Annotated in this window: 61 protein-coding genes, 1 pseudogene and 1 riboswitch (1 of these 63 running past the window's edge); of the genes and pseudogenes, 52 read left to right on the top strand and 10 right to left on the bottom strand. The window is 65.3% G+C overall.

What is annotated here, in order from left to right; all coding sequences use genetic code 11:
* The 12 genes from MTR62_RS04510 to MTR62_RS04455 form a co-directional block, all read left to right on the top strand.
* A protein-coding gene (locus tag MTR62_RS04510; protein ID WP_244017461.1) for a hypothetical protein crosses the window boundary here: on the top strand, nt 1–304 show its 3' portion. It extends 290 nt beyond the left edge of the window; 304 of the gene's 594 nt are visible here — the last part of the coding sequence; its start codon lies off the left edge, out of view; the stop codon is at nt 302–304.
* Entirely contained in the window at nt 285–632 is a 348-nt protein-coding gene (locus MTR62_RS04505) for a nitrogen fixation protein NifZ (RefSeq protein ID WP_244017393.1), read from the top strand. Before MTR62_RS04510 ends, MTR62_RS04505 begins: the two co-directional genes overlap by 20 nt.
* On the top strand, nt 629–901 hold the full coding sequence (locus tag MTR62_RS04500; protein WP_244017391.1) for a nitrogen fixation protein NifZ: 273 nt from the start codon (nt 629–631) through the stop codon (nt 899–901). Before MTR62_RS04505 ends, MTR62_RS04500 begins: the two co-directional genes overlap by 4 nt.
* A gap of 16 nt (nt 902–917) precedes the next feature.
* A complete protein-coding gene (locus MTR62_RS04495) occupies nt 918–1,283 on the top strand; it encodes a DUF3024 domain-containing protein (RefSeq protein ID WP_244017389.1) in 366 nt (121 codons plus the stop codon).
* 12 nt (nt 1,284–1,295) lie between these two features.
* Nucleotides 1,296–1,586, top strand: coding sequence for a hypothetical protein (locus MTR62_RS04490; RefSeq protein ID WP_244017387.1), 291 nt, complete (start codon nt 1,296–1,298; stop codon nt 1,584–1,586).
* Entirely contained in the window at nt 1,583–2,761 is a 1,179-nt protein-coding gene (locus tag MTR62_RS04485) for a DegT/DnrJ/EryC1/StrS family aminotransferase (protein WP_244017385.1), read from the top strand. The genes MTR62_RS04490 and MTR62_RS04485 overlap by 4 nt, the downstream gene beginning before the upstream one ends.
* 53 nt (nt 2,762–2,814) lie before the next feature.
* Nucleotides 2,815–3,114, top strand: coding sequence for a 2Fe-2S iron-sulfur cluster-binding protein (locus MTR62_RS04480; protein WP_244017383.1), 300 nt, complete (start codon nt 2,815–2,817; stop codon nt 3,112–3,114).
* Nucleotides 3,115–3,153: 39 nt separating this feature from the next.
* A complete protein-coding gene (locus MTR62_RS04475; RefSeq protein WP_244017381.1) occupies nt 3,154–3,405 on the top strand; it encodes a BolA/IbaG family iron-sulfur metabolism protein in 252 nt (83 codons plus the stop codon).
* 14 nt (nt 3,406–3,419) lie between these two features.
* Nucleotides 3,420–3,734 carry a Grx4 family monothiol glutaredoxin gene (grxD, locus tag MTR62_RS04470; RefSeq protein WP_244017379.1) on the top strand — a complete coding sequence of 105 codons (315 nt, stop codon included), beginning with the start codon at nt 3,420–3,422 and terminating at the stop codon, nt 3,732–3,734.
* A gap of 2 nt (nt 3,735–3,736) precedes the next feature.
* Nucleotides 3,737–4,240 carry a TOBE domain-containing protein gene (locus MTR62_RS04465; RefSeq protein ID WP_244017376.1) on the top strand — a complete coding sequence of 168 codons (504 nt, stop codon included), beginning with the start codon at nt 3,737–3,739 and terminating at the stop codon, nt 4,238–4,240.
* Nucleotides 4,241–4,290: 50 nt separating this feature from the next.
* Nucleotides 4,291–4,366, top strand: a riboswitch (Fluoride riboswitch).
* 25 nt (nt 4,367–4,391) lie between these two features.
* Nucleotides 4,392–5,720 carry a voltage-gated chloride channel family protein gene (locus tag MTR62_RS04460; RefSeq protein WP_244017374.1) on the top strand — a complete coding sequence of 443 codons (1,329 nt, stop codon included), beginning with the start codon at nt 4,392–4,394 and terminating at the stop codon, nt 5,718–5,720.
* Nucleotides 5,721–5,859: 139 nt separating this feature from the next.
* Entirely contained in the window at nt 5,860–6,624 is a 765-nt protein-coding gene (locus tag MTR62_RS04455; RefSeq protein WP_244017372.1) for a siderophore-interacting protein, read from the top strand.
* 79 nt (nt 6,625–6,703) lie between these two features.
* Here MTR62_RS04455 and MTR62_RS04450 read toward each other — a convergent pair whose 3' ends face one another.
* On the bottom strand, nt 6,704–6,910 hold the full coding sequence (locus tag MTR62_RS04450) for a TOBE domain-containing protein (RefSeq protein WP_244017370.1): 207 nt from the start codon (nt 6,908–6,910) through the stop codon (nt 6,704–6,706).
* Between the two features lie 100 nt (nt 6,911–7,010).
* Entirely contained in the window at nt 7,011–7,442 is a 432-nt protein-coding gene (locus MTR62_RS04445) for a response regulator (RefSeq protein ID WP_244017368.1), read from the bottom strand.
* Nucleotides 7,443–7,880: 438 nt separating this feature from the next.
* Here MTR62_RS04445 and nifH point away from each other — a divergent pair, with 438 nt between their 5' ends.
* The 14 genes from nifH to cowN all read left to right on the top strand — a co-directional run bounded on the left by nifH (nt 7,881) and on the right by cowN (nt 19,022).
* Nucleotides 7,881–8,759, top strand: a complete 879-nt coding sequence (gene nifH / locus MTR62_RS04440; protein ID WP_244017366.1) for a nitrogenase iron protein — start codon at nt 7,881–7,883, stop codon at nt 8,757–8,759.
* A gap of 121 nt (nt 8,760–8,880) precedes the next feature.
* Nucleotides 8,881–10,383: a nitrogenase molybdenum-iron protein alpha chain gene (gene nifD / locus MTR62_RS04435; RefSeq protein WP_244017364.1), complete on the top strand. Its 1,503-nt coding sequence runs from the start codon at nt 8,881–8,883 to the stop codon at nt 10,381–10,383.
* 36 nt (nt 10,384–10,419) lie between these two features.
* Nucleotides 10,420–11,979, top strand: coding sequence for a nitrogenase molybdenum-iron protein subunit beta (gene nifK / locus MTR62_RS04430; RefSeq protein WP_244017363.1), 1,560 nt, complete (start codon nt 10,420–10,422; stop codon nt 11,977–11,979).
* 84 nt (nt 11,980–12,063) lie between these two features.
* Nucleotides 12,064–13,563, top strand: coding sequence for a nitrogenase iron-molybdenum cofactor biosynthesis protein NifE (gene nifE / locus MTR62_RS04425; RefSeq protein ID WP_244017361.1), 1,500 nt, complete (start codon nt 12,064–12,066; stop codon nt 13,561–13,563).
* Nucleotides 13,564–13,565: 2 nt separating this feature from the next.
* Nucleotides 13,566–14,963 carry a nitrogenase iron-molybdenum cofactor biosynthesis protein NifN gene (gene nifN / locus MTR62_RS04420; protein ID WP_244017358.1) on the top strand — a complete coding sequence of 466 codons (1,398 nt, stop codon included), beginning with the start codon at nt 13,566–13,568 and terminating at the stop codon, nt 14,961–14,963.
* Complete coding sequence (gene nifX / locus MTR62_RS04415; protein WP_244017356.1) at nt 14,960–15,376, top strand: nitrogen fixation protein NifX; 417 nt, start codon at nt 14,960–14,962, stop codon at nt 15,374–15,376. Before nifN ends, nifX begins: the two co-directional genes overlap by 4 nt.
* Nucleotides 15,377–15,379: 3 nt before the next feature.
* Nucleotides 15,380–15,838: a NifX-associated nitrogen fixation protein gene (locus MTR62_RS04410; protein WP_244017354.1), complete on the top strand. Its 459-nt coding sequence runs from the start codon at nt 15,380–15,382 to the stop codon at nt 15,836–15,838.
* 14 nt (nt 15,839–15,852) lie between these two features.
* Nucleotides 15,853–16,086, top strand: coding sequence for a CCE_0567 family metalloprotein (locus MTR62_RS04405; RefSeq protein ID WP_244017352.1), 234 nt, complete (start codon nt 15,853–15,855; stop codon nt 16,084–16,086).
* Entirely contained in the window at nt 16,083–16,376 is a 294-nt protein-coding gene (gene fdxB / locus MTR62_RS04400; protein WP_244017350.1) for a ferredoxin III, nif-specific, read from the top strand. Before MTR62_RS04405 ends, fdxB begins: the two co-directional genes overlap by 4 nt.
* A gap of 87 nt (nt 16,377–16,463) precedes the next feature.
* Complete coding sequence (locus tag MTR62_RS04395; protein WP_244017347.1) at nt 16,464–17,090, top strand: nitrogen fixation protein NifQ; 627 nt, start codon at nt 16,464–16,466, stop codon at nt 17,088–17,090.
* The gene (locus MTR62_RS04390; protein WP_244017345.1) at nt 17,087–17,512 is read left to right on the top strand and encodes a group III truncated hemoglobin; all 426 of its coding nucleotides are present in this window, start codon (nt 17,087–17,089) and stop codon (nt 17,510–17,512) included. The genes MTR62_RS04395 and MTR62_RS04390 overlap by 4 nt, the downstream gene beginning before the upstream one ends.
* On the top strand, nt 17,509–17,958 hold the full coding sequence (locus MTR62_RS04385) for a Rieske (2Fe-2S) protein (protein ID WP_244017343.1): 450 nt from the start codon (nt 17,509–17,511) through the stop codon (nt 17,956–17,958). Before MTR62_RS04390 ends, MTR62_RS04385 begins: the two co-directional genes overlap by 4 nt.
* The gene (locus tag MTR62_RS04380; RefSeq protein WP_244017341.1) at nt 17,955–18,644 is read left to right on the top strand and encodes a Crp/Fnr family transcriptional regulator; all 690 of its coding nucleotides are present in this window, start codon (nt 17,955–17,957) and stop codon (nt 18,642–18,644) included. Before MTR62_RS04385 ends, MTR62_RS04380 begins: the two co-directional genes overlap by 4 nt.
* Nucleotides 18,645–18,746: 102 nt before the next feature.
* Nucleotides 18,747–19,022, top strand: a complete 276-nt coding sequence (gene cowN / locus MTR62_RS04375) for a N(2)-fixation sustaining protein CowN (RefSeq protein ID WP_244017338.1) — start codon at nt 18,747–18,749, stop codon at nt 19,020–19,022.
* Between the two features lie 40 nt (nt 19,023–19,062).
* Here the strand turns inward: cowN and MTR62_RS04370 are convergent, their stop codons facing one another.
* On the bottom strand, nt 19,063–19,401 hold the full coding sequence (locus MTR62_RS04370) for a hypothetical protein (protein WP_244017336.1): 339 nt from the start codon (nt 19,399–19,401) through the stop codon (nt 19,063–19,065).
* Nucleotides 19,402–19,561: 160 nt separating this feature from the next.
* Between MTR62_RS04370 and MTR62_RS04365 the strand changes: the two genes are divergently transcribed.
* The 3 genes and pseudogenes from MTR62_RS04365 to MTR62_RS04355 all read left to right on the top strand — a co-directional run bounded on the left by MTR62_RS04365 (nt 19,562) and on the right by MTR62_RS04355 (nt 20,501).
* Nucleotides 19,562–19,750, top strand: coding sequence for a dTDP-4-dehydrorhamnose 3,5-epimerase family protein (locus MTR62_RS04365; RefSeq protein WP_244017334.1), 189 nt, complete (start codon nt 19,562–19,564; stop codon nt 19,748–19,750).
* A gap of 66 nt (nt 19,751–19,816) precedes the next feature.
* A pseudogene (locus MTR62_RS21565) lies at nt 19,817–19,876 on the top strand (hypothetical protein); the annotation flags it as partial.
* Entirely contained in the window at nt 19,875–20,501 is a 627-nt protein-coding gene (locus MTR62_RS04355) for a glycosyltransferase family protein (protein ID WP_407672605.1), read from the top strand. The pseudogene MTR62_RS21565 and the gene MTR62_RS04355, both read left to right, overlap by 2 nt.
* Here MTR62_RS04355 and MTR62_RS04350 read toward each other — a convergent pair.
* On the bottom strand, nt 20,438–21,046 hold the full coding sequence (locus MTR62_RS04350) for a hypothetical protein (RefSeq protein WP_244017330.1): 609 nt from the start codon (nt 21,044–21,046) through the stop codon (nt 20,438–20,440). The two genes, MTR62_RS04355 and MTR62_RS04350, sit on opposite strands and share 64 nt — an antisense overlap.
* Before the next feature lie 279 nt (nt 21,047–21,325).
* Here MTR62_RS04350 and MTR62_RS04345 point away from each other — a divergent pair, with 279 nt between their 5' ends.
* The 12 genes from MTR62_RS04345 to MTR62_RS04290 all read left to right on the top strand — a co-directional run bounded on the left by MTR62_RS04345 (nt 21,326) and on the right by MTR62_RS04290 (nt 33,723).
* Nucleotides 21,326–21,646: a HesB/IscA family protein gene (locus tag MTR62_RS04345; protein ID WP_244017328.1), complete on the top strand. Its 321-nt coding sequence runs from the start codon at nt 21,326–21,328 to the stop codon at nt 21,644–21,646.
* Nucleotides 21,647–21,659: 13 nt separating this feature from the next.
* The gene (gene nifU / locus MTR62_RS04340; protein ID WP_244017326.1) at nt 21,660–22,580 is read left to right on the top strand and encodes a Fe-S cluster assembly protein NifU; all 921 of its coding nucleotides are present in this window, start codon (nt 21,660–21,662) and stop codon (nt 22,578–22,580) included.
* Between the two features lie 29 nt (nt 22,581–22,609).
* Entirely contained in the window at nt 22,610–23,830 is a 1,221-nt protein-coding gene (nifS, locus tag MTR62_RS04335; protein ID WP_244017324.1) for a cysteine desulfurase NifS, read from the top strand.
* A gap of 49 nt (nt 23,831–23,879) precedes the next feature.
* Entirely contained in the window at nt 23,880–25,034 is a 1,155-nt protein-coding gene (nifV, locus tag MTR62_RS04330; protein ID WP_244017321.1) for a homocitrate synthase, read from the top strand.
* A gap of 80 nt (nt 25,035–25,114) precedes the next feature.
* A complete protein-coding gene (gene cysE / locus MTR62_RS04325) occupies nt 25,115–25,807 on the top strand; it encodes a serine O-acetyltransferase (RefSeq protein WP_244017459.1) in 693 nt (230 codons plus the stop codon).
* Nucleotides 25,794–26,135, top strand: coding sequence for a nitrogenase stabilizing/protective protein NifW (gene nifW, locus MTR62_RS04320; RefSeq protein WP_244017319.1), 342 nt, complete (start codon nt 25,794–25,796; stop codon nt 26,133–26,135). Before cysE ends, nifW begins: the two co-directional genes overlap by 14 nt.
* 4 nt (nt 26,136–26,139) lie before the next feature.
* On the top strand, nt 26,140–26,997 hold the full coding sequence (locus MTR62_RS04315) for an electron transfer flavoprotein subunit beta/FixA family protein (protein ID WP_244017317.1): 858 nt from the start codon (nt 26,140–26,142) through the stop codon (nt 26,995–26,997).
* A gap of 17 nt (nt 26,998–27,014) precedes the next feature.
* Nucleotides 27,015–28,115, top strand: a complete 1,101-nt coding sequence (locus MTR62_RS04310) for an electron transfer flavoprotein subunit alpha/FixB family protein (protein WP_244017315.1) — start codon at nt 27,015–27,017, stop codon at nt 28,113–28,115.
* A gap of 14 nt (nt 28,116–28,129) precedes the next feature.
* Complete coding sequence (locus MTR62_RS04305) at nt 28,130–29,443, top strand: FAD-dependent oxidoreductase (protein ID WP_244017313.1); 1,314 nt, start codon at nt 28,130–28,132, stop codon at nt 29,441–29,443.
* Nucleotides 29,444–29,494: 51 nt separating this feature from the next.
* Nucleotides 29,495–29,794 (top strand): ferredoxin family protein, encoded by a 300-nt coding sequence (locus MTR62_RS04300; protein WP_244017311.1) that lies wholly within the window; start codon nt 29,495–29,497, stop codon nt 29,792–29,794.
* A 262-nt stretch (nt 29,795–30,056) separates the two neighbouring features.
* Nucleotides 30,057–31,772, top strand: coding sequence for a nif-specific transcriptional activator NifA (gene nifA, locus MTR62_RS04295; RefSeq protein ID WP_244017309.1), 1,716 nt, complete (start codon nt 30,057–30,059; stop codon nt 31,770–31,772).
* Between the two features lie 163 nt (nt 31,773–31,935).
* Entirely contained in the window at nt 31,936–33,723 is a 1,788-nt protein-coding gene (locus tag MTR62_RS04290; RefSeq protein ID WP_244017307.1) for a sensor domain-containing diguanylate cyclase, read from the top strand.
* 12 nt (nt 33,724–33,735) lie between these two features.
* Here the strand turns inward: MTR62_RS04290 and MTR62_RS04285 are convergent, their stop codons facing one another.
* Nucleotides 33,736–35,082, bottom strand: coding sequence for a HAMP domain-containing sensor histidine kinase (locus MTR62_RS04285; protein ID WP_244017305.1), 1,347 nt, complete (start codon nt 35,080–35,082; stop codon nt 33,736–33,738).
* Nucleotides 35,079–35,795, bottom strand: a complete 717-nt coding sequence (locus MTR62_RS04280; RefSeq protein WP_244017303.1) for a response regulator transcription factor — start codon at nt 35,793–35,795, stop codon at nt 35,079–35,081. Before MTR62_RS04280 ends, MTR62_RS04285 begins: the two co-directional genes overlap by 4 nt.
* A 124-nt stretch (nt 35,796–35,919) precedes the next feature.
* Between MTR62_RS04280 and MTR62_RS04275 the strand changes: the two genes are divergently transcribed.
* The 6 genes from MTR62_RS04275 to MTR62_RS04250 all read left to right on the top strand — a co-directional run bounded on the left by MTR62_RS04275 (nt 35,920) and on the right by MTR62_RS04250 (nt 44,398).
* On the top strand, nt 35,920–37,125 hold the full coding sequence (locus tag MTR62_RS04275; RefSeq protein ID WP_244017301.1) for an efflux RND transporter periplasmic adaptor subunit: 1,206 nt from the start codon (nt 35,920–35,922) through the stop codon (nt 37,123–37,125).
* Between the two features lie 13 nt (nt 37,126–37,138).
* Entirely contained in the window at nt 37,139–39,148 is a 2,010-nt protein-coding gene (locus MTR62_RS04270; protein WP_244017299.1) for a MacB family efflux pump subunit, read from the top strand.
* Nucleotides 39,149–39,158: 10 nt separating this feature from the next.
* Entirely contained in the window at nt 39,159–40,568 is a 1,410-nt protein-coding gene (locus MTR62_RS04265; protein WP_244017297.1) for an efflux transporter outer membrane subunit, read from the top strand.
* A 206-nt stretch (nt 40,569–40,774) separates the two neighbouring features.
* A complete protein-coding gene (locus MTR62_RS04260) occupies nt 40,775–42,391 on the top strand; it encodes a toll/interleukin-1 receptor domain-containing protein (protein ID WP_244017295.1) in 1,617 nt (538 codons plus the stop codon).
* 30 nt (nt 42,392–42,421) lie between these two features.
* Nucleotides 42,422–42,907, top strand: coding sequence for a nucleotide synthetase (locus MTR62_RS04255; protein WP_244017293.1), 486 nt, complete (start codon nt 42,422–42,424; stop codon nt 42,905–42,907).
* A 24-nt stretch (nt 42,908–42,931) separates the two neighbouring features.
* Complete coding sequence (locus tag MTR62_RS04250; protein ID WP_244017291.1) at nt 42,932–44,398, top strand: TRAFs-binding domain-containing protein; 1,467 nt, start codon at nt 42,932–42,934, stop codon at nt 44,396–44,398.
* A gap of 3 nt (nt 44,399–44,401) precedes the next feature.
* Here the strand turns inward: MTR62_RS04250 and MTR62_RS04245 are convergent, their stop codons facing one another.
* The 4 genes from MTR62_RS04245 to MTR62_RS04230 form a co-directional block, all read right to left on the bottom strand.
* Entirely contained in the window at nt 44,402–45,055 is a 654-nt protein-coding gene (locus MTR62_RS04245; RefSeq protein WP_244017289.1) for a Crp/Fnr family transcriptional regulator, read from the bottom strand.
* Between the two features lie 302 nt (nt 45,056–45,357).
* On the bottom strand, nt 45,358–46,368 hold the full coding sequence (locus MTR62_RS04240) for an NAD-dependent epimerase/dehydratase family protein (RefSeq protein WP_244017287.1): 1,011 nt from the start codon (nt 46,366–46,368) through the stop codon (nt 45,358–45,360).
* 279 nt (nt 46,369–46,647) lie between these two features.
* Nucleotides 46,648–47,259 (bottom strand): polysaccharide biosynthesis/export family protein, encoded by a 612-nt coding sequence (locus tag MTR62_RS04235; protein ID WP_244017285.1) that lies wholly within the window; start codon nt 47,257–47,259, stop codon nt 46,648–46,650.
* Nucleotides 47,260–47,391: 132 nt separating this feature from the next.
* Nucleotides 47,392–48,345, bottom strand: a complete 954-nt coding sequence (locus MTR62_RS04230) for a M48 family metallopeptidase (RefSeq protein ID WP_244017283.1) — start codon at nt 48,343–48,345, stop codon at nt 47,392–47,394.
* Nucleotides 48,346–48,464: 119 nt separating this feature from the next.
* Between MTR62_RS04230 and MTR62_RS04225 the strand changes: the two genes are divergently transcribed.
* The 5 genes from MTR62_RS04225 (at nt 48,465) to galE (ending at nt 54,956) form a co-directional block, all read left to right on the top strand.
* Nucleotides 48,465–48,731, top strand: coding sequence for a hypothetical protein (locus tag MTR62_RS04225; protein WP_244017281.1), 267 nt, complete (start codon nt 48,465–48,467; stop codon nt 48,729–48,731).
* Between the two features lie 124 nt (nt 48,732–48,855).
* On the top strand, nt 48,856–50,241 hold the full coding sequence (locus MTR62_RS04220) for an O-antigen ligase family protein (RefSeq protein WP_244017279.1): 1,386 nt from the start codon (nt 48,856–48,858) through the stop codon (nt 50,239–50,241).
* Between the two features lie 98 nt (nt 50,242–50,339).
* Complete coding sequence (locus tag MTR62_RS04215) at nt 50,340–52,526, top strand: GumC family protein (protein ID WP_244017277.1); 2,187 nt, start codon at nt 50,340–50,342, stop codon at nt 52,524–52,526.
* 79 nt (nt 52,527–52,605) lie between these two features.
* Nucleotides 52,606–53,712: a tetratricopeptide repeat protein gene (locus MTR62_RS04210; protein WP_244017274.1), complete on the top strand. Its 1,107-nt coding sequence runs from the start codon at nt 52,606–52,608 to the stop codon at nt 53,710–53,712.
* Nucleotides 53,713–53,948: 236 nt separating this feature from the next.
* Nucleotides 53,949–54,956, top strand: coding sequence for a UDP-glucose 4-epimerase GalE (galE, locus tag MTR62_RS04205; RefSeq protein ID WP_244017272.1), 1,008 nt, complete (start codon nt 53,949–53,951; stop codon nt 54,954–54,956).
* The last annotated feature ends 477 nt before the right edge of the window (nt 54,957–55,433 follow it).

The raw sequence follows: 55,433 nt of genomic DNA, 5'->3' as shown, positions 1-55,433 counted from the left end.
CGCCAAGGCGCTGCGGCTCAACGTGCTGGGCGAGGACTGGCGAGCGGTGGCGCCCGGCGATGCGCCGTTTGGCGAGTGGGAGGCGCTCTTGCCGCGCTTCTTCCTCTTCAGCCTGAAGGGGTTTGCTTATCTTTCGCTGCGCACCGGGCGGCTCGCCGAAGGGCGCGAGGCGGCGGAAAAGCTGATCGAACTCGACCCGCGCGACCGGATCGGCGCGCAGGTCCTGATCGACGTGCTCGACCGGCTCGAGGCGGATGAAGACGACGAGCAGGAGGAGGGTGGTTATGGCGAACATCGTTCGTGACAGCGACGTCGTTGAACTGGGTGGACCACCTGCCTTTCGCTACGGCGAAAAGGTCCGCGCGCGCCGTCTGGTACGCAACGACGGGACTTATGCGGGCAAGGAGATCGGCGAACTTCTGGTGCGCAAGGGCGAGGAAGGCGTGGTCGTCTCGATCGGCACCTTCCTCCAGCAATTCTACATCTATGGCGTCGAGTTCACGCAAAGCGGCAACCGTGTGGGCATGAAGCGGCGCGAGCTCGATCCGGTCTGGGCGGGCGAGGAGGAAGCCGACGAACTGCCCTGCGCGCTGCCGACGCGCGCGGGCCGGGCGGGGAGCCTCGCGCGATGATGGACCTGCGCGAACCAATTTTCGGCTGGGGCGAGAAAGTGCGTGCCGCGCTTGACCTCATCAACGACGGCTCGTTTCCGGGCGTGGGCGAAGGGGCAGTGCTCGCCGCGCGCGGGACACGCGGCGAGATCGTCAACGTGGGGCACCACGAGGAAACCAACCAGCCGGTCTACCTCGTCGAGTTCGACGGCGCCGCGCCGGGCGCAAGTCCGCTCGTCGTGGGGTGCCTCGAAGGCGAACTCGAACGGCCCGAACGCGAACGGCCATGAAGGAGGAGGGGAAACCATGTCGATAGCCGCCGCCCTTCGTCTCTCCACTGCGCCGCGCGCGGTGCGACAACCCAACGAATTCGACCGCATGCGCGTTGCCCGCACGCTCGAGCAACGCACGCGTTACCGCTACGTGGCCCCGAGCGTCGAGCCGGTGGTCGATGGCTATCTGGTGCGCAGCCCGTGCTGCTCGCGCCGGATCGATCCGGCCGGGGGCGAGATCGATGTCGCGCTCTTGCTGTGGGATGAAGAGCGGCGCGACTGGCTGCTCTACCGGCGCGACCACGGGGCTGCCTGCTGGATCGAGGATGGCCGCTTCGCGCGGCTGGGCGAGCTGCTCGTGCGGCTCAACACCGACCCGGCGCGTGTGTTCTGGCAATAGGAGGACGAACCGATGGCGATCAGCGAACTCGAACTGGCCCGCATCGATGCGCTGTTGAGCGCGTTGGGGGGCGCCGCGCAGCCCGATCCGCTGGCCATCGCGCTGCAACGGCTCGTTCCCGGCCTGGCGCTGCGCCGCTGCGATGCGAGCGACGTGCTGGAGGAACCCTTCCGGTCGGCCGGGGCCTGTGATCTGCACCTGCTCGACACCGCCGACCATTGCCTTCTCGTGACCGATCAGCCCGAGCGGGCCGGTGGCCTGCTGCTCGCCGCGCGCGCCAGCCAGCCCGAGGTGGCGGCATGAGCGCCGAGGTCATCGCGATCGACACCGGGCGGCGCGTCCAGATCCCGCTGAGTGATCCGGACCTCACGCTCGAAGACGTGGTCGCGGTCGAGCAGGTGCTGCGCGGCGCCCAGCTGGGTGAGGCCGCGGTGGTCGAGGAACTGGAGCAGACGCTCGCTTCCTACTGCGGCCGCGCGCGCGGTGTCGCGGTGGCCAGCGCGGCGATGGGGCTGGTTCTGGCGCTCGTCGCCAGGGGCATCGGGCCGGGCGACGAGGTGATCCTTTCGGCGCATTCGTTCCGCGAGCTGGGCCATGCCGTGCTGCGCGTCGGGGCGACCCCGGTCTTTGCCGACATCGACTACTGGTCGGGTTGTCTTTCGGCGGCCAAGAGCGCGGACAAGGTGACCGCGCGCACCCGCGCGATCATTGCTGGCAACACCTGCGGCCACCCGGCCGACTGGCCGGGCCTTCGCGCCCTTGCCGAGGCGCACGGCCTGTTCCTGATCGAGGATTCGAGCGAGGCGATCGGCTCGCGCCACAAGGCGGGTCTGGTCGGCTCGTTCGGTGATGTCGCGCTGTTCGATTTCGCGCAGCCCGGCGTCATCGCCTGCGGTGAGGGCGGGGTGGTGCTGACCGACGATGCGCAGTTGGCGATGGCGCTGCGCCGCCTGCGCGCCCGCACGCTGGCCGATCGCGCCTCGGTTTCGGCCACGACCGAGGCGCCGTTCGGGGCACCGATGGGCGCGATGGTCGCCGCGCTCGCGCTGTCGCAGCTGCGCCGGATCGACGTGCTGCTCGAACGCCGCCGCGGCATCCAGGCGATGTACGATGGCTTCATGCAGAGCTTCGAGGGGATCAAGCCGCCCTACGTCTCGCCCGATGTCGAGGAGGTCCACTGGTTCCTCTACATCGTCCACCTCGGCACGCGTTTCACCAAGGGCGCGCGCGATGCGATCCTGGAGGACATGCGCACCGAAGGGGTGGAGGCGCACGCCTATTCGAGCCCGCTCCACCTCCAGCGCGCCTACCGCGCGCTCGGCTGGACCAAGGGCGACCTGTTCGTGACCGAGAAGGTCGCCGACCGCGCGGTGGCGCTGCCCTTCCACGCGCATCTGGTGCCCGAACAGATCGCCTTCATGGTTGCCCGGCTCAAGGATTCCTCGATCAACGCGGGCGCGGGGGCGGCGATCTACTGACCATCACCCCCGCACGCAGGCCATTCTCAACACAGGAAAGAAGCGAAGTACCGATGACCACGCTCACGATCATGCCGTCCGCCACTTCGGTGGCCGTGTCCGAAGGCGACAGCCTGCTCGCCGCCATGCTCGCCAACGGCGCTGCGGTTGCGCACAAGTGCGATGGGCAGGCCAGCTGCGGCCAGTGCCACCTTTTCGTGCTCGACGGGCGCAAGGGCCTGTCGCGTTCGACCCGCGAGGAAAACGCCATTCTCGATACCATGGTCGGCGTCAGCTCGAAGTCGCGCCTGGCCTGCCAGTGCACGATCCTGGGCACCGAGGACGTCACGGTCGAGGTCCTCAGCTTCGTCTGATCCGCTGGCCATGCACGCCGTACAACAGGAGGTTCCCTCATGCCGATGGACAGTGTCGAAATCGAACGCCGCATCAAGGCCGCGTTTCCCGATGCCGTGGTCCTCATGGTCGATCTGGCCGGTGATGGCGATCACTGGGCCGCGCGGGTGACCTCGGCCGAGTTCGCGGGCCACAGCCGCATCGCGCAGCACAAGATGGTCTACGCCGCGATCGGCGCGGACATGGGCGGCGAACTGCACGCTCTGGCCTTGCAGACCTTCGTTCCCGCCCCCGCACCTCCCACGCCTTAGAAAGGAATACCGTGATGGCTACTTCCGATCGTATCCGGTCGCTCGTTACCGAGAATGAAATCGTCGTCTTCATGAAGGGCGAGCCCGCCGCCCCGCAATGCGGTTTCTCCGCTGGCGTGGTCAAGGTGCTCGACGCGATCGGGCGCCCCTATATCGGCATCGATGTGCTGAACGATCCGTTCCTGCGCGAAGGGATCAAGGAATATTCCGACTGGCCCACGCTCCCGCAGGTCTATGTGCGCGGCGAGTTCGTGGGTGGGTGCGACATCGTGCGCGAGATGTACGCGAGCGGCGAGTTGCAGGCGCTGCTCGGCACGCAAAGCGCCTGAGGATGCCTGTCTCCTCCTCCAGTGCGGCCGGAACCGGAACGGTCGTCCCGCTGTCGCGCTACGGCTCGCGCCGCCTGCGGGTGAGCGAGCGCAACATGCTCGAAGGGATCGTCACCGCGATCGTCCATGGTTCGGTCAGCGCCGAAGTCGGCCTGCTGGTCAACGAGCGGATCGTGATCGATGCGCTCGTCCCGGCCAGTTCGGTGACGGCGCTTGGCCTCAGGCCCGGCGGACGCGCGGTCGCGCTCATCAAGCCCAGCTTCATCACCCTGATCGATGACGTGCCGGGTCTCGCGCTTTCGGCGCGCAACCTGATCGGGGGCACGGTGACCGAACTGGTCATGGGCCCGGTCGAGGCCGAATGCGTGCTCGACATCGGCGAGGGGCGCGAACTGGCGGTGGTGGTCACCCGGTCGAGCGCGATCGAGCTCGAACTGCAACCGGGGCGCACGATCCTGGCCAGCTTCAAGGCCTCGCACCTGATCCTCGCCGCGATCGACGAGTGATACCGCGTTGCGGCGACCTCTTGACCTTTGCGCCGGGGCACAGTAGCGGCCCCGGCCAAGGCAATGGATTTCTGCCGGGCCCTTCGGGCCGAACCGCCCACCAGGGCTGATGATTCCTGCTTCTGACCGCGTCGGTATCGAAGGAGGAATTGTGCCTGCATCATTCAACACCCTGTGGCTTCGTTTCCAACCCGCAGCGCTGCTGCGCTGGCTGATCGTGCTGGTGCCGCTCGCGGTGCTGGTCGGCACCTTGTGCTCGGCCTTCCTGTGGAGCCTCGAAGCCGCGACCGAGGCGCGTTTCGCGCATCCCTGGCTGCTGTTCGGGCTGCCGCTCGGCGGGGGCGCGGTGGGCTGGCTCTACTATCGGTTCGGCACCTCGGTCGAGGCGGGCAACAACCTCATCGTCGAGCAGATCCACGAGCCGGGCGGCGGCGTGCCGCTGCGCATGGCGCCCCTGGTGTTCCTGGGCACGGTCGTCACGCACCTTTTCGGTGGTTCGGCCGGGCGCGAGGGGACGGCGGTGCAGATGGGCGGCAGCCTGGCGAGCTGGGTCGCCGGGATCGCCCGGCTTGATGCCGCTGGCGTACGCATCGTGCTGATGGCGGGTGTCGCGGCCGGGTTCGGCGCGGTGTTCGGAACGCCGCTTGCCGGCGCGGTCTTCGCGCTCGAAGTGCTGGCGGTGGGCCGGGTCGAATACGGCGCGCTGCTGCCCTGTCTGCTCGCCGCGTTGCTGGGCGACTGGACCTGCCAGATGCTGGGCGCGCATCACACGCTCTACACCGTCCACACCTTGCTTCCGGTGAGCGAATGGCTCGCACTCGAGCCGGTGCTGCTGGGCAAGGCCGCGCTGGCGGGGGTTGCCTTCGGGCTTGCCGGGCTGGCCTTTGCCGAGGCGAATCACGTCCTTGGCGGCTGGATGAAGCGCGTCGTGCCCTATGGTCCGGCGCGCCCGGTGATCGGCGGGCTGGCGGTCATCGCGCTGGTCTATCTTTGCGGCACGCGCGACTATCTGGGGCTCGGCGTCTGGGCGCCGGATGACCACGTCGTCACCATCTCCAGCTTCTTTGGCGACACGGTCTATCCCTGGAGCTGGGCGCTCAAGCTGCTGTTCACCGTCGTCACGCTGAGCTGCGGGTTCAAGGGCGGCGAGGTGACCCCGCTGTTCTTCATCGGCGCGGCGCTGGGCAACGCGCTGGGCGGCGTGCTGGGCGTGCCGCCCGACCTTTTTGCCGCGCTCGGCTTCGTCGCGGTCTTTGCGGGTGCGGCCAACACGCCGCTGGCCTGCACGATCATGGGGGTGGAGCTGTTCGGCGGCGCGCATCTGGTGCCGATCGCGGTGGCCTGCTTTGTCGCCTATGTCTGTTCGGGGCACAACGGCATCTACCTTTCGCAGCGCGTGGGCGTGCCCAAGACCGCGGGCGAGGGGGTTCCGGTGGGCGTCACGCTGCGCGAGGCGCGCACCCGCATTCCCCGGCCTTGAGCGCGCGCTTGCGCAAGGGAACCTGAGCCATGCAACAAATCGTTACCTGACCTTCGCAAATTGAATGGCCCGCGCCATTGCATTCGCAAGGGGCGGGTCTATCTTTCTTATTGCAAAGTTTTCGCAATAAGGACCCGCCATGCCCAGACCCGCACCGCGCACGATGACTGTCCTCGCCCGCCAGGCCGTGTCGCCCTCGATGATCCGCATCACACTGGGCGGGCCGGGGCTCGAGGGCTATCCCGAGGAGCAGCAGGGCGGCTACGTCAAGCTGATGTTCGAACCCGCGCCGGGCAAGGCCAAGCCGACGCTGCGCACCTACACCATTCGCGCGCAGCGCCCCGGCGAGATCGACGTCGATTTCGCGCTGCATGGCGTGGAGAACGGGGTTTCCGGCCCGGCGACCAACTGGGCCTCGCGCGTTCAGCCCGGCGAGACGATCGAGGTGGGTGGTCCCGGCGCGGCCAAGCCGCTGCCCGAGGGGTTCGATTTCTACCTCGTCGCCGGCGACATGACCGCGATCCCCGCGATCTCGGTCAACCTCGAGGCGCTGCCGCGCGAGGCCAGGGGGCTGGCCGTGATCGAGATCCAGCAGGAGGGCGATCGCGTTGCCATCGATGCGCCCGAAGGGGTCGAGATCCGCTGGGTGGTCAACCCGCATCCGGGCGATCATCCCGAATTGCTGGTCGATGCGCTCAAGGCCTTCGGCTGGCCGGAGGGGCGCGTCTACGGCTGGGCGGCGAGCGAGTTTTCGGCGATGCGCCTGATGCGCCAGTACCTGCGCGAAGAGCGCGCGCTGACGCCTGCGGAACTCTACATCTCGAGCTACTGGAAGCTCGGCCTTGACGAGGAAAGCCACAAGGTGGTCAAGCGCGAGGACATGGAGGCGAGCACGCCCGCCTGAGGGCGGCCTCGGCTTTCCATGAAATGCAAGACAAGGGTGCGGGGGCCATGCGGATGCACGGCCCCCGCACCCTTTTTGCCTACTTGCCGATCAGCAGGTCGCTGGCCTTGATGATGACCGTCACCGCATCGCCCGGCGCGAGGCCGAGTTCCTCGATCGCTTCTTCGGTGATGCTTGAGGTCAGGATCGTTCCGCCGGCGATCTCGACTTTGACCGTGCCGTTTACCGCGCCGGGCGTGATCGCGGTGATGGTGCCGGGAATCTTGTTGCGTGCGCTTATTTTCATGCCTGTCTCCGTGGATCGTGTCGGTGCCTTTCGCCGCGCGCCTTTCCCGGTGTTTCCCGTCTGTCGCGGGATAGAATCGTTGCTGAGAGCCTGAGCCGGATCAGAGCCCGCCGAGCTGGATCAGCGGCGCGCCGCCCGCGCGGCCCAGGATCGTGTCCACCTTCTGGCGAACCGCTTCCATGCGCAAGGGCTTGATCAGCGCGCCGTGCGCGCCCGCCTTGAGCGCGGCGATACCCAGCTCCTCCTCCTCGGGCGCGGCGACGATCAGCGTGCGCGCGCGCGGATAGCGCGCGGCGATTTCGCCGATCACCCCGATCCCCTTGGCGCGCACGATCGACAGGCCCAGGATCAGCACATCGGGCTCGAGCCAGTCCTGGCCCTTGGCGTAGGCTTCCTCGAGCGAGCCGAGTTCGTGGGTTTCGATCTCGTCGTGCAGCATGAACTGCAGCGCGGCGCGGGTGATCTCGTCCTCGTCGACCACGAAGATGCGCCGCTGGTCGACGGCCTTGGCGGTTTCAACCCCGATCTGCATGTCTGTCTCCTGTGCAAGTGGCGTCCGGGCCAGCGAAGCAAGGATCGTTCCATATCCGCGCGCCCGCTCACCTGCGCGCGAGGATGGCGTGCGGGTGCGCGCTTGCAGGCAGAACGCGCGGTCGAACGGCGCTGCGACACGGCGGTGACATTTCCGGCTGGCGTGTGTCCTTTGCGACAGGCCGGGGCGCTTTGTTGGCTTTGTCACACGCTTGCGACAGGCCCTGAAAACGCCTCGGAAGCCCGGCTTTCCGGGGCATTTTCGCAAATGCGAGCATTTGGCACGCCCCGTGCAGAGGGGGTGGCGCAGCGGGCCGCGCCTGCTGACCCGCCGCAACGAAAGAAGACGCGTCGGGGAGAGAACCGGTTTGAAGACGGGGCCCCCCGCCCTCTCTTCGAGCACCGCGCGAAACGGCTTTAACAGCTTAGGAGCCAAGCAATGTCACTTCGTCAAATCGCCTTCTACGGCAAGGGCGGGATCGGCAAGTCCACCACCTCGCAGAACACGCTCGCCGCGCTCGCCGATCTCGGCCAGCGCATTCTCATCGTCGGTTGCGATCCCAAGGCCGACTCCACCCGCCTGATGCTCCACGCCAAGGCGCAGGACACCATCCTCTCGCTCGCCGCCGAGGCCGGTTCGGTCGAGGACCTCGAGCTCGAGGACGTCATGAAGATCGGCTACAAGGACATCCGCTGCGTTGAATCGGGCGGCCCCGAGCCGGGCGTTGGCTGCGCGGGCCGCGGGGTCATCACCTCGATCAACTTCCTCGAAGAGAACGGCGCCTACGAAGACATCGACTACGTCTCCTACGACGTGCTCGGTGACGTCGTGTGCGGCGGCTTCGCCATGCCGATCCGCGAGAACAAGGCCCAGGAAATCTACATCGTCATGTCGGGCGAGATGATGGCCATGTACGCGGCCAACAACATCTCGAAGGGCATTCTGAAATACGCCAATTCGGGCGGGGTGCGCCTTGGTGGGCTCATCTGCAACGAGCGCCAGACCGACAAGGAGCTGGAACTGGCTGAATCGCTCGCCGGTAAGCTGGGCACCAAGCTCATCCACTTCGTGCCGCGCGACAACATCGTCCAGCACGCCGAGCTGCGCCGCATGACGGTGATCGAATACGCGCCCGAATCCAACCAGGCGCAGGAATACCGCAACCTCGCCGAGAAGGTCCACAACAACTCGGGCAACGGCATCATCCCGACCCCGATCACCATGGACGAGCTCGAAGACCTGCTCATGGAGCACGGCATCATGAAGGCGGTCGACGAAAACCAGGTCGGCCTCACCGCCGCCGAACTCGCCAACTGAGCCCATCCGTGAACGTCCGGTTCCCCTCGCGCCTCTCATGGGCATGCGAAGCGAGGGGGGCCGGGCCCCGGTCCCAAGCGTGATCCACGAGCAAGGACGGATCAACCAGGAGTCCATCGAAATGAGCGTCTCAACCCCAACAGACATTGCCGAAGTCAAGGAACGCAACCGGGCGTTGATCCAGGAAGTCCTTGAAGTCTACCCGGCCAAGTCCGCCAAGCGCCGCGCCAAGCACCTCAACGTATCCGAAGAGGGCAAGAGCGACTGCGGCGTGAAATCGAACATCAAGTCCATCCCCGGTGTCATGACCATCCGCGGCTGCGCCTACGCCGGCTCGAAGGGCGTGGTGTGGGGCCCGATCAAGGACATGATCCACATCAGCCACGGTCCGGTGGGCTGCGGCCAGTATTCCTGGGCCGCGCGCCGCAACTACTACATCGGCACGACCGGCATCGACACGTTCGTGACCATGCAGTTCACCTCCGACTTCCAGGAAAAGGACATCGTCTTTGGCGGCGACAAGAAGCTCGCCAAGATCATGGACGAGATCGAGCAGCTGTTCCCGCTCAACAAGGGCATCACCGTCCAGTCGGAATGCCCGATCGGCCTCATCGGCGACGACATCGAGGCGGTCTCGAAGGTCAAGAGCAAGGAATTCGGCGGCAAGACCATCGTGCCGGTGCGCTGCGAAGGCTTTCGCGGCGTCTCGCAGTCGCTCGGCCACCACATCGCCAACGACGCGGTGCGCGACTGGGTGTTCGACAAGAGCGAGGGCAAGGAACCGCTGTTCGAACCCTCGCCCTACGATGTCGCGATCATTGGCGACTACAACATCGGTGGCGACGCCTGGTCGAGCCGCATCCTGCTCGAGGAAATGGGCCTTCGCGTGATCGCCCAGTGGTCGGGCGATGGTTCGATCGCCGAGCTGGAAGCGACCCCCAAGGCCAAGCTCAACGTGCTGCACTGCTACCGCTCGATGAACTACATCTCGCGCCACATGGAAGAAAAGTACGGCATTCCCTGGGTGGAATACAACTTCTTCGGGCCTTCGAAGATCGAGGAAAGCCTGCGCAAGATCGCCAGCTACTTCGACGAGAGCATCCAGGAAAACGCCGAGAAGGTCATCGCCAAGTACAAGGCGCTGGTCGAGGGCGTGATCGCCAAGTACCGCCCGCGCCTCGAAGGCAAGACGGTCATGCTCTACGTCGGCGGCCTGCGTCCGCGTCACGTCATCGGGGCCTATGAGGACCTGGGCATGGAAGTGGTCGGCACGGGCTACGAATTCGGCCACAACGACGATTACCAGCGCACCGCCCAGCACTACGTCAAGGACGGCACGCTGATCTACGACGATGTCACCGGCTACGAATTCGAGAAGTTCGTCGAGAAGATCCAGCCCGATCTCGTGGGCTCGGGCATCAAGGAAAAGTACGTCTTCCAGAAGATGGGCGTGCCGTTCCGCCAGATGCACAGCTGGGACTACTCGGGCCCCTACCACGGCTACGACGGCTTCGCGATCTTCGCGCGCGACATGGACATGGCGATCAACTCGCCGGTCTGGTCGATGGCGCCCACGCCCTGGAAGAAGGACGACGGCGACTATCTCGCGATCGCGGCCGAATGAGCCGCCATCCCCACCCCATCATGACAGGAGGCACCGATGCCCCAGGACGCAAATAAGGTCAAAGACCACTTCGAGCTGTTCCGCGGTGAGGAATACGTGGACATGCTCGCCCGCAAGAAGGCCGAGTTCGAGAACCCGCACCCGGCCGAGGAAGTCGCCCGCGTGCGCGAATGGGCCAAGACCGAGGAATACAAGGACCTCAACTTTTCCCGCGAGGCGCTGACGATCAACCCGGCCAAGGCGTGCCAGCCCCTGGGCGCCGTCTTCGCCGCGGTCGGCTTTGAAAGCACGCTGCCCTTCGTCCACGGCTCGCAAGGCTGTGTGGCCTATTACCGCTCGCACTTTTCGCGCCACTTCAAGGAGCCGACCAGCTGCGTCTCCTCCTCGATGACCGAGGATGCCGCGGTGTTCGGCGGGCTCACCAACATGATTGACGGGCTTGCCAACGCCTATGCGATGTACAAGCCCAAGATGATCGCGGTGTCGACCACCTGCATGGCCGAAGTCATCGGCGATGACCTCAACGCCTTCATCAAGACCGCCAAGGAGAAGGACTCGGTTCCCGAGGACTTCGACGTGCCCTTCGCCCACACTCCGGCTTTCGTCGGCAGCCACATCACCGGCTACGACAACGCCATGAAGGGCATCCTGGAGCATTTCTGGGACGGCAAGGCCAAGACCGCGCCCAAGCTCGAGCGCGTCGCCAACGGTTCGATCAACTTCCTCAACGGGTTCGATGGCTACGCGGTCGGCAACCTGCGTGAAGTGAAGCGCATCTTCGACATGATGAAGATCGACTACACGATCCTGGGCGATCAGTCGGACGTGTGGGACACGCCGACCGATGGCGAGTTTCGCATGTACGACGGCGGCACCACGCTGGAAGACGCCGCCAACGCGATCCACGCCAAGGGTACGATCTCGATGCAGGAATACTGCACCGAAAAGACCCTGCCGTTCATTGCCGCGCACGGGCAGGAAACGGCCGCCTTCAACCACCCCATCGGGGTCGAGGCGACCGACAGCTTCGTGATGGAAGTGGCGCGCATGGCGGGCGTCGAGATCCCCGACGAACTGGCCAAGGAACGCGGCCGCCTGGTCGATGCGATCGCGGACTCCAACGCCCACATCCACGGCAAGAAGTTCGCGATCTATGGCGATCCGGACCTGGCCTATGGCCTTGCCAAGTTCGTCATGGAACTGGGCGGTGAGCCGGTGGTGGTGCTCTCCACCAATGGCGGCAAGGCCTGGGCGGCGAAGATGCAGGAACTGTTCGACAGCTCGCCCTTCGGTGCGGGTTGCCAAGCCTATCCGGGCAAGGACCTGTGGCACATGCGCTCGCTCCTGTTCACCGAGAAGCCCGATTTCCTGATCGGCAACACTTACGGCAAGTATCTGGAGCGCGACACCGGCGTGCCGCTGATCCGCATCGGCTTCCCGATCTTCGATCGCCACCACAAGCACCGCTACCCGGTGTGGGGCTACCAGGGCGGTCTCAACGTCCTCGTCACGATCCTCGACCGGATCTTCGAGCACATGGACGCGACCACCAACGTGCCCAGCAAGACGGACTACAGCTACGACATCATTCGCTGAGCGTCCCTTGGTCCCCCGCCGCCACGAGACGGCGGGGGACGCTTCCTTCACCGCCTCCAACCGCCCCCAACGGAGATCGCCGCCATGACCAGTCTCAACCAGACCATCCAGGACGTGTTCAACGAGCCTTCGTGCGGCAAGAACCAGGCGAAATCCGAAAAGGAGCGCAAGAAGGGCTGCACCAAGCAGTTGCAGCCGGGTGGGGCTGCGGGTGGCTGTGCCTTTGACGGTGCCAAGATCGCGCTCCAGCCGATCACCGATGTCGCCCATCTCGTCCATGGTCCGATCGCCTGCGAGGGCAATTCGTGGGACAACCGCGGGGCCAAGTCCTCGGGATCGAAGCTCTACCGCACCGGCTTCACCACCGACATGACCGAGAACGACATCGTCTTTGGCGGTGAGAAGCACCTGTTCAAGGCGATCCGCGAGATCGTCGAAAAATACGCGCCGCCGGCGGTCTTCGTCTATGAGACCTGCGTTCCCGCGATGATCGGCGATGACATCGACGCGGTGTGCAAGCGCGCGGCTGAAAAGTTCGCAACGCCCTGCATTCCGATCCATTCGCCCGGCTTCGTGGGTCCCAAGAACCTGGGTAACAAGCTGGCGGGCGAGGCCATGCTCAAGCACGTCATCGGGACCAAGGAGCCCGAATACACCACGCCCTACGACATCAACGTGATCGGCGAATACAACCTCTCGGGCGAGCTGTGGCAGATCCGGCCGCTGCTCGATGAACTGGGCATCCGCATCCTCTCGTGCATTTCGGGCGATGCGCGCTACGAGGAAGTCGCCTGGTCGCACCGCGCGAAGGCGGCGATGATGGTCTGCTCCAAGGCGATGATCAACGTCGCGCGCAAGATGGAGGAACGCTACGGCATCCCCTTCTTCGAAGGCAGCTTCTACGGCATCGAAGACATGTCCGACACGCTGCGCGAGATCGCGCGCCTGCTGGTCGAGCGGGGCGCCGACGGCGAACTGATGGCGCGCACAGAAGCGGTCATTACGCGCGAGGAAGCGCGCGCCTGGGCCGCGATCGAACCGTACAAGCAGCGCCTTTCGGGCAAGAAGGTCCTGCTCGTGACCGGCGGGGTGAAGAGCTGGTCGGTCGTCGCCGCGCTGCAGGAGGCGGGGATGACGATCGTGGGCACCTCGGTCAAGAAATCGACCCGCGAGGACAAGGAGAAGGTCAAGAAGCTGATGGGCGATGACGCCCACATGTTCGACAACCTGGCCCCGCGCGAGATGTACCGCAAGCTGAAGGACGCCGAAGCCGACATCATGCTTTCGGGCGGGCGTTCGCAGTTCATCGCGCTCAAGGCCTCGATGCCCTGGATGGACATCAACCAGGAACGCCACGTCGCCTTTGCCGGCTATCACGGCATGGTCGCGATGGTGGCCGAAATAGACCGCACGCTTGCCAACCCGGTCTGGCAGGAAGTGCGTCGTCCCGCACCGTGGGAGAGGGCGGGCGATGTGGCATGGCAGGACCGGGCCCTGGACGCCCCGGGGCATGTGGCTTCCGTTCGTTCCGCCAATCCCCCTGACACCGGCCGTGCAACCGTTCGGGGAAAGGAAGCCGCATAGCCATGGCACAGCTCGTCAAGTCCCGTAAGGCCTGCACGGTCAACCCGCTCAAGATGAGCCAGCCGATCGGCGGCGCGCTGGCCTTCATGGGGATGCGCGCGGCGATGCCGCTGCTGCACGGCTCGCAAGGGTGCACCAGTTTCGGCCTGGTCCTGTTCGTGCGCCACTTTCGCGAGGCGATCCCCTTGCAGACCACCGCGATGTCCGAAGTGGCGACGGTGCTGGGCGGGTTCGAGAATGTCGAGCAGGCGGTGCTCAACATCGTCGCCAAGACCAGGCCCGAACTGATTGGCATCTGTTCCACCGGGGTGACCGAGGTGAAGGGCGATGACCTCGCCGGTTTCGTCGAACTCATCCGCCAGCGCCATCCCGAACTGGCCGGGGTCGCGATCGTCCAATGCTCCACCCCCGATTTTTCGGGCGCGTTCGAGGATGGCTGGACCAAAGCGGTGACCGCCATGGTCGAGGCGATGGTGACCGGGGCGGACGGCGCGATCCGCGATCCGCGCCGCATCAATGTCCTGCCCGGCTGCCACGTGACGCCGGGCGACATCGACGAACTGCGCGCGATCATCGAGAGCTTTGGCCTTATCCCGACCTTCCTGCCCGACCTGTCGGGCTCGCTCGACGGGCACATCCCCGAGGAATTTACCCCTACCACGCTTGGCGGAACCGGGCCTGAGGAAGTGCGCGCGATGGGCCTTGCCAGCTGGACGCTGGCGATCGGCGAACAGATGCGCGCGCCGGCACAGGCGCTGGAAGCGAAATCGGGTGTTCCCTTTCGCCTGTTCGAACGCCTGACCGGGCTGGCCGCCTGTGATGAGCTTTACGGCTTCCTCTCGATGATCTCGGGCCAGCCGGTGCCTCCCCGTTACCGCCGCCAGCGCGGCCAGCTGGTCGACGCGATGCTCGATTCGCATTTCCACATCGGCGGGCGCAAGTTTGCCATCGGCGCCGAGCCGGACCTCCTCTTCGCGCTGGTCTCGGCGCTGGGCGAAGTGGGGGCCGAGGTCGTCTCGGCGGTGACCACCACGACCTCGCCGATCATCGCGAAGATCCCCTGCGAGGAAGTTCTGCTCGGCGATCTTGAAGATCTCGAGGCGGGCGCGGCGCAGGCCGACATCCTGATGACCCACAGCCACGGGCGCCAGGCCGCCGAGCGGCTTCATCTGCCGCATTTTCGCATCGGTATCCCGATGTTCGACACGCTGGGCGCGGCGCACCTCGTGACCGTGGGCTATCGCGGCACGCGCGATCTGCTGTTCGCGGTGGGCAACATGCTGATGCACCGCCACCACGAGCCCGGCCCCGAGGACTGGCGCAACGCCTGGCCCGAAGAGGGCGCGTGCGCGCCATCGTCCGACCCGTCACCCCACGCTGAAAAGGAGCTTGTGCCATGAAAGTCGCCTTTGCCACGCAGGACCTCGAACGCATCGACGCGCACTTCGGTTGGGCGCGCAACATCGCGATCTACGATCTCACGCCCGAGGGCTGGGCGCTCGACAGGGTCGCGGAATTCTCGGGCGAGCTCAACGAGGATGGCAACGAGGACAAGCTCGAACCCAAGCTCAAGGCGCTCGAAGGGGTTTCGATCCTGGTCGTCGCCGCGATCGGCGGTTCGGGGGCGGCGCGCGTCGTCGCGCAGAACATCCACCCCATGAAAGTGCCCGAGCCCGAACCGATCGAGGGTATGCTCGCCAAGCTGCAACAGGTGCTCAAGGGCACTCCGCCGCCCTGGCTGCGCAAGGTCATGGCCAAGTCGGGCGAGAAGCAGGCCCAGTTCGACGACGATTTCGAGGAAGAGGAGGCGTGAGCCATGTCTGAACAGGTTATCGAGGCCCTGGCGATCGAAGGTTTCGCCGCCGCGCTGGTGCGCCAGATCCGTGCGCAGGACACCCACGGCCATTGGGAGCGCAAGGCGGACGGCGAACTGCTCGCCCCCTATCTGCTCGACAAGGAAGCGCGCCGCGCGATCCCGATCATCGGCGATCCCGATCCCGACACGCTCTGGCGGCTGGAGCTGTTCTACGGCGCGCTGTGCCTGGAGATCGAACGCCGCACGCGCCGCATGGTCCAGCCGATGATGAAGATGAGCCACGAAGGCTTCGGACGCATGGTGCTGATCGCCGGGCGGCTGGTGGTCGTCAACAAGTCGCTGCGCGACGTTCATCGCTTCGGTTTCGACAGTCTGGAAAAGCTCAATTCCGAGGCCGAGAAACTGATCGGGCAGGCCAGCGACATGATTACGAAATTTCCCGCCGTGGCGGATTATTGAGGGAGGCCGGTGCCATGTCCGATGCGCATGTCCCCGATGATCGGGCGCCCGATCTGGAAGCGATGAAGGCCGAAGTGAAGAAGCTCTCGGCGCGTGCGATGCAGGCCAAGATGGACTTGCACGACTTGTCCGAGGAACTGCCCGTGGGGCTGGCCAACGTGATGAAGGTCGCCGAGCGGGTCTGCGCCAGCTACGCGGCGCTGGAGGCCATGAAGGCGCAGATGCGCGCGCTGGAGAGCGCGTCGTGACCGCGCTTCTGACCCGTGGCGGGCGCGAATGGGTGCCCGAATACCTGCTCTCGATCGACCCTGAGGCGTGCATCGGCTGCGGGCGCTGCTTCAAGGTCTGCGGGCGTGCGGTGATGACCTTGAAGGGGCTCAACGAGGACGGCGAGATCGTCGAACTCGACGAGGATGACGACGACGACGAGATCGAGAAGCGGGTCATGGCGATGAACGACGCCGATGCCTGCATCGGTTGCGGTGCCTGCGCGCGGGTGTGCCCGACCAACTGCCAGACCCACGCCAAGGCCGCCTGAGACGGCCCTTCGAACGACGAGACCAAGCGGGAGAGACCGAACGGAAAAAGGGGCGGCGACAGCCAAGGACACAGGAGGATAGCGAAGATGGGACGTGCCGAAGCCATTTATGCCGAGCTGCTCTGGCAAGGGGGGCGTGCGCGGATCGATCCGGTCGACGTGCATCTGGCCGCCTCGGTCCTTGCGCTGGCGTTCTACGAGGCCGAGGTTGAGGGCACCTCGCTCGCTGTGGCGACCGGGCTCGATGGCGAGGAACTGGGCGAGCTGTGCCGGATCGCCTTTCCCCAGGTCGTCCTGCCCGAAGCGGGCACGCCATGGGTCGGGCGCGAGGAGCAGGCGCTGCGTGACATTCTGTGGATGAACTGCGGAGCGGCTTCGGTGTTCGAACTGCTGATGGCGCGGCTCGTCGCGCGGCGCTGCCAGCGGCCCAACCACTTGTGGCAGGACCTTGGCTTTGCCAGCCGGAGCGAACTTTCGATGCTCATGCAGCTCCATTTTCCGCGCCTCGCGCTCAAGAATGCGAACGACATGAAGTGGAAGAAGTTCTTCTATCGCATGATGTGCTCGTCGGAGGGTTTCCGGCTCTGTTCGGTGCCGGTCTGCGCCGAGTGCGACGATTTTGATGCCTGCTTCGGGCCTGAGGACGGCGAGGCGCTGCTGGCCCGGATTGCCAATGGCAAGGCGCCCTCATCCGGCATGGCGGGGCACGCATGAGCGGGTGCGATATCGGCCCCGCGGTGGGCGAGGGCGAGATGGCCGAAATCGCGATCGACGCGATGGTCCGCCGGTTCTACGCGCTGTGCGACAAGGACGATCGGCTGGGCCCGATGTTTGCGCGGGTGATCCCCGATTTCGCCGAGCACTACGGCTTCGTGCGCGACTTCTGGTCGCACGCGCTGCTCGGCACCGATCGCTACCAGCGTGGGACCCCCTACAGCCACCATCTGACGCTCACCGTCGAGGAGGAGGACTTCACCCGCTGGATGCGCGCCTTTGTCCAGGCGGTCGAGGAAACGCTGCCTGAGCCGCTGGCGGCGAGCGCCCTCCAGCGCGCCCGGCACATGACCGCCAGCTTCAAGATGGGGATGTTGCCGCTGCCCAAGCCCGGCGCACCGGCGGCGCCCGCCGCGTCATGACCGCCGCGCCGCGCCAGGAGCCGTGCGGTGCTTCGCCTTTCGCGCTCTGTGCGGTGTCGGACATTCCCAATCGCCGCGCGGTGCCCTTCGTGCTCGCGCGGCGCGAGTTGGACGGCACGGTCGGTCCCTGGCCGATCTTCGTGCTGCGCTGGGGGCGCAACGTGCGCGCCTTCGAGAATCGCTGCCCGCACCAGAACACCAACCTCGACTGGGAGGAGGGCGAGTTCCTCGACGGTGAAGGCCTGCGCATCCAGTGCGGCAAGCACGGCGCGCTGTTCGACCTGGGCTCGGGCGAATGCGTGGCGGGGCCGTGCCTCGGGCAGGGGCTGGCGCCGATCGAGGTCGTGATCGATGCCGACGAGGACATCTGCATCTTTGCCGAGGGCCTTGTCGAGGATGACGATGTTGAGGAGGACGATTTCGACAGCGGTCAGGGGCTCGAGTGAGCCACGCTCCGCCGTCCTCGTCGTCGTCCCGTCCGGCGCACGGGCTGTCGCTTGCCGAACTGATCGAGGCTGAGGAGGGGCGCGGCCTGCTGGCCTGCTTTGCCGAGCGTGCGCTGGGCGAAGGCGCGCTGTTCGATCAGGCGGATCGCGACCAGATCCTGATCGTGCGGCGGGGGCGCCTGAGGGTCTACCTTGCCACGCACGAGCGCGAGCTGAGTCTTGCCTATCTGGCGCCGGGCGACGTCTTTTCCACCCACACCCGCGCGCAGATCGTGGCGCAGGAGGAGACCACGCTCCTGCTCGCCCCGCGCCGCGCGATCGAGCGCGAACTGGCCGCCTATCCCCCGCTTCAGGCGGCGGTGATCCGCGTGCTGGCGCGCACGCTGGGGCAAAGCATCACGCTGATCGAGGATCTGGCGTTCCATTCGGTGCGCGGGCGCATCGCGCGCTATCTCCTGCGCGGCCTGGCCCGGCGCGGCGAGGCGTGCGCCGTTGGCGCGCAGATCCGGCTCGAGCTGACCGTCGAGGAAATCGCCGCGCTGCTCGGCACCGCGCGCCAGACCGCCTCGAGCGAATTGAGCGCGATGATCCGCGAGGGCGCGATCGCGCGGCTCGGGCGAGGCAATCTGGTGGTGCTCGACCCGGCTGCCCTGCGCGCCTGGGCAGGCGAGCCGCAGTCCGGCTGAGGGCGCCGCGAGGGGCGGAAAAAACGCGCAATGTCAGCCGACTGACAGACACTCCTGGGGGACGTGGGTAGGGTGATTTCGCCAACCACGAAGGAGATGCGCATGGAGCCGGCTTACGACCGTTATCTTAGTTTCAAGGGCTGCGATTGGGAGGGGCGCTGCGCGCGTGTCTTCGCGGGCCTTGAACGCCATTTCGAACGCCAGACGAGCGCCTTCTGGCCCTACTTTCGCGAACAGCGCCGCCGCGCCCACGCGCAGGGGCTCGATGATCTGCGCGTGCTGCACAACTACGTTTCGACTCTGCGCGACCTGCTCGACGAGCTGGGCGACCGCGAAACGCTGGCCCTGCTTGAGGAGCTGGAAGAGACTTGCATGTAGGGGCTGCCCCACTTGAGCGTCCGGCGTCCGGCGTCGGGGTTCAGGCCGATGTGGCGTCGAAACCGAAGTCTTCGGGGGCGAAGGGGTGTTCGTGCAGGGCATGGCCGACCGGCTTGCGCTCCGCGTGCGCCATGCGCACGTGGAGCGCCCGTTTCATCCGGGCCTCGGCAAGGTGCACGTCGCGGTGCACCGCGTGGTGGAATGCGCCGGGCAGCGTTTGGTAGAAGCCCCAGGAGCCCACACCGATCATACCCCACAGGGCAAGAGTGGGCAGGACGATCCATGTGAGATCGGGCCGCTTGCGATTGGGCCTCTTGCGATTGGGTTGGGACCGCGGCGTCGTGCCGGGCGAAGAGGGGGCAGGGGTACGTGTGGTCATCGCGCTCTTTGCCTTGCGCCAGCCTTCCTGAACGCGTGCTGAAAGGAGAGCCGGACTGGCCGTCGCGCTCCCGCGCCTTCATCGGCCAGACAACTCGACGGCCAGACGGGGAGGGGCGGGTTGGGGAGAAAGCCTGCGGCAAACGGTCTAATGACCCCCGATGGAGGTTTTCCCCTTCGAATTGCCGGGTGTCCTGCTGCTAACGCCGCGTCGTATCGGCGATCATCGCGGCTACTTCGCGGAAACGTTCCGGCTCGATCGCTTCAAGCAGAGCTGTGGCCGCGTCGATTTCGTGCAGGGCTGCTGTTCGCTGGAGGACCTGCCCGCCTATTTTCAGTGGAACAACTAATACCAACCTGCAGTGATCCGTGTCGCCTGGGTCTACAGCCCGTTCGGGCGCAACTTCGTCAAGACCATGCTGAACCTCGCGCGTGAGCATGACACGATACGCTTCGTGGCGGACCGGATCGGAAATCCGACCAGCGCACTGGACATCGCCGACGGGCTGCTCACGCGCGCCCCGCGATCTGCCCGCGTTCCGCTATCTGCGGGGCGAGGGGGAGCAATGGGGTCTGTCGATCACCTATGCCGAGCAGCCCCGTCTGGAGGGGCTGGCCCGGGCCTATGTGATCTGGGCCGATTTCGTCGGCTCGCCGCCCTCCGCGCGGGTCTTCGCCTACCACGCCAACGATCCCGAACGCTATGGCGTGGTCTCCTTCGATGCCGGCGAGTTCGTCCGCGTGCGCGAGACGCGGCAGAGTTTCAAGGTTGCCAGCCTGAGGAAATCGCCTTTCAGCAGGGCTTTACCGGGACTGTCGAACTGGAGCGGGCGAGTGATCGGCTGGGTTAGTCCGATTAAGCGGGGTATCTCAGGCGCCTGCTCGAAAGCGGACGCACCCGTTCCTGCGCATCGGCGCTTTCGTGCGCGAGGACGGCCCGCTCCGGCCTGCCATGGTCGACACACGCCTGCGGCGCCGCAAGCCGGGCTTGCGGCGCCGCAGGCGTATGCGCCGGGGGGCGGGGCAGATCGGAGGCGTCAGACCGGGCGGTTCTCGTTGCGGTTGCGCACCGGTTCCATCGCGGCCACGCCTTCCTCGTAGGTGATCGCCGGATAGTCCATTTTCGTCGCGGCGAGCTGGTCGAGCACGTATTCGAGCTTCTGCGCCCCGTTCATCTTCTTCACGTCGTTCTTCTCGACGCTGGCGAGTTCGAGCGCTTCCTTCCACACGGTCGATTCGTCGAGCGGCAGGATTCGCGCAAGCGCGCCCGAGGGCAGCGCCACGGTGTAGCTCTTGAGGAAATCGATGTTGTTGACGAAGAAGACATACGTGCCCTCGGGCACGAAGTAGCCGCCGAGAATGTCGGCGGTGTCCTTGAGCCATTCGAAGCTGTGCAGATAGCCTGCAAGCGCCGGGATCGTGCCCTTCGCGGCATCGGCGACGGCGAGCACCTGTTCGAGCGAATAGGCCGGCGGGCGCGCCTCGTCGGCGACCTGATCCTGGAAGGCAAGCGCGATGTCACCGCGAAAGCCGAAGGTGCCCTCGCGCGGGAGGGGCTCCTTGAGCACGGCGTTGTGCAGGCGGTGCTGGTCGGCCAGCGCGCCGAACGGGGTATCGGAAAGGGTAACGGCCGTAAGGGTCGACATGAAAGGGCTCCTTTGCGGGTGGCGCGCGCGGCATGGGCCGCGCGTCCGGGCGCTCATGCAGGAACCGGGCCGTTTGGGCCGGACGCGGCCGAGCGCGGGGCTGGCCCGTGACTTTGTGTGCAACGCAACACGCGCGCTGTCCGGAATGTGACGAAAGCGACATCCAGCGTGTCGCGCGGCGACGAGGTGCGCACGGCGATCGGCGCAAATTCGGGATTTGGCACAATTGGCACGCGGCTTGCTGAACCCCTCTTCGCAAACCCTGTGAGGAGATGACCCGTGATCGTCCTGACCGACAGCGCCGTAGAGGCCGTCCGCAGTGCCATGACCAAGGCCGAAAGCGCGCCCGCGGGTCTGCGCATCCAGGTCGAGGCGGGCGGGTGCGCGGGCTACAAGTACATGATGGGCCTGGTCGCCGCGCCCGAAGCGGGCGACGCGGTGGTCGAGAACGAGGACGTGCGCGTCTTCATCGACCCGGTCAGCCAGCCGCTGCTTGCAGGAACCACGATCGACTTCGTGGTGGCGCTCGAGGGATCGGGCTTCACCTTCGAAAATCCGAACGCAACCAACAGCTGCTCGTGCGGCAAGTCATTCGGTTGAGGGAGACCGGCACATGTGGGAATACAGCGAGAAGGTCAAAGACTACTTCTTCAACCCCAAGAACAGCGGGGTGCTGGAGGACGCTGACGGTGTCGGCGATGTCGGCGCGATCAGTTGCGGCGATGCGCTGCGCCTGATGATCAAGGTCGATCCGGTCACCCAGATCATCACCGACGCGAAGTTCCAGACCTTCGGCTGCGGCTCGGCTATCGCCAGCTCCTCGGCGCTGACCGAACTCATCATCGGCAAGACGATCGAGGAGGCGATGCAGATCTCCAACCAGGATATCGCCGATTTCCTTGGCGGCCTGCCGCCCGAGAAGATGCACTGCTCGGTCATGGGCTTTGAGGCGCTTCAGGCGGCGGTGGCCAACTACCGCGGCGAGGAATGGGTCGACGATCACGAGGAAGGCGCGCTGATCTGCAAGTGCTTCGGTGTCGATGAAGGCATGATCGAGCGGACCATCCGCTCCAACGCGCTGACCCGCGTCGAGGACATCACCAACTTCACCAAGGCGGGCGGTGGCTGCTCGACCTGCGCCGAAGGCATCGAGGCGGTGCTCGAACGCGTCAACCAGGAGATGGTCGAGGAAGGCCTGCTCGCGGCTGACGAGGCGTTCGTGCCCGGTGCGGTGCCGGTGCTGGCCAAGCCGAAGAAAATCGTGCGCGCCGAGCCCGAAACCAAGGCCCCGCTCACCACGCTGCGCAAGATCCGGTTGATCGAGGAGACGATCGAGGCGATCCGCCCCTCGCTCCAGCGCGATGGCGGCGACTGCGAGCTGGTCGATGTCGAAGGCAACCGGGTGATCGTCAAGCTCACCGGAGCCTGCGTCGGCTGCCACCTGTCGGGCGCGACGATCGAGGGCGTCCAGGCGAAACTCGTCGAAGCCGTCGGCGTGCCGCTGCTCGTAATCCCCGCCGCCCCCGTTCACTGACCGAACCCCGAAGCGAAGGAGCCCCCGCCATGGCCAACGATCCGGTCTATCTCGACAACAACGCCACCACCCGCTGCGACCCGCGCGTGGTTTCCGCGATGCTGCCCTACTTTTCCGAACAGTTCGGCAACGCCTCCTCGATGCACGCCTTCGGCTCGGAAGTGGGCGGGGCGTTGGCCAGGGCGCGCAAGCAGCTCCAGACGCTGCTCGGCGCCGCGTTCGACCACGAGATCGTCTATACCTCGGGCGGCACCGAGGCGGACAACATGGCGATCCTCTCCGCGCTCGACACCCAGCGCGGGCGTGACGAGGTGATTACCTCGGCGGTCGAGCATCCCGCCGTGCTCAGCCTCGTCGCCCATCTCGAAAAGACCGGCGCGGCCAAGGTCCACATCATTCCGGTCGACGCCAAGGGCCGGCTCGACATGGAAGCCTACCGCAAGGCGCTCGGCCCCAGGACCGCGATCGTCTCGATCATGTGGGCCAACAACGAGACCGGCACGATCTTCCCGGTCGAAAAGCTTGCCGAGATGGCCCACGAGGCGGGCGCGCTGTTCCACACCGATGCGGTGCAGGCGGTCGGCAAGATCCCGATGGATCTCAAGGAGACCGGGATCGATATGCTTTCGCTCTCGGGCCACAAACTGCACGGCCCCAAGGGCATCGGCGCGCTCTACGTGCGCAAGGGCGTGCGGCTGCGGGCGCTGATCCGCGGCGGCCACCAGGAGCGCGGCCGGCGGGCGGGCACCGAGAACGCGCCGGGCATCATCGGGCTGGGCATGGCCGCGGAACTCGCCGCCGAGCACATGCACGAGGAACAGACCCGCGTGGCGGCCCTGCGCGACCGGCTCGAGGCCGGGCTGCTCGCTTCGATCAGCCATTCCTTCACCACCGGCGATCCGCAAACGCGCCTGCCCAACACCGCCAACGTCGCGTTCGAATATATCGAGGGTGAGGCGATCCTGCTGCTGATGAACCGTGAGGGGATCGCGGCGAGTTCGGGTTCGGCCTGCACCTCGGGTTCGCTCGAACCCAGCCATGTGCTGCGCGCGATGAACGTGCCCTACACCGCCGCCCACGGCGCGATCCGCTTTTCGTTCAGCCGCGAGAACACCGAGGCCGACGTCGACCGCGTGCTCGAGGTCATGCCCCAGATCATCGCCCGGCTGCGCGAGATGAGCCCGTTCTGGCAGGCCAGAGACGGCGATGGGCGCGAAACGGAAGGGGCGTTCAACCCGACTTACGCCTGATCGCGCCGCCTGAAACCCATTCGAGACAACCCCAAGGAGCTTGTGTGCCATGACCGGTTTTCTGCCCAATGTCCCGCCTGTCGTCGTCAATGACAGCACTCTGCGCGACGGCGAGCAGTCTCCGGGCGTGGCCTTCAGCTTTACCGAAAAGCTGGCCATCGCCGCCGCGCTCGAAGCGGCTGGGGTCGACGAGATCGAGGCGGGCACCCCGGCGATGGGGCCGGAGGATGTCGAGGTCATGGCCGCGATGGTGGCCGAGGCAAGGACCGCGCAGATCATCCCCTGGTGCCGCGCGACACGCGCCGACGTTGATGCCGCCGCGCGCACGGGGGTGAGCCGGGTGCATCTTTCGGTGCCGGTTTCAGACCGCCAGATCCGCGCCAAGTTCGGCACCGGGCGCGCCGACGTGCTGGCCCGAATCGAGGAAGTGGTGGGCTACGCGCTCGACCGGGGCCTGCGCGTCTCGATCGGGGGCGAGGATGCCAGCCGCGCCGATCCCGATTTTCTGAAGCGCGTCGTCGTGGCGATCGAGGAGGCGGGCGGGCACCGCTTCCGCTACGCCGATACGCTGGGCGTGCTCGATCCCTTCGGCACCTACGAGGTGTTCCGCGAGCTGGCGCGCGAGACCGACATTGAGCTGGAATTCCATGGCCACGACGATCTGGGGTTGGCCACCGCCAACACCCTGGCCGCGGTGCGCGGCGGGGCGAGCCATGTCTCGGTCTGCGTGCTGGGCCTCGGCGAGCGGGCGGGCAACGCCCCGCTCGAGGAAGTGGTGACGGCGCTGGGCGAAACGCTCGGGCGCACCACGCGGATCGATTTCCTCCAGCTCGCCGCACTGGCCGAGACCGTTGCGCGCGCCGCAGGGCGCCCGATCCCCGAGAACAAGCCGATCGTCGGTTCGATGGTGTTCACCCACGAAAGCGGCATCCATGTTTCGGGCCTGCTGCGCGACGCGCAGACCTACGAGGCGCTCGACCCGGCGCGCTTCGGGCGCGAGCGGCGGATCATGCTGGGGCGCCACTCGGGTCGCGCGGCGATCACCTCCAGCCTGCGCTCGATTGGCCTTGAGGCCGACCAGCAGCGGCTGGAAAAGATCCTCGCCGACGTGCGGGCTAAGGCGCTGGTCACCAAGAAAGGCGTCGAGCTTGCCGATCTGGCGCTGATCTACTGCCAGAGCGCGATGGCCGAACAGGCGCTGTGAGGAGCAAGGCGATGCCTTTTTCGACGCTCATGGATCAGGTCGCGCCCAAGGCGCCGCGGCGGCCGCTCTCGCTTCTCGCGATGCTGCGCGAGGATGTGGCCTGCGTCGCCGCGCGCGATCCGGCGGCCAACGGCACGCTGGAAGTGCTGATGACCTATCCGGGCGTCCACGCGATCATCTGGCATCGCCTGGCCAACCGGCTGTGGCGCGCGCGGCTGCGCTTTGCGGCGCGTTTCCTGTCGTGGTTCGCGCGCGCTGTGACCCATGTCGACATCCACCCTGCCGCGACCATCGGGCGCCGCTTCTTCATCGATCACGGCGCGGGCGTGGTGATCGGCGAGACCGCCGAGATCGGCGACGACGTCACGCTCTACCACGGGGTGACGCTGGGCGGCACGAGCTGGGCGCCGGGCAAGCGGCATCCCACGCTCGAGGATGGCGTGCTGGTGGGCTGCGGGGCCAAGATCCTGGGGCCGATTACCGTGGGCAAGGGCGCGCGGATCGGGGCCAACAGCGTGGTCGTCGATGCGGTGCCGCCGATGATGACCGTGGTCGGCATTCCGGGGCGCATCGTGCGCGCGCCTGCCGAACGGCGCCGCGTGTCGGGGCGGATCGATCTTGACCACCATCTCATGCCCGATCCCGTCGGCGAAGCGATTTGCGAATTGCTCGACCGGATCGATTTTCTCGAGGCGCGGCTCGCCCATCGCGACGGGCGTGCGCCACACTGTCCTGACTTCATACCGGAGGAGGCCGTTCATGAGCCTGCTTGACGATCTCCAGCAGCTGTCGAGCGCGGAGGAATTCTTCGATCTTCTGGGCGTCGAATACGCGCCGCAGGTGGTCCACGTCGCGCGGCTGCACATCCTGCGCCGCATGGGCCAGTACTTGCGCGGAAGCGAGGTCGAGGGCGCGCTCGAACGCGCCGACGAAGCGGCGCTGCGCGACCTGTGCCGCACTCATCTGGCGCAGGCCTACGCCGACTTCGTGGCCTCCTCGCCGATCGAGGAGCGCCTGTTCAAGGTCCACCAGGACGCGATCGCGCCCAAACCCGAACCCAATCGGCCTTTCGTGCCGCTCGACGCCCTGACAGGAGGCTGAACCCATGCATATCGTGGTGTGCATCAAGCAGGTGCCCGACAGCGCGCAGATCCGTGTCCACCCGGTCACGAACACGATCATGCGCCAGGGCGTGCCGACCATCATCAACCCATACGATCTCTTCGCGCTCGAAGAGGCGCTGCGGCTCAAGGATCGCTTCGGGGCCAGCGTCACCGCGCTGTGCATGGGCCCGCCGACGGCCTCGGAATCGCTGCGCAAGGCGCTCACTTTCGGCGCGGACCGCGCGGTGCTGCTGACCGACCGCTATTTCGCCGGGTCCGACACGCTGGCGACGAGCTACGCGCTGTCGATGGCGCTGACCAGGATCGGCGCGGACTACGGCACGCCCGAAATCGTGTTTACCGGCAAGCAGACCATCGACGGCGACACCGCGCAGGTCGGGCCGGGGATCGCCAGCCGGTTGGGCCTCAACCAGCTCACCTACATCTCGCGCATCGTCGAGACCGACCTTGATGCCGGGCGCATCACGGTCGAACGGCGCGCCGAGACGGGAACGCAGGTGCTCGAAACCCGGCTTCCGGTGCTCGTCACCATGCTCGAGGCGACCAACACCATGCGGCGCGGCACAGTCGAGCAGGCGCTGAGCGCCGCGCGCGCCGAAATCGTCACCTGGAACGCGGCCGACGTCGGCATCGAGGACCTGACCAAGTGCGGGCTGCGCGGTTCGCCCACGATCGTCAAGAAGGTCTTCGCGCCCACCGCGCGCACCGACAAGGCCGAGATCGTCAGCAACGAAGGCAGCGCCGAAACCCGCGCCAACGCGCTGATCGATGCGCTGTTCGCCAGGGCTCCGGGCGTCGAGGATGATCTCTACGCGCGCGCTGTCCACCACTACGTCTGAGAGAAGGAGCCGGATCGATGGCTGAAGAGACCAGGCCCGCTCCCGCCAGGGCTGGCGGCCGGGCCAACACCAAGAAGGAACTGCCCGAGCACTTCAAGGCGTACAAGCACGTCTGGGTCGCGGTCGAGATCGAGCATGGCGAGGTCCATTCGGTCTCCTTCGAACTGCTCGGCGAAGGGCGCAAGCTCGCTGACAAGCGCGGCGTCGAACTGGCCGCGGTGGTCATGGGCGATGATCGCGAGGCGCTCGGCGCGGCGGCCAGCGCCTGCTTCGAATACGGCGCGGACTGCGTCTACATCGCCTGCGATCCGGCGCTGCGCCACTACCGCAACGAGACCTCGACGCGGGTGCTGACCGATCTGGTCAACACCTACCAGCCCGAGATCCTGCTGCTGGGCGCCACTAACCTCGGACGCGATCTGGCGGGGTCGGTCGCCACCACGCTCAAGACCGGGCTGACCGCGGATTCGACCGAGCTGGCGATCGACGAGGAAGGCTCGCTCGCCGCGACCCGCCCGACCTTTGGCGGATCGCTGCTGTGCACGATCTTCACCCTCAATTTCCGCCCGCAGATGGCGACCGTGCGCCCGCGCGTGATGGCCATGCCCGAACGCTGCGAAGGCCGGACGGGGCGCATCGTCGAATTCGCGCCGCAGATCGTCGAGGAGGAGGTGGTCACCAAGGTGCTTTCCTTCATCGCCGATCGCGACAGCGACAAGGCCGCGCTGCCCTATGCCGATGTCGTCGTCGCAGGCGGGCTGGGGCTGGGATCGGCGGAGAATTTCCGGCTCGTGCGTGAGCTCGCCGAAGTGCTCGGCGCCGAATACGGCGGGTCACGCCCGCTGGTCCAGAAGGGATGGATCACCGCTGACCGCCAGATCGGGCAGACCGGCAAGACGATCCGGCCCAAGCTCTACATTGCGGCCGGAATCTCGGGCGCGATCCAGCACCGGGTGGGTGTGGAAGGGGCGGATGTGATCGTCGCGATCAACACCGATCCCGCCGCGCCGATCTTCGAATTCGCGCACCTTGGCATCGTTGCCGATGCGGTGACCTTGCTGCCGGCGCTGACCCAGGCCTTCGCCCGGCGCCTTCGCGTCAACAAGATGGCGAGCTGAAAGGGAGAGGAACGATGGCAAACGTCGAGGACAAGTTCGATGCGATCGTGGTGGGGGCGGGGCCTTCGGGCAACGCGGCGGCCTACACCATGGCGAGGGAAGGGCTCAACGTGCTCCAGATCGAGCGCGGCGAATACGCGGGCTCGAAGAACGTGCAGGGCGCGATCCTCTACGCCGACGCGCTGGAGAAGATCATTCCCGAATTCCGTGACGAGGCCCCGCTCGAACGCCACGTGATCGAGCAGCGCATGTGGACGATGGACGATACCTCGCACACCGGCATGCACTACCGTTCGAGCGACTTCAACGAAGCCAAGCCCAACCGCTACACGATCCTGCGCGCGCAGTTCGACAAGTGGTTTTCCAGCAAGGTCAAGGAAGCGGGCGCGCTGGTGCTGTGCGAGACGACCGTGACCGAACTGGTCAAGGACCTGACCGGCACGGTCATCGGCGTGCGCACCGACCGGCAGGGCAATCCGATCTACGCCGATGTCGTGGTGCTGGCCGAAGGGGTCAACGGCCTCGTCGGTCAGCGCTCGGGCCTGCGCGAGGAAGTCGCGGCGGACAGCGTGGCGCTGGCGGTCAAGGAAATGCACTTCCTCCCGCGCGAGACGATCGAGGCGCGCTTCAACCTCAAGGGCAACGAGGGCGTGGTGATCGAGGCCATGGGCACGATCACCAAAGGCATGACCGGGACCGGGTTTCTCTACACCAACGAGGAATCGATCTCGGTCGGCATCGGCTGCATCGTGTCCGATTTCGCGCAGTCGCAGGTATCCCCGAGCGAACTGCTCGAAGCGTTCAAGGCGCACCCCTCGATCGCGCCGCTGATCGAAGGCGCCGAAGTCAAGGAATACGCCGCGCACCTCATTCCCGAAGGCGGCTACAAGGCGATCCCGCAGCTCACCGGGGAGGGCTGGATCGTGGTCGGCGATGCGGGGCAGTTCGTCAACGCGGTGCACCGCGAAGGTTCCAACCTGGCGATGACCACCGGGCGTCTTGCGGCCGAGACGGTCGTCCGCCTCCATCGCCTGGGCGAGGAGATGAGCGCGCGTAACCTCAAGGACTACGAAACGCGCCTCGAAGCCTCCTTCGTGATGAAGGATCTCAAGAAATACAAGGGCATCCCGGCCCTACTGCACCGCAACAAGGGAACCTTCTTCGGCGCTTACCCGCGGCTCATCAGCCAGGCCATGCAGACCTGGTTCCGGGTCGACGGGGTGGACAAGAAGAGCAAGGAGCAGGCGATCCTGCGCAATTTTCGCCAGACGCGCACCTTGCGCGGCCTGATCGGCGATGCCTGGAGTGTCGCGCGCGCCTGGCGCTGAGCGGCCTGACAATCCGAGGGGGCAAGACCCCCTTACGAGAGGAGAAGCACGATGACGGATGTTGCCACGGCCCCCAAGGTCGAGGAAAAGCTGTTCCAGAACCGCTACCTGGTCGATGCGGGCAAGCCGCATATCAAGGTGCGCGCGCACGAAGTTCCTTCGGCCGGTCTGCTGTCGATGACGAAACTGTGCCCGGCGGGCTGCTATGCGCTGACCGAAAGCGGTCAGGTCGAAGTCGCCGCCGATGGATGCCTGGAGTGCGGTACTTGCCGGATCATGACCAAGACTACCGGTGAAATCGAGTGGAACTATCCGCGCGGGGGCTTTGGCGTCCTGTACAAGTTTGGTTAAAGTTCGCAAAGCTCGTGACCGGACAATGGCCCAGGACAAAGGGAGAGGTTTTCGACGTAATTCTCTTGTCGAATCGCGATGGATTTGAGACCTTCGAAGCTTGCCACGGCACGAGGCCCGATGTTGCAAAACGGCCCGGCCGTCCATGGAAATTGGAGAGGGATGCGCTGACGGCAGAAAGGCTTCCGTCATGGGCTCCAGTGTTTCGCCCGCACCATCCGTTGCCGAGCCCTTGCCCGAAGCGCACGAGAGGGTTCGCCGCGTGAGCAGTTACAGCCGCGGTCCCAGCCAGACACGCGCCGACATTGCGCTGCGCGGCGTCTACGAGATTTCCAAGGTGCTCGCCGTTCCCGGCCGGCTCGAGATCACGCTCAACAACGTGCTGACGCTGCTGTCGAGCTTTCTCGACATGCGCCACGGTCTGGTCACGCTGATCGACGAGGCGGGCGATCCCACTAGCGTCGTGGGCATCGGCTGGAGCGAGGATCGCGCGCGGGCCTGGATGGGGCGCCAGCCGCAACGCGCGGTGGACCAGATCTGTGTCACCGGAATGCCCGTGGTGGTGCCCAACATGCAGTCGAGTGCGCTGTTTCCCGACTGGTCGTTCGATGGGGCCTTGCCCCGCGACGCGCGCGTGTCGTTCATCGGGGTGCCGATCAAGGATCGCATGAAAGTGGTGGGAACGCTCACCATCGAACAGATCTGGGACGAGACGACGACCTACCACGCGGCCGACGAGGACGTGCGCTTCCTGACCATGGTGGCCAACCTGATCGGCCAGACGATCCGCCTGCTCAAGCTGGTCCAGCGCGATCGTGAACGGCTGATGGACCAGCAGCGCCTGCTCGAAAAGGGACTTTCGGAGCGCAATCTGGCCGAAAGGGGCCCGGACGGGATCGAGCCGTCCATTCCGGCGCGCAAGGGCGATGCCGGGAAGGGCGGGATCGTCGGCACCAGCCCGGCGCTGCGCCAGGCCTTGCAGCAGATCCGCCGTGTCGCGCGCAGCCATTCGGCGGTGCTCCTGCGCGGGGAATCGGGCACGGGCAAGGAGCTTTTCGCCCGCGCCACGCACGATTTCAGCCCGCGCGCCAAGAAGGCCTTCATCAAGCTCAATTGCGCGGCCTTGCCCGAATCCGTGCTGGAATCCGAACTGTTCGGGCACGAGAAGGGAGCCTTCACCGGCGCCGTCGCGCAGCGCAAGGGGCGCTTCGAACTCGCCGATGGCGGGACCCTGTTCCTCGACGAGATCGGCGACACCTCGCCCGCGTTCCAGGTCAAGCTCCTGCGCGTGCTGCAGGAGGGCGAGTTCGAGCGGGTAGGCGGCAACCAGACGATCAAGGTCGACGTTCGGCTGGTCTGCGCGACCAACCGCAATCTGGAGGAGGCGGTCGCCAAGGGCGAATTCCGCGCCGATCTCTATTACCGCATCAACGTCGTTTCGGTGCGGCTGCCCGCGCTGCGTGACCGGCGCGAGGACATTCCCCAGCTTGCGCGCGAGTTTCTGCGCCGCTTCGACCGCGAGCATCACACCGAACACGAACTAAGCCCCTCGGCGATCCGCGTGCTCGAAAGCTGCTATTTTCCGGGCAACGTGCGCGAATTGGAGAATTGCATCCGGCGCACGGCCACGCTCTCGCTCGAGGATCGCATCGGCGAGCACGATTTCGCCTGCCGCAACGATGAGTGCCTGTCGGCCACGCTGTGGAAGACGGCGGTGTCCGATCCCTTCCCGATCATCCAGCCACGCGCCCGTGCGTTTGTCGACGATGATCCGGCCGGGGAGCGTCCCGCCATTCCCTTGCGCGACACCGATCGGGAAAGCCCGGTCGACAACGTCAAGGTGAGCCGGGGCGAGCTGCTCGAGGCGCTGGAATCCTCGGGCTGGGTACAGGCCAAGGCCGCGCGCCTGCTCGGCCTCTCGCCCCGCCAGATCGGTTACGCGATCCGCAAATACGATATCCAGGTCCGCAAGTTCTAGGCGCCCGGCCAGTGGTGGGCGTGCTCGTGTAGCATACGCCCGCAGGCCTGGGGGCAGGGGGTGGCGGCGATGCGCCGCGTGCAAGCGTGATTAAAAAAAGTTACCGTAAACCCCTCGGTCTATACACTCTGTCAACCATCGCTGGGGCATTAGATCTGCGATGGTGGATATAGGTGCAGAGTCCCGGACTGCGCTGGAACGGCGCGTCGATGCCGCAGTCGTTGCGGCTGTCGGGTATTTTCTGCTGGCGATGCTTGCCATCCAGTTAACCGCAACCGGTTACGATCACGCCACGATCTGGCCCGCCGACGCCGTTATCCTGGTCCTGCTGCTGCGCGAGCCGCGATCGAGCTGGGGCTGGGTGATCGGTGCGGGGTGGGTGGCGAACCTGGCGGCCAACGCGCTCGCACGGGGGTGGTCGCCGGTCCTGCTTGCCTATGGCGGCATCAACATGGCGCAGACGGCGCTCGCGGCCTGGCTGTTCCTGCGCCAGGCCCGCGCGCACGATGTGTTTTTCGATAACCGCTCGATCATGCGCTTTGCGCTTTACGCCGGGGTTGTCGCCCCGGCCATCGGCGCGCTGTGCGGATCGCTCATTACCTGGGGCGCCTTTGGCGAACCGTTCGCCAGCTCGTTCGTGCGCTGGTATCTCAGCAACGGGCTGGGCCTTGTCGTGCTCACGCCGTTCATCGGTGCGCTGCTCGATGGCAGCTATCGCAACTGGTTACGCTTCTCGAGCGGCCGCGAAGTGCTCGAGGCTTCGGCCATCTACGCGGCGCTGGCCGGGATCACGCTCGCGGTGTTCCTCCAGCCGCACCTGCCGCTGCTGTTCCTGCCGGTGTGTCTGGTCGTGCTGGTGGCGCTCCGGCTGGGTCGGCTGGGGACCAAGCTGGGGGTGATGATCGTCGCGCTGATCGGGTTGGGCGCCACGATCACCGGTTCGGGGCCGGTCGCCGCCGAGCCCGATTCCCCCGAATTCCAGGCGCTGTTCTTCCAGTCCTACCTGGGCGTGCTGCTGCTTACCTGCCTGCCGATCGCGACCATCGTATCCTCGCGCAAGACCCTGATCCTGCGCCTGGCCGAGCGCGAGGAGGCGTTGCGCCAGATTCTTGAATGCACGCCCAACGGCTGTCTGGGCTTCGATGCGGGTGGGGCGTGCAAGTGGTCGGTCGGTCCGATTCGGGCACTGCTGGGCCTTTCGTCCGAGGAGATGATCGGGCGCACCAGCGAATCGGTCTCGCTCCAGGTCCACGAAATCGTCGAGGAGCTGTTCCGGGCGAGCCGCAAGGCGGGCGTGGCAGGCGATGCGCTGGCGACGCGGGTGATCGAATTTTCGCCCGTGCGCCGGCCACACCTGACGCTCGAAGGAACGATCGGCATCCTGCGTCAGGGCGCTGCGCTGTCGGGCGTGGTGATTACCCTGCGCGACGTGACCGAGCGGCGGGCGGGCGAACTGGCGCTGCTGGCGCGCTCGGAGGCCGACGACCTGACCGGACTTTGCAACCGCGAGAGTTTCCGTTCCCATCTGCGCTCGGCGGCCAAGGACCTGTCGCGTCCGATCTCGCTCGCGCTGATCGACATAGACCGCTTCCATCGCATCAATGCCAGCCATGGCCACGCGATCGGCGATGCGGTGCTGTTCGAGGTGGCGCGCCGGATCAAGCGCTCGGCGCGCGATACCGATGTCGTGGCGCGGCTGGGGGGGGATGATTTCGCGCTCATCCTGCGGTGCGACCTGTTGACCGCGCGCGGGGTGTGCGAGCGATTGACCGAGGCCGTGCGCCAGAGCGCGGTCTATAACGGCGAGGCGATTTCGGTGATTGCCTCGGTCAGCTGCGGCGTGGCGCAGCTGCGCCATGGCATGAGCGTCGAGGACGCCTCGGCCGCAGCCCATGCGGCCTTGCAGGACATGAAACAGTCGGGCTGCAACGGCGTGCGCGTCGCCGCCTGAGGCGCGGCGGCCTCAGCGTTCGGGGGCGATCGATTCGGTCGGGATTTCCATTTCCACGCGCAGTCCGCCTTGCGCGCGGTTGCTGGCGCGGATCGTGCCGCGGTGGACGCGAACCGCGCGCGAGGCGATCGCCAGCCCGAGGCCGAAGCTGCGGCCATCGTTGCTTTCGCGCACGAAAGGCTGAAACATGGTCGCGACCATTGCCTCGGGAATGCCGGGGCCTTCGTCCTCGATCACGATGGTCAGCGCCTGCGGCTGGCTTGCCGTGCGTTCGGCGCGGGTGACGCGAACCTGAATCCGGCCCGCGCGGGGCGAGAAGCGCAGCGCGTTGCGCAGCACGTTCTCGATCGCACGGCGCATGAGTTCGGAATTGCCGCGCACCAGCGGGCGATCCTGCCCGCTCGCCTCGTGGCTGGTGCCCGAAACGCTGAGGGCGATCGACACCGCTTCGGGCTGGGCTTCGTAGCGCACGTCGGAAACGACGCTCTGGGTGACCCCGGCGAGATCGAAATAGTCCTCTCCGGGTGAACCGTCGTTCTCGGCGCGGGCGAGCGTGAGCAGTTCGCCCACCAGCGTGTCGAGCCGGCTCACTTCGTGTTCGACCCGTTCGAGCGCCTGCCCCGTGCGCTGCGGGGCGCGTTCGGCAAGCGCCAGGGCGAGCTGGATACGCGCCAGGGGCGAGCGCAGTTCGTGGCTGACGTCGTGCAGCAGGCGGTCGCGGGCCTCGACGAGCTGTTCGACTTGCGCGGCCATGCGGTCGAAATCGCTCGACAGGTCGGCGATCTCGTCGCGCCGCTTGCCGATGCGCGGAGAGAGACGGATGGCAAGGTCGCCGCGGGCGAGCTGCTCGAACCCGCGCCGCAGGTGGGTGATCGGCGAGGTCAGGTACCAGGCCAGCAGGCTGGCGAAGACGAGCCCCGCGCCGAAGCCCAGCAGGAGGACGATCGGGGGCATGTTGAGAATGCGCACGGGGCGCGTGTCGGGATAGGAAAAACGCAGTATCCGGGTGACCCCTTGCGGGTCGGTGACGGCGCGGTCGATCACCCCGGTCTGCGCGGGCACGGCGGGCTTGATCCAGCCTGCGGTCGCGGCGGGGCGGGCGGGCAGCAGGGCGAGGCGGCGGCGCTGGGCTTCGGGCAGCGTGGCTTCAAAGGCGCCGAGTTCGGCCAGTCCGCCGCGGTGCAGCGCCTGCGCCGCTGCGGCGCAGAGCACCGGGCCGGTCTCGTCGCGCAGGAAGAAGGCGGGCACATCGTCCTTGTCCTGGGTCAGCGTGATGAGCAGCCACAGCCCTTGCGTGATCGCCAGGTACGTGCACAGGAACGCGAGCAGGATCTTCCAGAACAGGCGGCGGCGGATCATGCCAGGCTCAACCGGTAGCCGACGCCGCGCACCGTTTCGATACCGGCCACCCCGGCCGTGCTCGCCTCCAGCTTGAGCCTGAGGTTCGAGACGTGGACGTCGACGCTGCGGTCGTAGGACTGGCGGGCCCGGCCCAACCCGCGCAGCGACAGCTCGTCCTTGGTCGACACCGCCTCTCCGGCGCGGGCGAGCAGGACCAGGATGTTGAATTCCGAAGGGGTCAGCTCGATCGGCCGCCCGCCCCACAAGGCGCGGCGTTCGGGCACCTGGATTTCGAGCGCACCCACGCTCACCACGCGCGGCGAAGGCGGCGCACCGCCCGAAGGCTGGACCTGGCGGCGCAGGATCGCGCGCAGGCGCGCCACAAGCTCGCGCGGGTAACAGGGCTTGGAGACGTAATCGTCCGCGCCCAGTTCGAGCCCGATGACCCGGTCGATCTCGTCGCCGCGCGCGGTCAGCATGAGCACGGGGACGTCGCTTTCCTCGCGCAGCTGGCGCAGGACCTCGATGCCGCTGATGCCCGGCAGCATGATGTCGAGCACCACCACGTCGTGCACGTCTTCGAGCGCGCGGGCGATCCCCTCGGCCCCGGTGTGCACGCTGTCTACGCGAAAGCCTTCGCTTTCCAGATATTCGCCCAGCAGCGCGGCCAGGTCGACGTCGTCGTCGATCAGCAGGATGCGTTTGGCCGCTTCGTTGGTTGCCTCGTTCACACAGCGCAGATGCCTCATCTTGGAAACCTTGTCAGGAACTCGCGATCGGTCTTTACGGAAACTTTACAGTGCGCTTTCGAACTTTTTACCCCTCTTCGCGTGCGAAGGCTCCATAGCTGCTGCCATGTTCAAATCCCGTCGCATCCTGATTGTCGGCGCCGTTATCGGCGTTCTGGTCCTGGCCCTGGTCGCGTGGAAGGTGTTCTTCTCCACCCCCGACGGGCCCGACGTGGCGACCGCCAAGGTCGCGCGCGGCGATATCGAGAAGACGGTCGAGGCGACCGGCACGCTCGAACCCAAGGAGCTGATCAGCGTCGGCGCGCAGGTGTCGGGCCGGGTCGAAAAGCTCAATGTGGAAATCGGCGATACGGTCAAGGCCGGCGACCTGATCGCCGAGATCGACGCGCGCACGCAGGAAAACACGCTCAAGACCGCGCAGGCCGAGGTCGCCAACCTCAAGGCACAGCTCGCCAGCCAGGGCGCGACGCTGGCCCAGACCAAGCTCGCCTTCGCGCGCCAGAAGGCGCTGGGGGCGGGCGAGGCGACCTCGCAGGCCGATTTCGAAAGCGCGCGGGCCAACTACCAGGCGGCCGAAGCGACCTACAAGGCGCTGCAGGCGCAGGTTTCGGCGGCGAGCGTCGATGTCGAGACCGCGCAGGTCAACCTGGGCTACACCAAGATCACCGCGCCGATGGATGGGGTGATCGTGGCGATCGTCAACAAGCAGGGCGTGACCGTCAACGCCAACCAGTCCACGCCGACCATCGTCGTGCTGGCCAAGCTCGACGTGATCACTGTCAAGACCGAGGTGTCGGAGGCCGACATCGTTAACGTCAAGGCGGGGCAGTCGGCCTATTTCACGATCCTGGGCGATCCCGACAAGCGCTACAACGGCACGCTGCGACTGATCGAACCGGCGCCCGAATCGATCGTCGATGAGGTTGACTCCAGCTCCTCGTCGAGCTCCTCGTCCTCGTCCTCCTCGGACGATGCGATCTACTACAACGCGCTGTTCGACGTGACCAACACCGACCAGCGGCTGCGCGCGCTGATGACCGCCAAGGTCACCATCCTGCTCGACAGCCGCAAGAACGTGCTGACCATTCCGGCCTCGGCGCTCGGGACCCGCAACAGCGACGGCACCTACACGGTCCAGATCCTGGGCGAGGACAAGCAGATCACCAAGCGCAAGGTGAAGATCGGCCTCAACAACAACGTCACCGCCGAGGTGCTTTCCGGGGTCAAGGAAGGCGAGGCCGTGGTGGTCAGCGAGGCGAGCGCTTCCGACTCCTCATCGAGTGGCCGGATGGGCGGACCGCCGCCGTTCTGAGCGGGGACAGGCGATGACACACGACACCCCGGTGATGCGCGCCAACGGCGGGCCGAGCGACGATTTTTCGCCCGAGCGCGGCGAGCCCCTGCTGCGCCTGCGCCATGTGCGGCGCGAATATCCCTCTGGCGATGGCGTGTTCGCCGCGCTCAAGGACATCAACCTGGACGTCCACCCTGGCGAAATGGTCGCCATCGTGGGCCAGTCGGGGTCGGGCAAGTCGACCCTGATGAACATCCTGGGCTGTCTCGACCGGCCGACTTCGGGCACCTACCAGGTCAACAAGCGCGACACGAGCCAGCTCGAGCCGGACGAGCTGGCCGCGCTGCGCCGCGAGCATTTTGGCTTCATCTTCCAGCGCTACCACCTGCTCACCGACCTCACCGCGATGGGCAACGTCGAAGTGCCCGCGGTCTATTCGGGCCGATCGCGCGGCGAGCGCGACACGCGAGCGCGCCAGCTGCTCGACCGGCTGGGGCTGGGCGAGCGCACCGGGCACCGGCCCGGCATGCTCTCCGGCGGCCAGCAGCAGCGCGTCTCGATCGCGCGCGCGCTGATGAACGGGGGCGAGGTCATTTTCGCCGACGAACCGACCGGCGCGCTCGATTCGGCGAGCGGCGAGGAAGTGATGAAGATCCTTGGCGAACTCCACGCCGAGGGACACACCGTCATCCTCGTCACCCATGACATGGAAGTGGCCGAGCACGCCGAACGGATCATCGAGATCCGCGATGGCGACATCATCGCCGACAGGCAGAACCGTCCGCATACTCCGGTCGAGCGGCTGGCGCGTCCGGCTCCCACGGGGTCCAATTTCCAGCAGATCGTCGATCGCTTTGTCGAGGCCTTCCGCATGGCGGTACTCGCCATGTCGGCGCACAAGCTGCGCACCTTCCTCACCATGCTGGGGATCATCATCGGCATCGCCGCGGTGGTCTCGGTGGTGGCGCTGGGCAAGGGCTCGCAGGAGAAGATCCTCTCGAACATCTCGAGCCTGGGCACCAACACGCTCACCGTCTATCCCGGCAAGAGCTTTGGCGACATGCGCAGCGGCAAGATCGAGACGCTGATGGCCACCGATGCCGACGCGCTCGCCCAGCTGACTTATGTCGACAGCGTGACGCCCAGCGTCTCGACCAGCGTGACCGCGCGCTATCGCAGCGTCGCGGCGACCGCCAACGTCAACGGCGTGGGTTCGGAATATTTCCGCGTGCGCGGGCTTGAGCTGGAGAAGGGATCGCTGTTTGGCGCCGAGGCGGTGACCCGGCTCGATCAGATCGCGGTGATCGATGAGAACACCCGCGACACGCTGTTCCCTGATGGCGAGGACCCGCTCGGCAAGGTGGTCGTCTTCGGCAAGGTGCCGATGCGCATCGTGGGCGTGGTGGGGACGCAGCAGCAGGGCTTTGGCGGCAGCGATTCGCTCACCGTCTATGCCCCCTACACCACGGTCATGAGCCGGATGCTGGGGCAGACCTTCCTGTCGAGCATCACCGTGCGCGTGAGCGACGAGGTGTCTACCGACGTCGCCGAGACCGGTGTGGTCAAGCTGCTCGAGACGCGCCACGGGACCAAGGATTTCTTCATTTCGAACTCGGACGACATCCGCGAGACGATCACCGCCACGACGCAGACGATGACGCTGCTGATCGCGGCGATCGCGGTGATCTCGCTGGTGGTCGGCGGGATCGGGGTGATGAACATCATGCTGGTCTCGGTGACCGAACGCACCAGCGAGATCGGCGTGCGCATGGCGGTCGGCGCGCGCCAGTCGGACATTCTCCAGCAGTTCCTGATCGAGGCGGTGCTGGTGTGCCTGATCGGCGGCGTGATCGGGGTGCTCATCTCGCTGGGGGTGGGGGTCGTCTTCTCGCTCGCCAACGTCGGTTTCGAGATGGTCTACTCGTCGTTCTCGATCACCGCTGCCTTCCTGTGTTCCACACTCATCGGCGTGGCCTTCGGCTTCCTGCCGGCGCGCCGGGCCGCCCAGCTCGACCCGGTCGATGCCCTTTCGCGTGACTAAGGACGCCCCCATGATACTTCCCTCGCGCGCGGCGCCCGCCGTCCTGCTCCCCGCCCTGGTTTCCGCGCTTGCACTGCTGAGCGGCTGCGCGGTGACGCGCAGCACCTACCAGGCGCCCAGCCTGCCCACGGCGGCGGCCTTCTCGGTCACCCAGCCGGGAACCGCAGCGCCGCAGGGGGCGGCGTGGTGGAACCAGTTCGCCGATCCCCAGCTCGACGCGCTGATGACCCAGGTGCTGGCCGCCAACGCCGATCTGGCGGCGGCGGGGCTGCGGCTGAGGCAGGCCCGCGATACGGCCGCGCTGGCCCGGTGGGGCGTGTTCCCGACCACCTCGGCGAGCGCGTCCTCGGACGCCAGCAAGGCGCTCAGCGGATCCGCGAAGTGGACCAAGAGCAGCGCGACCACGATCGGGGCCTCGTGGGAAGTCGACCTGTGGGGCAAGCTCGACGCGCAGGCCGACGCCTCGCGCTGGGAGGCCGAGGCCACCGCGCAGGACCTTGCCGAAACGCGCCTGTCGCTGATCGCCACCACCGCCAGCGCGTGGTGGCAGCTGGGCCTTGCCAACGAGCAGATCAGCATCGGCGAGCAGAGTCTGGACTACCTGAACACGCTGCTCAAGCTGGTCCAGCGCCAGTACGATGCCGGTGCGGTCTCGCGGCTTGAACTGCGCGATGCGCAAAAGAGCGTGGCCTCGCAGGAAGCCGCGCTGACCCAGCTGCGCCAGACCCGCGTCGAAGTGCTCAAGGCGATTGCCGCGCTGCTCGGCCAGCAGGACTACACCGGGCCTGAAATCACGACGCTCGAAGCGCGCACGCTGCCCGCGATCGATCCGGGCCTGCCGTCCACGCTGCTGGCGCGCCGTCCCGACCTGGCGGCGGCTGAACTGCGCCTGCGCGAAACGCTGGCGACCAGCGATGCGACGGCGGCGAGCTACCTGCCCAGCTTCAGCCTGACCGCGGCGCTGGGCACAGCGAGCTCGACGCTGCTCGGCTTCCTGTCCAATCCGGCGGCCTCCCTGGGCGGCGCGCTGTCGCTCTCCGAACTCAACCCGGACAAGATCCGCCTGGGCACCCGCGTCGCGCGGGCCGATTTCGACATCGCGCGCGAGGACTTGCGCCAGACGTTTTATGATGCGCTGCGCGATACCGAGATCGCCCTTTCGGCGCGCAACCAGTACGTTGCGCAAGGCGCAGCGCTGGACCGCAACTACGATGCCGCGCTCGATTCGGTGCAGCTCTATGAGCGCCAGTACCGCGCCGGCTACATTCCGCTGCGCGACCTGCTCAGCGCGCAGGAAGATCTGCGCACCGCGCGCAGCAGCGTGATGCAGAACCGCTACGATCAGCTCAATGCGCAGATCGCGGTCTATCAGGCGCTGGGCGGGGACGCGAAGGCCCCGGCTGCGACCACCAACCCCTGATCTCCGCTCGGCTTGCGACAGCTCCCGGCGCGATGCCGGTTGTTGCGTCGGTGGCCGGGTGTGATATTTGGTAGCTCTGGAGAGCTTGCCCGCAAAACCAATTGGTTGCGGGCCGGCTCCAGCCGACTTTCGGTCCGGTCGCGGTCGTCGTGGCGGATCGGGAGGCGGGCAGTCAGGGGTCGCAAGCAAATGGTCGTGCCGCAACTATGAGCGCGCAGCGCAGCAATACAGGGACAGCGGCGCAAAACGGGCGGCAGTACCGCGCGTTTCTGAGCTATAGCCACGCCGACGAGCAGGCCGCCGGGGCCTTGCACCGCTGGCTCGAAGGGTATCGCATCCCGGTCCGGCTGGTCGGGGCGGTGACCGCGCAAGGCCCCGTCACGCGCCGCCTGGTCCCGATCTTTCGCGACCGGGCCGAGTTGCCCGCCGCCAGCAGTCTCGACGTCGAGGTGCAAAGCGCGCTCAAGGCTTCGGACGCGCTGCTGGTGCTCTGTTCGCCCGATGCGGCGGCCTCGCGCTGGGTCAACGCCGAAATCGCGCTGTTCCGCCGGCTCCATCCCGACCGGCCGATCATCGCCGCGATCGCGCGCGGCGAGCCCGAGGAGAGCTTTCCGCCTGCACTGGTCATGCCTGGTCCCGACGGGATCACGCGTGAGCCGATCGCGGCCGATTTCCGGCCCAGCAAGGACGGCCGGCACCTGGCCCGGCTGAAGATCGTGGCGGGGCTGACCGGGCTCGGACTCGATCATATAATTCAACGCGATGCGCAGCGTCAGATCCGCCGCGTGATCGGCATCACATTCCTTGCCGTGGTTCTTGCGCTACTCATGGCGTTGATGCTGGTGTTTGCCATCCGGGCCCAGCGCGAAGCCGATGCACAGCGCCGCCAGGCCGAGGGTCTCATCGAGTTCATGCTCACCGATCTGCGGGACAAGTTGAAAGGTGTGGGGCGCCTCGATGTTCTGGAGTCGGTAAACGAGAGGGCTCTGGACTATTACGCGGACCAGTCCGACCTTGAATCGCTTCCGGCCGATTCGCTCGAACGGCGCGCGCGCATCCTCCACGCCATGGGCGAGGACGATCACCGGCGCGGCGACGTCGACGGGGCCTTGTCCAAGTTCGAGGAAGCCAGCCGCGTGACCGCGACGCTGCTCAAGGCCGCGCCCGAGGACCCGACCCGGATCTACGGCCAGGCCCAAAGCGCGTTCTGGGTGGGCTACGTCAAGTTCATGCGCAAGGACCCGCAGGCCGCGCTGCCCGACTTTGAATCGTATCGCGAACTGGCGTCCAAGCTGGTCAGGCTGGACCCGAAGAACAGCAAGTACCAGCGCGAGCTGGCCTATGCACAGGGCAACCTGTGCTCGCTGGCGCTGGCCAGTAACGGAATGGCTTCGCAGTTGCCCGAATGCCGTAGCGCGCTGGCCTCGATGCTGAAGGTGCAGGCCATGGCACCGCACGATCCCGATGTCGCCGACGCCCTGGCCAACCGTTACGCCTGGTACGCCGATGCTCTGCGCCGGCAGGGGCACGACAAGCAGGCGCTGGCGCAGCGGCTCCAGCAGCTGACGATCATCAAGCGCCTGCTGGCGGCCGATCCCAAGAACGCGACGTACCGTCAGGCCTGGATGCTGGCCCAGCACTCGACCGCGCTGGTGTACTATGCGCTGGGTGACGTGACCAAGGCCGAGCGCATGCGCCGCTCCGCGCGCGAGGAAGTGGCCAGGCTGATCGCCTCCGATCCGGAAAACAACGACTGGCAGAATTGGCGCAAGCGTCTCGACCATTCGTGGGCCGAGGCGGAAGCCGAAGAGGGGGGCTCCTGAACGGAGCCGGAGTGAGAAGGAAGACCGATCATGTCGACGATCAACTACTTGCAATACGGGCTCGAACCGCTGTTCGATTCCGGGCTCGAAACCGGCGATTCGAAGGAAGTCGAGTTCGTTGTCACGCTGGGCGTGGTTGACGGAAAGATTTCGCTGACCTGCGTCGATAAGGAGACCGGGCTCAACTATATCACGATCGAAAAGGACAGCGTGGTGCGCATCACGCTGGAAGGCGAGCAACTCTATTTCTCGGCCGACTACGAAGCGATTACCACCAAGAGCAGCCTGGCTTCGTACTACGGCGGCCTGTGCTACGATCTCTACGTTCCCGAATACGGCCGCTACAAATCGGTGACGTTCCAGGCCAAGAAGAACGCGGGCGGCAAGTACGGCACGATGCACGCCTTCAACATCAACGTCGACCTCCTGCTCGAGGATGCCAGCGGCACCGTGACCTGGCAGAGCCTGACGATCGATCCCGACATCGCCAATCCGCCGCCCTACAACGAAGACTGAGCGGTCAGAGAAAGAGCGTCGCCCGTGCCCTTGCCTGTCATCGCCCGTATCCGCCAGGTTGCCCGAAGTGGCGACACCCTGCGGGCGTGGCAGATCTTTGCCGACGAAGGGCTGGAACACAGCCCCGATCCTGACGTGCTCGCGCTCAAGGGGCGGCTGCTCAAGGATCGTGCCCGGCGTTTGTCTGGCGAGGCGCAGCGGACCATGGCGCGCGCGGCGGCCGAGGCCTATCGGCGTTCGGCCGGCGCCCCCGCGGCGACCTATCCGCTGATCAATGCGGCGACGATCTCCTACCTGTGCGGCGATCGCGATCAGGCCCGGGCCGAGGCGCGCCGGATCTTGTCCATGATCGAAAGCGGCGATCACGAACCGGAAACGCCCTACTGGCTCTACGCCACGGCGGCCGAGGCGCTGCTTCTTCTGGGGGACCGGGAAGGGTGCCGTGCGGCGCTCAAAAAGGGGCTCGCCGCGGTTCCCGCCGCCTGGGAAGACCAGGCGGCGACGACCCGGCAACTGCGCGAGATCTTGCTCGCGAGCGGCGAGCCGCTCGACCTGCTCGAGGGCTTCCATCCACCGGCCAGCCTGCACTTCAGCGGTCTGATGGAGTTGGAGAACGAAGGCGCGGTGCGCGGGCAACTGGCCGAAGTGTTCGATACGGTGCAGCCCGGCGCGGTCTATGGCGCGCTGGCGGCGGGGGCGGACATCATCGCCGCCGAACTGGCGCTTGAGCGCGGCGCGCAGTTGCACGTTACGCTGCCCGCGACGATCGAGGAATTTCTGGAAATCTCGGTCGAGCCGTTCGGCGACAGCTGGGGCGCACGCTTTCGCGAGCTGCTCGATGCGGCCCACAGCATCATCGAGCTGGCCGAACACCCTGGATTGACGCAGGCGGGGGTCCATCAGGCCAGCGAAGTGGCGATGGGGCTGGCGATCCGCAGCGCGCGCGCCCTGGCCAGCGAAGCGGTTGCGGTGGACGTCGTGCGGCAGGGCGCCCCGGACTCGCGTCTGCGCAGCCTGTGGGAAGCGCAGGGGCTGGCGTATCGGGCGCTTGTACAGGACTGGCCCCGGCGCACAGGCGATATCTTGCCCGAGGCGCGCACCAAGACCGTGCTGGCCGCGCGCAACCGCTTTGCAAGCCAGCCGGACACCGCCGAAGCCATGGTCGAGACGGGGGACGGGCATTGGCTTTTGGTGTTCGATGCGACGTGCGATGCCGTGCGCTACGCTGGTGCCCACTTGCTCGACTATCCAGGATCGCGGCTTGGCATCGATGCCTGTGTCGTGCTGCCTGGCGGGCGCCCTGAGCATTACGGGCAGCGCGCGGTGTGTCTCTCGCGCGCGGCGCAGGGGACCGATGTCTGCGGTCCCTGGCCGCAGATGGTGGCGATGGACCTGATCGCGCCGGAATTGCGCTTCGAGGTTTCGGGCGAGCTGGTTACGCCCTTTGGCGACATTCCGCTTGCCCGCTACACGCCGCTCGCCATCGGCTGACGATCACACGATCATCTCGTGCACCATGCGCGGCGAGTGGATAACCAGCTTGTCGTCGTCGCGGCTGACGATCCCGCGCCGGATCAGTACGGCGATCGCCCGAGAGGCGGTCTCGCGCGTGGTGTTGGCAGCAAGCGCGATCTGGGTAACCCTCGGTTGCGGGGAGATCGTGTTCGCCGGGCCCGCCAGCGCCATGAGTTCGGCATAGACCCGGCCCGCAGCGCTGCATGTCGCGCGCATCACCATACGGTCGAGCGCGCGGTCGAGCTGGCGTGCGAGCAGGCGCGCCATGCCGTTGGCGAGGTCCGCGCGGGTCTTGATCACGCTCGCGAGTTGGGCGGCCTCTGCGCGCAGCAGGAGCGTGCGCGTGGCCGCGCTGATCTCGGCGCGATGGGTGGAGGGCTCGGGAAAGCTGCCGAAAAATTCGCCCGGCCCGTACTGGGCCAGCTGCTGGATCTGCCCTTCAAGGCCAAGCGCATTCACGCGAATGGCGCCATCGATCACGATCCAGCAAGCGCTGGCCGGGGCACCCTGGCTGGCGATCACGCGTTTGGCTGGCACGTCTTGCGGAGAGAAAACCGAGGCCACGACGCTTGCCGCGTCGCGTGTGCAACGGAACGTGGCCATGATGGCGTCGATCTTGTCTTCCTCATTCACGAAAGCGTGCCCCCAACGGTCCTCTGCGCCTTTATCCATTCGCCAGAGAATTTCACGGCAAATATCGAAATTTCAAGGCGTGAGCGAAAATGGGGCGGATCGTGATCCATGTCACGGCCATCGGGCACGAATAGTATTATCACCGAACTGCGACCCGAAGGTGGCTCTGTTGGAGCAACCTTTTTCCTTGGCCCGGCAGCACCTGTGTTGCCGGGCCATTTTTACGCATGGCGAGCGGGTGCCGGCAGGTTGGCTCGTCCCCCGCGTGGAGGCGGCGTGCGGGGGCGGGAAAGCCAGGGCCGTCACATCGCGTGGTAGCGCCGGTACCAGTCGACAAAGCGGGGAACGCCAACCTCGATCGGTGTCGTCGGCGCGTAGCCGGTGTCGCGTGCTAGCGCGGAAATGTCAGCGTAGGTCGCGGGAACGTCGCCCGGCTGCATGTCCATGAAGTTGTAGCGGGCTTTGCGGCAGCAGGCCTCCTCGATTACTTCGATGAGGCGCATGAGAGGCTCGGGACGGTTGTTGCCGATGTTGTAGATCGCGTGCGGCTTCCTCCCGCCACCGGGCTTGAGCGACCCGTCGTTGCGCGGAGGACGGTCGAGGCAAGCGAGCACCCCGGCGACGATGTCGTCGATGTAGGTGAAGTCGCGTTGCATGTGGCCGTGGTTGTAGATGTCGATCGGGCGATCGCTGAAGATGCGCTCGACGAATTTCCACATGGCCATGTCGGGGCGTCCCCATGGGCCATAGACGGTGAAGAAGCGCAGTCCGGTGAGCGGAATGGCGAAGAGGTGGGCGTATGTCTCGCTCATCAGTTCGTTGGCGCGCTTCGTGGCGGCGTAGAGGGAAACCGGGTGGTCCACGCTGTCATCGACACTGAAGGGCAGCTTGGTGTTCGCCCCATAAACCGAGCTCGAACTGGCATAGAGCATGTGCCTGACGTTTCGTGCCCGCGCAAGCTCCAGGAGATTTACGTGACCGGCCAGATTGGACGCGACATACGCGTTGGGGTTGTCCAGCGAATAGCGCACCCCGGCTTGTGCGCCGAGGTGGATGATGGAAGAAATATCTTCTGAATTCAACGTGCTGTTCAGTGTTTCCGGGTCGGAAAAATCCAGCTGGCAAAACCGGAGCCGGATGCCGTGGTCGCGTTCAAGTTCGGCCAGACGCGACTGCTTGAGGGCAACGCTGTAATAGTCGTTGAGATTGTCGATGCCCAGGACAGACTGCCCTCGTTCCATGAGGGCGCGAGCGACGGCGGCTCCGATGAAACCCGCAACGCCGGTTATGAGTATCGATTCACCACGTGCCATATCGGGGGCCTTGCCATTGAACGGATGGGGGCGCCCGTCGAAGCGAGAATTGGCCCGATCCGTCTGTATGTTCCGTCATCGTGCGCGCAATGTATGCGATTTTGTCGGGAGGCTGCCATCACCCGTGTGCATCGCCCCATCGGGCAGGGCTCCAGGGGGGGGGGGGCAGCGCCAGTCCGACTCTTGTCCGCCAACCCGCTCGCAGGCCACTTGCCGGTCGAAGTAGATTGCGCGACTTCGAAAAAAGGGGGGGCGGCGCACGGCGCCACCCCTGCCGGATCAGTTGAAGCGCGCCCAGGCGTTGAACAGGGGTGCTGCGCGCAGAATATCCTCGACCAGGCCGCGCGTGGCCGAATAGCCGATCATCACCGTATCGCCATCGAGAATGCGCGGGTCCGGGCTGACGCCGGTACGGATGTCCTTCAGGTTGAAACGAGCAACCAGACGTTGACCGTTGACGGTGCGGAAGACCACGACTTCGCTCAGATGGGCGGTGTCGGTGGGGCTGGAGGCACGGGCGATGGTCGACAGCAGCGTGGCGTCGTTGGAAATTTCATAGACGCCAGGCTTGTTGACTTCGCCTTCGACCGAAGCATAGCGGGGCGCGGCCTGCTTGACCGAAACCGTTACTTGCGGGTCGACGATATACTTGGAGCCGAGGCGCGACGCGATTTCCGTGGAAATTTGCGTAACGGTCTTTCCGGCGGCCGTGATGGAGCCGGCCAGTGGAACCTGGATTTCACCCACTTCGTTGACGGTCTGGTCGTCCGAGGAGATCTCGGGTTCGTTGAAGACGCGAACGCTCAGGATGTCCAACGGGCGTACCAGGTAGTGGGTGGGCTGCGCCACTTCGACCGGGATAACCTTGTAGGCCGCTTCTCCCTCGGGCAATTCCGGATTGTGCGTCGTATGGGCGCACCCGGCCAGGGTCAGACCGGATGCGAGAACACCGAGAATTAGGGGGGTCTTTAAGTTTCGCACTTTCGGATGTTCTCCAAAGCCTAAGGGCATTTGTGCAAGTCACTACTGAGCCGCCGGGCGGCGTGCAAGTGAAGGATCACGCTTCGACGGGGTTTCCTGTCCGTTCGTCTGAGCCGGATAGGTCGGTTGGGCCGGGCACGTCACGTTCGCGGCTTCGGCGCGCATGCGTTCTACACGGCCTTTGCGCGAACGGTGTGAACGGCTGCGAAACCAGCGAAGCATATCGTCGGACTCACGGTGCAAGAGATAGGCGATCCCGATTTGCGGGTCGTAGCCGGCGCAATGGGACAGGCGGACGCTGAGGGTGTCGGCGCGATCTTCGTCGCGCCGCTCGGTTTGGGATGTTTCGAAGTTTCGGTTTATGACGTGGCCGGTCTCGTGAGCAATAACGTAGGCGAGTTCGTCGTCGTTGCGCGTATAGGCGATCAATCCGCTCGACACCGCAATGTCGAAACCATCGGAATAGGCCGTGATGCCTTCGCTTGTCTTCAGGACGTAGCGGGTGGCGCAAACCGGCTCCGGAACGAGCGTGAGTGTCCGCTCCGTTCCAGCCCGGCGCACCTGCACGCTGATGGGCCGGGAAATCGGCAGGGAGAGGAGCTTGCGGTCCAGGTCGTCGGCGAACAGCGCGGGGTCGGAGGCGGTCGCAAGGAGGCTGGTCGTCGGCGTGTCATTAATGGCGAGAACTTCGTCACCCACCTGGATACCTGCGCGGGCTGCCGGGCTGCCGATGGCGACGGCGGCGACTTGAGGTTGGTCCGTCAGATGAAGCAGTTCTGCAATGGCTGCCCGATCGGCTTGCGGATAAGCGTCGATGTAATCGAATGTGATGCCGGTTCCAGCCGCCTGGCTGGGGCATAGATTCGCTGCACTGCGACTGATCCGGTATCCTGTATTCGCAAGTCTGGCCATTTGTGCACGCAATGTAATCGGCCATGGCTCGGCCGACCAGGCGGCGGCAGGGGCAAAAAGCGCGCAGATGCTTAAAATAGCCAAGCTGAGGCTCAGGGGGGGTAGGCTGAAGAGGTGGCGACCCGTTTTGTTTTGCGTTCGGTTGTGCATTGCGGTACATGATACTAAGAAAAGTGCACAACTCAATGGCATTAGGAGGCTCTATGAAGCTCAAAAAGGTATTGTTTGCGATGACCGCTGGTGCGGTGCTCGTCGCCCCGATGGCCGCTCAGGCCGGGACGACGGCTTCGGCGTCGGTTGGTAAGATCGCAAGTGTGTCGGGGGCGAGCGCTCGTCAGTCGGCTTCGATCCAGAAGAAGAAGCGCGTTGAAGCGGTTGTTCCCATCCTGGCCGCTGTGGCCGTGGTTGGCGGCGGCGTTGTTGTCGTCGACGCCCTGTCGGACGATGACGACGTCTCGAACGGCGGCTGATCTACTGAATTTAATTCACTGGGGCCCTGTCTTTGGTAAGCCGAGACAGGGCCGCTTTTATGTTATGCGGCGGCGTTAGGGCTGCACTTTCGGATAGCTGTCTTGTACGCGGCGAAGGGCGTCCTTGGAGTTTTTCATGGTTTTGAAAAGCAAGTGGCCGCAAGCCGCGATTTTGCTTGCCTTTGCCGTGGCTGTGGGCGGCGGTGGCTCAAAGACGGCACTTGCCAATCTCGTGGTCCAGCTTGTCGGGATCGTCCTTCTTGCGGTAAATCCGCAGAAGGTGCGCCACTTCGTCGGGAATGCCCCGCACGTTGTGGTTTTTCTCGTTGCGGTCACGCTGGCACTGCCTCTGCTCCAAAGTTTGCCGCTGCCGCCGGCCATCTGGCGTAGTCTGCCGGGGCGGGAGCTCGTGCACGAACCGCTCGTCTTGCTTGGTCAGGGCGACGCGTGGTTCTCGCTTTCCATGGCGATTCGGCGAACTCTGATCGCTTTTCTGTCCTTGATCCCGTGTCTGGCGCTGGTCGTGCTGGTCTGGGACATGGATGAGGGGGCGAAGCGGCGGGTGCTGTTCTGGCTGGCGCTCATGGGCTGTGGTGTCGTTCTTTTGGGCGCGCAGCAACTTGCCCTGGGAAACAACCAGCTGATGCTGTTCCGTGAAGGTGTGGGATCTTCCGACCTTCAGGGGACCTTTGCCAATCACAATTCCGGCGGCTTGTTCCTGGACATCGCGTTGTGTGCGTTGATCGGGTCCGTGCCGGCGCGGACGCGCGATGCCAAGTCGCTGGTCGTGGCGGCCGGCGTGGCGCTGCTTTTGATCTTCGGGTTGGTTCTGACTCGATCCCGCTCGTCGATGGCGCTGATTTGCATTCCTGCGGCCTTTTTCGTCTATCGATTTGTTCTGCCTCGATTTATCCAGAAGTTGAATGTTCGCTCGGTCGTGCTTGGACTGGTGGGCTTTGGCGTCGCTTTGGGGGCAGGAGGGCTGCTTGCGGCCCAGAACCAGAAGCTTGTGCAAAGTTTTTCGCGGTTTGAGCGAACCGATGATCGACGGCCGTTGATTTGGCAGGATGCGGTTGTTTCTGCTCGCCATTTCTGGCCTTTAGGGGCGGGCATCGGCGCCTTTGACGAAGTTTTTCAAGTCGACGAATCACTTGAAAATCTGGGCGCTGGACGGGCTGGTCGGGCGCATGACGATTATCTCGAAGTCGCGGTCGAATCGGGCCTGGTGGGCCTGATGCTGCTTGCGGCGTGGCTCGCCTTTGCCGGGCTGCGCTGTGTGCAGGCGTTTCGGTTCGGTGGCGGTGTGACGCAAGCGGCTGCCGCTATTGTCATACTGTTTATCCTTCAGTCATTTATCGACTATCCTCTGCGCAATCAGACGCTATTGTGCGTTGCGGGAATAGTGCTCGCCGTGCTGGCTGAAAAGCCGAAGCAGTCGCGCAAGGCTGGTCGTAAGGTGCGCCAGGAGGCGCGCGTTGCGATCGGTGTCGCTGAGCGAGGGGGCGCTTGATGTAGAGGCGACTTCTCGACTATCGACGTTCTAATAAATTCAGGGATCCGCGTTTTGCAGATGGCAATTTGCGAAACAGGGAAGATGGCGGAAAGATCTTGATAGACAAAAACCTCTCTTCGCAGGCGCAAGATGTTCATATCGAGGGGGACGATTTTGAAATCGATATCTCCTCTATCATCCGGAAAGTGGTGGGTTCTGTTCGGCAGAACCTGATCCTTATCGCTTGCATCGTCTTCGCCGTCCTGGCGCTGGGCACGTTGGTCACGATGCTCATGACACCCAAATACGAGGCGATGTCGCGTATCCTGATCGAGGATCAGGCGGATCAGATCATCGAAGGCGGCGATCTTCAGGAAGCCGTCACCGCCAACGGTACGGATCGCTTCCTTCAGACCCAGCTGGGCATCATTGAGAGCCGTGCGCTGGCTGGACTGGTCGTCGATGGCGCGAAGCTGGATTCGGACACGGCGTTCTTTGAGAACTTCGGGAGCGAGATGCCGACAGAAGCGGGAGGGCATGGCGAAAGCCTGGCTGCTCTTCGCCGCGAGAAGGCGGTTGACGTGCTGTTGTCCGGTCTTGCCGTCTCGATCCCCTTGGACAGTCGCATCGCGACGATCACGATCACGTCACATGACCCTCAGCTCTCGGCCAAGTTGGCAAACGATTACGCTGACAAGTTTGTTCAGTACAATCTGAACCAGAAGTACGACAGTTCGAGTTATGCGCGGCGCTTCCTGGCCGATCAGCTGGACGAAGCGCGCGAGAAGCTCACGCAGTCCGAGCGCGAGTTGAATGGCTACGCGCGGGCGGCTGGTCTCATCCGAATTGGCGATGACAGCGACAACAGTTCGCAAAACACCGTCTTGTCGGTGACGAACAGCCAGCTCATGCAGATTAACGATGCTGCGGCCAAGGCAACGGCCGATCGCATTGCTGCGGAGGATCGCTGGAAGGCCATCGCCAACAAGCAACCGCTCGAGATTTCGGAAGTCAATTCGAACGGTGCGGTCACCGCGTTGGTCGCCTCCAGGGCGCACGCGCAGAGCGAACTGGCCGAAGAGCTGTCCAATCACCTGGAAGGCTACGCCACGGTCAAGGCCAAGCGGGCCGAAGTGGCTGAGTACGACAAGCGTATCCAGGCCATCGCCAACTCGGTGAAGAACGCGGCTCTGACCGACTATCAGGCGGCGTTGAAGCGCGAAAATTCGCTGAACGGCGAAGTCGCCAGCTTGCGCGATGCTGCATTGCGGGAGCAGGATCGCGGGGTCCAGTATTCGGTCCTGAAGCGGGTGTCGGATACCAACCGTGCGTTGTACGAGAGCCTTCTTTCCCGTTACAATCAGCTCAATGCCTCGGCTGGCGCGTCGGCGAACAACATCACCGTTGTCGACCGTGCCGTCATGCCGACTAAGCCGACGTCGCCCAACTTGCTCCTGAACCTCGCGCTCGCGTTCGTGTTGAGCCTGATGCTCGCCGCCGCCGTGGTGACCCTCAAGGAGCTGCTCGACGATGCGATCCATTCGCCCGACGATGTCGAGAAGAAGCTCGGCCTGCCGTTGCTCGGGCTCGTCCCGCTGCAAAAGCAGGATGAAGTCGAGCAAGGGCTCAAGGATCGTCGCTCGAATGTCAGCGAGGCCTATCGCTCGCTGGTCACGAACCTGAGCTATTCCAGCGCAACCGGCCTGCCCAAGGTTGTCGTCGTAACCAGCTCGCGGGAAGGCGAAGGCAAGTCGACCACGGCGAGGGCGATTGCGGCGGATATCGCAAGCCTGGGCAAACGCACGCTGCTGGTCGATGCGGACCTTCGCCGGCCCACGCTGCACCGTGCGATGGGCGATACGAGTGGCTCGGGGTTGACGGAGTTCCTGGTCGGTGAGAAGTCGTTCGAGGAAATCGTGCGTCAGGCTCCGGACGGCGACTTGTTCAGCTACGTAACGGCCCTGCCCATGCCGCCTGACCCGAGCCTCATTCTCGCGGGGCACGGTACCAGGCAGTTCATCGAGCACGCGCGTGGCCAGTTCGACGTGGTTATTCTGGACTGTCCGCCGCTGCTTGGCCTTTCCGACGTTCCGCTCATTGCCCAGCATGCGGATGGTGTTCTGTTCGTGATCGACGCATCCAGTTTCCACCGTGGGGCTGTAAAGTCGGCGCTGCGCCGTCTGGCGATGGTCGATGCGAAATTGCTGGGGGTCGTGCTGAACCGGTTTGCACCGCGCTCGGGTACGGACGACTATGCGTACTACGCCTACAACTACTACAGCTACGGCAACGAGCAGGATTGAGGTGATGTCAGGTAGCCGGCCTTCCTCGGCTCCGGCGCGACCCTTGCCGTTGGTGGTCCGGATCCTGTGGGCAGGGTTGATGGTGGCTGTTGCCTTGGCTGCGATCGGACTGGAGATGGACCGGCAGACGCGGATCGATGGCCGCTTCGCGCACCAGGTCCCGGCTGCCTTTCGCGGGCAGGCGCTCGAATCCCTCGCGCGTGAGGCCTACGCCAACGGGGATACGGCGCATGGCCTGGCCTATTCGCGGGAATTGGTCTTGCGCCGGCCGGTCTCGGCGGACGGTCTCTCGTTGCTGACGCAAGGCTCGTTGCAAGCGGGTCAGGACGATCAGGCGCTGTCGGCTCTAATCCTAGCCGCACGGCGAGGGTGGCGCGACACGTACACGCAGGTCTTGTTCGCCAGTTCGGCCTTGCAGGCTGGCGATTTGACCGCGGGTGCGCAACGGGTGGTGGCCTTGTGGCGTCAGGGCAAGACTTTGCCCGAAAAGGAAGCCTTGACCAAAGTGCTCTTGCAGCAGGACGGTGGAGCGCAGGCCTTGAATTCGGTGCTCGTCAAAAGCGATACCTGGGCGACCTCGTTCTTCATCTGGGCGAAGGACGCCGGCATTCCCGATGCCGCGATCGACCGCGTGTCGCGCCGCCTGGCCGATCTGCATGTCGAAATCTATTGCGAAAACCTCTCCATGCCGATGAAAGCTATGGCTTTGCAGGGGAGGTCTGACCTTGCCGACGCCTTGTGGTCGCGTCATTGCAGCAACGGTCTTCGCCAGAAACGCGACGATTTCGCGTTCAATGTCCCCGATGCAAGCGGGCCGTACGACTGGTCTTACCCGCAGAACATGAGTATGCGAGTGCATGTTACGGGGGCGTCCGACGCGTTGGTGGTTGCTTACAACAATTCCGACTTCATCCAGCTGGTGATTGCCCGGCGGATTGCCGTTTTGCCGAGTGGCACGCACACGCTGCGGCTCTATGGCTCGTTTTCGCCCAGCCGGATGAGCCTGCGGATCCGTTGCCATGACAGGGACGGCCAGCTGAGCGAGTTGCTAAAGGAACCTTTTGCGAATTCGGCCCTCACATTCGAAATTCCTGCTTCATGCCTCGCTCAGGAGATTGAACTGATTTCAGCACACGGAGAGGGGACTTTGAAGAAGCTGACGGTGGACAGGTCCACGGTGCATTGAATTGGTTCGTCCGCGCTGTACGCGCGGCGTGCCAGCGGTGCTTTGGCAAGAAGTTGCACTTCGGTTTCGGTGCTGACTTTGCTTCCGGGCAGGGTTGACGTGCCATCTGGTGCGCGAGATAGTAATTTATCATTTGGGCAGCCTTGCTCATGCCGTCTCGAAACGCCTTTTCTGTTTGGGTGGTTGAATGAAATGAGGTCTGGCCTGCGCGCTGCACTTAATGGGATTGGAAGATTATGAGTAATACCGTTCCTGTGCTTGTGACGGGGGGCGCCGGCTATATCGGAAGCCACGCCGTTCTTGCGCTGCGTGATGCGGGTTGGCCGGTTTGCGTTATCGATAACCTGACGACCGGATTTCGCTTCGTGGTGCCGGACGACGTTCCCTTTTACGAAGGCGATATCGCCGATTCGCGGCTTCTAGCCGAGATTTTCGAGCGGCACGCAATCGGTGCGGTGATGCACTTCGCTGGTTCGATCATCGTGCCGGAATCGGTCGAAAATCCGCTCAAGTATTATGAGAACAATACCGCCAAGAGCCGCAGTTTGATCGAGTCGGCCGTGGCTGGAGGTGTGCGCCACTTCATCTTCAGCTCCACAGCCGCCGTCTATGGGACACCGCAAACCTCTCCGGTGACCGAAGACAGTCCCAAGCTGCCGATCAATCCCTATGGCATGTCGAAATTGATGACCGAAATCATGCTGCAGGACGTGAGCAAGGTAGCGGCCCTGAATTTTGGCGCGTTGCGCTATTTCAACGTTGCCGGCGCCGATCCGCAGCAGCGCGCGGGCCAATCCACCGTAGGAGCAACGCACCTGATCAAGGTTGCGGTCGAGGCTGCGCTGGGTAAACGCGCCTCGGTCGGGGTGTTTGGAACCGATTTTTCCACCCCTGATGGCACAGGCGTGCGCGACTATATTCACGTCTCGGATCTGGCCCACGCGCACGTTCTGGCGCTGGAGGCGTTGATCGAGCAACCCGAGCGATCGCTGACGATGAATTGCGGTTACGGGCAAGGTTTTTCGGTGCTTGAAGTTCTTGACGCTGTGGATCGTGTGACGAACCAGTCAATCTTGCGCGACCTGCAGGGGCGGCGTGCGGGCGATCCGGCTGCGCTCGTCGCGGACAATACCAAGATTCGCCAGACATTGCCTTGGTCTCCGAAGTATGACGAACTCGCCACGATCGTCGAGCATGCCTTGGCCTGGGAGCGCAAGCTGGGCGTGTTGCGCGCTTCGGACTGAGGCCGACGCGGCTTCTGGCAAGCGCGGCGTTCGATCCGATGGCATCGGATCTGGCTGCTCCAGCCCATTGTTCTGGCGCATTTTTGCAATCGTCAGACGATTACATCAGACTCAAGAACGCTCGAGAATCGGTGCCGCTTGCGTTCCGGTGGAGCCGAGAATGGTGGATTTTGGGAACGGGTGCGCAGCGTCGTTTCGATGTGTGCGCACCGCAAGCGCAGAAAGCCGCCTTTCACCGGCCCGCCTGGACTCAATCCCTACCGGCTTTCGCCTGCCCTGGCGGCTTACGTGTTGCAAAAGGTTGGTTGCGATGCCCGCTGGTGCCTTGACCATACGATGGAATTTGCACCGGATCGGTGCCCTGCTTGGGACGTTTGGTCGCATGGTGGGGCCGCTCTGCGTGCCTTCTCATTCGGATTGAAGCGTAGGAAGACCTGGGCACCTCCATTTACCCGCTGGATTTGATGTCGATTGCGG

This window comes from Novosphingobium organovorum, assembly GCF_022832435.1.
Lineage (GTDB): Bacteria > Pseudomonadota > Alphaproteobacteria > Sphingomonadales > Sphingomonadaceae > Novosphingobium > Novosphingobium organovorum.
Note: the sequence above shows the minus strand (reverse complement) of the source record. Positions and strands in the feature narration are given on the sequence as shown.

Coding starts and splice junctions, on each gene's coding strand:
- MTR62_RS04455 (WP_244017372.1), top strand. CDS start 5,860: ATGCCCAGACCCGCACCGCGCACGATGACTGTCCTCGCCCGCCAGGCC.
- nifN (WP_244017358.1), top strand. CDS start 13,566: ATGGCACAGCTCGTCAAGTCCCGTAAGGCCTGCACGGTCAACCCGCTC.
- MTR62_RS04315 (WP_244017317.1), top strand. CDS start 26,140: ATGCATATCGTGGTGTGCATCAAGCAGGTGCCCGACAGCGCGCAGATC.
- MTR62_RS04300 (WP_244017311.1), top strand. CDS start 29,495: ATGACGGATGTTGCCACGGCCCCCAAGGTCGAGGAAAAGCTGTTCCAG.
- nifD (WP_244017364.1), top strand. CDS start 8,881: ATGAGCGTCTCAACCCCAACAGACATTGCCGAAGTCAAGGAACGCAAC.
- MTR62_RS04255 (WP_244017293.1), top strand. CDS start 42,422: ATGTCGACGATCAACTACTTGCAATACGGGCTCGAACCGCTGTTCGAT.
- MTR62_RS04270 (WP_244017299.1), top strand. CDS start 37,139: ATGACACACGACACCCCGGTGATGCGCGCCAACGGCGGGCCGAGCGAC.
- MTR62_RS04485 (WP_244017385.1), top strand. CDS start 1,583: ATGAGCGCCGAGGTCATCGCGATCGACACCGGGCGGCGCGTCCAGATC.
- MTR62_RS04260 (WP_244017295.1), top strand. CDS start 40,775: ATGAGCGCGCAGCGCAGCAATACAGGGACAGCGGCGCAAAACGGGCGG.
- MTR62_RS04365 (WP_244017334.1), top strand. CDS start 19,562: ATGGAGGTTTTCCCCTTCGAATTGCCGGGTGTCCTGCTGCTAACGCCG.
- MTR62_RS04475 (WP_244017381.1), top strand. CDS start 3,154: ATGCCGATGGACAGTGTCGAAATCGAACGCCGCATCAAGGCCGCGTTT.
- galE (WP_244017272.1), top strand. CDS start 53,949: ATGAGTAATACCGTTCCTGTGCTTGTGACGGGGGGCGCCGGCTATATC.
- grxD (WP_244017379.1), top strand. CDS start 3,420: ATGGCTACTTCCGATCGTATCCGGTCGCTCGTTACCGAGAATGAAATC.
- nifK (WP_244017363.1), top strand. CDS start 10,420: ATGCCCCAGGACGCAAATAAGGTCAAAGACCACTTCGAGCTGTTCCGC.
- nifU (WP_244017326.1), top strand. CDS start 21,660: ATGTGGGAATACAGCGAGAAGGTCAAAGACTACTTCTTCAACCCCAAG.
- MTR62_RS04450 (WP_244017370.1), bottom strand. CDS start 6,910: ATGAAAATAAGCGCACGCAACAAGATTCCCGGCACCATCACCGCGATC.
- MTR62_RS04445 (WP_244017368.1), bottom strand. CDS start 7,442: ATGCAGATCGGGGTTGAAACCGCCAAGGCCGTCGACCAGCGGCGCATC.
- MTR62_RS04210 (WP_244017274.1), top strand. CDS start 52,606: ATGGTGGCTGTTGCCTTGGCTGCGATCGGACTGGAGATGGACCGGCAG.
- MTR62_RS04390 (WP_244017345.1), top strand. CDS start 17,087: ATGAGCGGGTGCGATATCGGCCCCGCGGTGGGCGAGGGCGAGATGGCC.
- MTR62_RS04350 (WP_244017330.1), bottom strand. CDS start 21,046: ATGTCGACCCTTACGGCCGTTACCCTTTCCGATACCCCGTTCGGCGCG.
- MTR62_RS04490 (WP_244017387.1), top strand. CDS start 1,296: ATGGCGATCAGCGAACTCGAACTGGCCCGCATCGATGCGCTGTTGAGC.
- MTR62_RS04265 (WP_244017297.1), top strand. CDS start 39,159: ATGATACTTCCCTCGCGCGCGGCGCCCGCCGTCCTGCTCCCCGCCCTG.
- MTR62_RS04505 (WP_244017393.1), top strand. CDS start 285: ATGGCGAACATCGTTCGTGACAGCGACGTCGTTGAACTGGGTGGACCA.
- MTR62_RS04240 (WP_244017287.1), bottom strand. CDS start 46,368: ATGGCACGTGGTGAATCGATACTCATAACCGGCGTTGCGGGTTTCATC.
- cysE (WP_244017459.1), top strand. CDS start 25,115: ATGCTGCGCGAGGATGTGGCCTGCGTCGCCGCGCGCGATCCGGCGGCC.
- nifS (WP_244017324.1), top strand. CDS start 22,610: ATGGCCAACGATCCGGTCTATCTCGACAACAACGCCACCACCCGCTGC.
- nifH (WP_244017366.1), top strand. CDS start 7,881: ATGTCACTTCGTCAAATCGCCTTCTACGGCAAGGGCGGGATCGGCAAG.
- MTR62_RS04405 (WP_244017352.1), top strand. CDS start 15,853: ATGTCCGATGCGCATGTCCCCGATGATCGGGCGCCCGATCTGGAAGCG.
- MTR62_RS04395 (WP_244017347.1), top strand. CDS start 16,464: ATGGGACGTGCCGAAGCCATTTATGCCGAGCTGCTCTGGCAAGGGGGG.
- MTR62_RS04370 (WP_244017336.1), bottom strand. CDS start 19,401: ATGACCACACGTACCCCTGCCCCCTCTTCGCCCGGCACGACGCCGCGG.
- MTR62_RS04480 (WP_244017383.1), top strand. CDS start 2,815: ATGACCACGCTCACGATCATGCCGTCCGCCACTTCGGTGGCCGTGTCC.
- MTR62_RS04275 (WP_244017301.1), top strand. CDS start 35,920: ATGTTCAAATCCCGTCGCATCCTGATTGTCGGCGCCGTTATCGGCGTT.
- nifX (WP_244017356.1), top strand. CDS start 14,960: ATGAAAGTCGCCTTTGCCACGCAGGACCTCGAACGCATCGACGCGCAC.
- MTR62_RS04385 (WP_244017343.1), top strand. CDS start 17,509: ATGACCGCCGCGCCGCGCCAGGAGCCGTGCGGTGCTTCGCCTTTCGCG.
- MTR62_RS04495 (WP_244017389.1), top strand. CDS start 918: ATGTCGATAGCCGCCGCCCTTCGTCTCTCCACTGCGCCGCGCGCGGTG.
- MTR62_RS04305 (WP_244017313.1), top strand. CDS start 28,130: ATGGCAAACGTCGAGGACAAGTTCGATGCGATCGTGGTGGGGGCGGGG.
- MTR62_RS04310 (WP_244017315.1), top strand. CDS start 27,015: ATGGCTGAAGAGACCAGGCCCGCTCCCGCCAGGGCTGGCGGCCGGGCC.
- nifE (WP_244017361.1), top strand. CDS start 12,064: ATGACCAGTCTCAACCAGACCATCCAGGACGTGTTCAACGAGCCTTCG.
- nifV (WP_244017321.1), top strand. CDS start 23,880: ATGACCGGTTTTCTGCCCAATGTCCCGCCTGTCGTCGTCAATGACAGC.
- MTR62_RS04410 (WP_244017354.1), top strand. CDS start 15,380: ATGTCTGAACAGGTTATCGAGGCCCTGGCGATCGAAGGTTTCGCCGCC.
- MTR62_RS04225 (WP_244017281.1), top strand. CDS start 48,465: ATGAAGCTCAAAAAGGTATTGTTTGCGATGACCGCTGGTGCGGTGCTC.
- MTR62_RS04465 (WP_244017376.1), top strand. CDS start 3,737: ATGCCTGTCTCCTCCTCCAGTGCGGCCGGAACCGGAACGGTCGTCCCG.
- MTR62_RS04285 (WP_244017305.1), bottom strand. CDS start 35,082: ATGATCCGCCGCCGCCTGTTCTGGAAGATCCTGCTCGCGTTCCTGTGC.
- MTR62_RS04500 (WP_244017391.1), top strand. CDS start 629: ATGATGGACCTGCGCGAACCAATTTTCGGCTGGGGCGAGAAAGTGCGT.
- nifW (WP_244017319.1), top strand. CDS start 25,794: ATGAGCCTGCTTGACGATCTCCAGCAGCTGTCGAGCGCGGAGGAATTC.
- cowN (WP_244017338.1), top strand. CDS start 18,747: ATGGAGCCGGCTTACGACCGTTATCTTAGTTTCAAGGGCTGCGATTGG.